Source organism: Vibrio sp. 10N.247.310.23 (assembly GCF_041467155.1).
GTDB classification, from domain to species: domain Bacteria; phylum Pseudomonadota; class Gammaproteobacteria; order Enterobacterales; family Vibrionaceae; genus Vibrio; species Vibrio crassostreae_C.
Map to the genome: position 1 here is coordinate 1 of NZ_JBFSTZ010000034.1, position 47583 is coordinate 47583.

Below are 47583 nucleotides of genomic sequence, written 5' to 3' on the forward strand. Positions count from 1 at the left end.
GTTGGTTCGGTGATGAAAAATCTTGCTTGATTGCCATCATTGATGATGCGACCAGTGATATTCATGCGCAGTTTTTCCCGTCAGAGACCACCGAAGGCTGCATGAAAGTGATGCGAGCTTATATCGAGAAGCGTGGCATATTCAAAACTCTCTACGTGGATCGAGCAGGTATCTTTGGTGGGCCGAAACGCAGCAACTTCTCGCAAATGCAGCGAGCTTGTGAGGAACTCGGTATCGAAATTATCTTCGCCAACTCACCTCAAGGTAAGGGGCGGATAGAGCGCTCCTTCGATACCTTCCAAGATAGACTGGTGCCAGAACTTCGATTGCACAATATCACCGATATGGACAATGCGAATCGGTATTTACAAGAAGAGTTTATACCAAACTACTGGGTGGAAAATGTCATGGTTAAACCTACAGGCTTACGCTCAGCCTTTAAGCCCATACCTGATGATTTAGATCTGAATACTATCTGTGTGCAGAAAGAGTATCGCAAGATACGCCGAGACCATACGTTCAGCTTTGACAATAAAATGTATGTCATCGACTCACCCGTTCGTTATTCGATCGTTAACCAACAAGTGGAAATCCGTTGTCAGTTCGATGGTGCATTCTCTGCCTATTTTGGTCACCGTCGGCTCGACATTACAGAACTCGTTGAGCCTCGTAAATGCAGCGAATACGGCAAAGAGGTTCAGCGGAAAATAGAAGCACTAGAGCTTGTTGAACAGCTAGGAAGTATCACTAAAGCCGCTCGTATCCTTGGCTGTTCACGTCAATCCCTCTACACCTATCAAAAAATAATGGCAGAGGAAGGGCCGATGGGGTTAAAACGAATCAATAAGCCTCTTAAGCGCAGTAAGAACCGCATACCAGAGTACGCAGAAGATAAGATTATCGAGCTGACATTGCAGAATCCTCACCTCACATTGATGCAACTGATGGTGGCATTAAAAGAGCACAATATAACCGTGAGTATCGGTACAATTAAAAACATCTGGAAGGAAGAAAAACTCAACACCAGAGAGCTTAGGATTAAAAGGTCACAGTCCCTAAACATTGAGGTGTAATGTGAAAAACATTAACCCTGACTAAAATATAAGAGCATGACAGAATCGGTTGGTACTTATCCCGACATGCTCCCTCAGTAATGACATCTGTTCAAAAATTTGCTTAATGAAGATTAAACTTTGTTCTCCAGCATATAGGTGACTGATGAATTGATATCATTTTGAAGCTCAAAAACTCGGTACATTAACGTATTATTGAGACTTTCTAGCTTTTTCAGCTTAATCTCAAGGTCTTCTTTTTGGTTTCTGTACTTGTCTTTTAAGTCACGCTCTCTATTTACCTCAATTCTAAGTTTCTCAAGCTCTGAAAGTTCAACTTCTTTTATATTAAGATAGTTATTGAGGAGTAATTTTCTATCTTGATTGTATTTCTCAATGATAGGCGTTGCCTCTTCAATAAGCCGAGGGAATTTGTGGATATAGCTATGACCAAGCCCAGCCTCTTTGTTAATCTTGTTTAATGTGAGTTGACCCTTAGACTTTACCTTAGTTGGTTCGCCATTTATTAGCCTATTTAGTGCCTCATGTAACCTTTGCTCTGCAGTTGGTTTGGCTGTCTTCATGCAGCACCCTTCTTAATCTCTTTAGTAAATGGCGTAAAGTTAATGTTATGTTTTTTTAGCGTAATTTCTGATATCTGGATTTTTTGTTTTAGCCCTGTCAAAATAGCGCGTTTCAAATTATCCCCCTTATTCATCCCTTTAAACTTATCAATTAAACGCAACCGTTGCTTAGCCAAAACCTTAGCGCCTGCGTCAGTAAATACTTGGTGAGCACACTCTTTAACTTCTGCTCTGAATGGCTGGCTGCCACATACACGGTTACAAGTGGGGTTAGTACAATAACCACCTGTTGGAAGTTGAATAATATGAAAGTCCCCATTTCTGACATGCTTTTCAATTTCTTCACGAGTCAAGTAAATATCAATACCATTTTTTAATTTCTCAAGTTTCACTTGCTGTATAGCTTCACCTTGCTTACCACTTAAATTCTCACTTTTGTTGTAAACATCATCGAACAAATCTACCCCAAGATCGATACGTGCATCTGTAAACTCGTCGAGTAAGTCCTTATCGAGCAAAATATCATTCATCTTCGCTAATATTGAGTTATTAGCGTAGTAATTAGACATATTAAGGTTGTTGTGTTTGTACTGAAACTTAATGCCCGATGCAGTGCCAAATCCATAGCGTACAAAAAATACGGCAAATGTTCTTCTAAAATCATGAGGCGACAGTTTTGACAGTCTACCTCCTAACCGCATATCACCTTCTCGGCTAGGGTTTAATAAATCAAATTCATCTACGTCTTCTTGTGTTGCCTTTATCTCTAACCTCTTAAAGTAATTGAAAATAAGCACTGAGGGGGAGTTCATTATGAAGTTATCAGATGATTGCTTATTTAGCTGAGAGAGAATAAATGCTGAAGTCAGTTGTCTTTTCATATTTTCAATTGATTCAGAAGAGTGTACACCTTGAGTGGCTTTCTTTTGTACTCTTGCTGCAAAGCGTAAGCGAGTTGACTGCATCATATCTTCTGCCAGCTCTAAGGCATCTTTTACAATTAGGTGAGATTGCCATGTGGCTTTTTGGGGCTTTCCATCATTGCCTTTAGATGTTTCCCCTTGCAAAACAGCCACCTCATTTCCTTCAACGTGTTTTATGTGAAAACTATCTTTATTGAAGCTACATGCCTCCCCAATTCTCACACCTGAGAATGCCAAGACGACAATCAAGCACGCAGTTTGAATACGATTCAGTTCGGCCCCGTCCATTCTGACGGTGAAATTCGGTATAGCATGATTTATCGACTCTAAAGCCCTTTTCTTTCTGTTATGTATAGCGCTTGGGTGCATGCTTAAAGCGCGATCTTTCCGTTTTCCTACCCATTCTCCATTTTCAATTTGTTCATAGAGTTGATAGGCTTGCTCCATTACTTCATCGATTTGGTAGCGATACTTATGATAGGTTTCAATCGTTTTTAAGGCATCAGCTACAAGATGTTTATAAAAACTAATAGGGATCGCAATTGCCTGTTGTCTTGTATCCTTCTTAGCTAATTTTTGAAACTCATTGCCTTCAATAACCTTATTAATTAGCCCTGATACTCGCAGATGATTTATAACAGAAATAATGATAATGGCTGTATCCTTACCCACATTTCCTTGTTTGAATCTCTGCTTAAATAATTTGTATTTATCTCGATTATCAAGCTCATGCCATTTAGTTCCTTGAAGATATGTACCAATCTGCTGAATACCATACCTCCATTTTTTCATGCTGCTAATAGACGGGGCAACTTTATCTCTCTGCTTAAAAAAATGATAAAGGTGGTATAGCGTATCTTGAATAGCCTTTTTATATTCTGGTAACGTCGCTGAAAAGCTCAAAGTCAGAGTCTTGTTAATGGCAACAGTGTGAGTGGTTGAAAAATCCCACTTATCTACATAATAAGGTTTGTCCTTAATCGCTCGCATCGCTTCAGATGGCTCGATTAAAAATGCTGTGCGTGATTTTTCAAACACGCATGGATGGTGTGGTATGGCGGAGGGACAGCTATTAATATCGGCATGATAATTTTTCATTAAAACACCTCTAGTAAGTCGTTTAGGCTATATGCATCGCTATAGAGGGAATGAGGGGCTTCCTTATGTTTTTTTGAAGCTGCTTGGTAGTTATCAGGCGACACTTCGCTATATCGTTGCAAAACGGCTTTTATTGTATTGCAAAGCAGTTGGAATTTTGGGGTTGGCAATGAGTTAATGGCAGGGTATTCCTTCATCTCCTGTAATGTGTCATTAAATGACAGCATTAACCAGATATCCTCTATTCCCGCAATCAAGCGGTGTTCAGGACAGGTAAAGCAGCTTAAAAAATCGGTACATACTTCGTCACCGCTTATTTGCATACCGCTTTTTTCTAAGTTATTTTTGATAATTTTCGCTGCACCTTTGGTAAAATCATTGCAACGAGAGCCAATCGGAGTCATTACTTCATTATCAGTACACTCTCGAAGTCGTCTGTAGTCATAGTCACTCAATACATCACAGAACTGATATTTTGCAGCATTAACTGATTCATCAATCGATTTATCGCCACGAGCAATATCAAACAGAGCTACATTCGATGCAATAAGATTTCGACGGTGGTCTTGTGGTTGTCCACTGGCATAACTTGCTTTTAAAGCATTAACGTGGTTATTCGATGACATTGAAACTAACCAAATATCTTGAGTTACCTTCATTAGGGTGTCTATTTTTGTTTGACGTAAAGATGATGGCGTTACATGCGCAAGTCCTAAGTACGAAGTAAGCTTGTTGATATCTATTTGTGGACTTCTCCGTATCTCGATAAAACTGACAACGTCCCCATTTTTTGAATGCCAAGGGAATAACCAATCCGTGCCGCTTTGCTCTTGGAGCTTGCAAGAGATCACCATCCAACGTTCAAAGTATTTTTGGACATGAGGTTTGAACCCCATCGATGTATCGAAATCGAGATAGTTTGCTCTATCTTTTTGCATATCAAAATACACCTTTCCGTCCATCTTTGAGCAAAACTTCACGTCCTTATGCCGAAGATTGAGAATAGGGCTCGTATTTTGGCCCGTAAAACAAAAGGTGAGCATCGCGGCTAAGCGACTGAAATGATTCAGCCAAGAATTTTTTCCGGTTGTAACTGCCTTTTTAAAGGTTGCTCTCCGGCTTCCTAATACTTGTTTTGAACAACTTTGTAACTTAGCTTGTTGGTTAAATAGCGCTTCGTCCCATAAAGGATGAATTTCAGGTTTCGTACCATCGTGAACATGCTGTGAAAATACAGAAAAGGCCTTGAGGTAATGTTTTATCAACGGACGAAATTCTTCTGTGACCTCAATACCTTCATGGGATTTAGTATCTTTTCGGGCTCCTATGATCACAGGCAGATTTGCAGCTTCAGTATATCGACCTTGTGCTTTGAGCAAAAAGCTCAGCATGTTTTTTGCTTTAGCCCAAGAGGCTTTTTTTGCACCTTTTGTTACCTTTTCACCCCAATGGGCCATGTAACCATCAACCAGCTTTGGATGAAAAAAGTCCCCGTCTATGGCGGTATGTTCTGTAGCATCCAACCAGCGTATATAGTGCTTAAGTAGGTCAAAGTCACCTTTACGGGAATTATTAAAAACGGGTTCAAATAGTCGATACATTTGACGTACAAATGGGTCTCGATTCATTGAAGTATAATTGGTCTTACTGCATTTTCTTCCCTTGTTGTTGAAATTTGGGACATGGCGGTAACAAAGTTGTTCTAAGTACGATTTTCCTCTTGTACATTCCAATATCATTTCTTTCATGGCAAGAGGCTCAACTGAAGTTTGAGTTTGACCGAAGACATCATTATCAACAACTAACGATTTTCGATTATTCTTTCTCGTAGGAGTTTTGGGGGCAGTCAAGCTCTTATTGTCTTTCTCCATACGATTACTTCCCCATACCTGGCTGAATCGAGTCAGTTAGCAATTCATGTTCAACATCATTAAATACACCAAGATAGTCCAGCACATCTTCCCAAATCTCGTCGCCTGTGGGTTGGTCTTCTGCCATTTTTAAATAGAGCATTGTGGTTGAAAGGTCTTCATGGCCTAAAAACTCAGAAACCATTGCCAGTGCCGTATCTGAATCTTTTGACTTTAATAGCATTCTAAAAAGAGCAACTGCAAAGGTTGAACGCAAATTGTGAATCACATCATCAATTGGGCTTTCAAGGATGTGACTAGCGGTATTGCGCACTTCATTCCAGCGATTATTTAGCTCCGTTAGCTTCATAAAGAACGGAACTCCCGTTGCGCTTAAAAATAAATAGCGCTTATTTTCATCGACACCATCAACAGCATCAAAAAAGGCATCATGCCCCTCTTCGCGTTTCTTTTTGCACAACTGACGAAACTTTTTTAGTCGTTTTTTATAACGCTCTGATTTACTGTAATTATGTAAAGAGAGCATTAGTGAACTTGGAATAATAGTGCGCCGATTTTTATTCTCACCATCTTTACCTTTAGTTAGAGAGCCATACTCTTCACCAACACCCAAACGAAGCATAGGCTTGGTCAAATCTGGATTGATAATTTGCCCCAAATGCAAACTGGCACCTTCTTCTTTTCGCAATCCAGTAAACCGAAGAGTTAAGAAATACAAGCAATATTCTTCTGCAAAGCCTACCCACTTTTCTTGTCTTTTTACCTTCTTGATGACCTTTTTTGTCTTTGTCAGAATAGTTTCGATTTCTTTCCATTCTTTATTGCTTAAAGGCTTCAAGTCACGTCGCGCATTAGGAAGGCTTCCACCTTTGTTCTTTTTTGATTTAGGGAAATTAAGACGTAGATCCGTAGTATGAACATCTTTAGAGTGGTAGCTACTCATACTGGTGCTGCTGCTCTCATAGTGAATTCTGACAAGCTCATATTCGAATGGGGGGTTGTTGAATCTTACACCCAACCTCAAATGGAAAATGTAAAATTTGACTACAGCTCGCATGTATGCTGAAGCGGTGGTTTTAGCTAAACCCTCACCACTTATTGCAGATTTTTTTAATGCCTTGTGATAAATATAAGTAGCTCGTTGATGCTTACGTGTAGCAAAGCTATCCCATACAGGTCTAGGCGGGTCAATAATTGGATCGTAGTCTTCATTGTTATACTTACTATCCCACTTTTTTTGGAGTTCAATCAAAAACGTGAAGTAGTGAAGCAATGCTTTGGAAAATTGTGATGATTCTTCTTTATTATCTTCAATATGCTTTGACAGAATAAATTGATTAGCATAATCCATTGGCTCATATGAGATAATTTTATTCTTCTTATTACGGCCCACCATATTAAGAAAAATTAATTTTTTAATATGAACATGACTATCTTTATCTTTTGAATGAGACAAAGCTAAATCTCCGTGCTCATCCACATAAATTAATGGAGTTTGATAAGTAAACCCCTTAATTTCTGTTGACTCAATTTTATAAGCAATCTCTGACACTCTGATAACCCTCAGCAGCAACTTGGCATAACATTATCACACGTTCTCATGGTCAAAAGTGTTAGCTTGTTATTTTGAGTAGTAGATATGAAAAAGCCTTGCCACAAGGCAAAGCTTTCTCAATAATTTTCTATATAAAAAGTGTTAGGTTGCCCTTTCTCACCTTAAGTGTAAGGGTTCGCGTAAGTGTCTTCGTATGTGTGCGAGTAGAATTCGAACAGGTTGCCAAACGGGTCTTCTAGGTAAACCATTTGTGCTTGTTTTAGTTCGTCTTCTGGGTGGTAACGCATGATGTCCATACGGACCTTACCGCCAAACTCTTCAACACGTTTAATCGCTGAATGAAACTGCTCTTTTGGAAGCTGTAGACAGAAGTGGAAGATACCTAGACGTGAGAAATCAACTTCGTGACGCTCTTGGCGCTCTTTCATTTCGAACAGCTCAACACCGATACCATCAGATGTTACTAGGTGTGCAATGTTGAAGCCTTTAAAGCCTTCACCAAATACTGCGATACACATACGGCCGATTGCTGATTCGCGCTCTTCCAAAACCTTAGTGTTGTTCATTACGATTCTTAGACCCAGAGCCTTAGTGTAAAACTCGACTGCTTTGTCCATGTCGCCAACCATGATGCCTACGTGATTCATTTTCATAACTTGCTCCAAATTCGTTTTTAATTCTGTGCGTTTCGAAGACTGGCTTCGATGTTTCGTTTCGATGAAGAGAGTATATGGAGATGTGACGATTAACTGAAATTATCATAAATTATATTAATGATAATTTTTTGTTATTTACAGATTGGTATAACAACTCAACTCAACTCGCGTAAAGAAACCGTACTTCCCCTTACCTACATAGATACTGAACCAAATACTGCTTACCTAAATAGAGAACAACCTAAAAAGCATAGCTACTCAAATTGGGGTTGCTGATGTTTGATGGCTTTTGTTAATCGTTTTTGTTGATAGCTTTTACCGATAGTCCTTTCCTTTCGAAGATAGGATTCGCCTATTGAATCTATAGAAATGTCCGATTTCACTAATTTTCGGTGGCAATGCAATATATCTACATCGACGCGGGATAGCGTTAAACACTATAAATTAGAAAGAGAGTCAAATCATGATCAACACAGAAATCAAACCATTCAACGCAACAGCATTCAAAAACGGCGAATTCGTAGAAATCACTGAGCAAGACGTTAAAGGCAAGTGGGCTGTATTCTTCTTCTACCCAGCAGACTTCACGTTTGTATGTCCAACTGAGCTAGTTGACCTACAAGACAAATACGCAGAGCTTCAATCTCGCGGCGTAGAAGTTTACTCAGTATCAACTGACACTCACTTCTCTCACAAAGCATGGCACGATACTTCTGACAAAATCGGCACTATCGAATACTTCATGGTAGGCGACCAAACTGGCAACATCACAAATAACTTCAACGTTATGCGTGAAGGTCAAGGCCTTGCAGACCGTGCAACGTTCCTAATCGACCCTGAAGGCGTTATCCAAGCAATGGAAATCACAGCTGAAGGCATCGGCCGTGACGCAGAAGACCTACTACGCAAGGTTAAAGCAGCACAATACGTAGCCGCTAACCCAGGTGAAGTTTGCCCAGCTAAATGGAAAGAAGGCGAAGAGACTCTAGCTCCATCTCTAGACCTAGTAGGCAAGATTTAATCTAAGCCTAGCTAACAAGAATAGCTAAACGGTTCTACAGGCGCGCTTCGGCCCCCCTCCTAAAGGGCAGTCGCGCGCCACCCTTTCAAAACATCAACACCACAATATTTGCCGACTTGCGCCCCCTTTTTATTTTCCTTTTTCAGCAAGAAGGTATTGGTCAATACCAAGACACAGAATTTAAGAGCAGGCACGATTATGTTAGATCAAGCAATGAAGCAGCAGCTAAAAGCATACCTAGAAAACCTAAAAACCAATGTTCAGTTAGTGCTTAGCCTGGATGGCAGCGACACCGCGAACAAACTTCAAGATCTGGCGAATGACATCTCGTCTTTAACCGATAAAATTGAAGTGACTCGCGATGACAGCGCAAGCACTCGCAGCCCTATCATGCAGGTCGTGAACCAAGAGAAAGGCACCGCGATCGGTTTTGCCGGTTTGCCAATGGGTCACGAATTTACGTCACTGGTTCTAGCACTGCTTCATAGTGGTGGTCACCCTATCAAGCTTGAAGCGGACGTAATCGAGCAAATTAAAGAACTCGATCAAGAGCTTAATGTAGAGATTTTTATCTCGCTCTCATGCCAAAACTGTCCAGAAGTGGTTCAAGCCTTCAATATGATGTCGGCGATTAATCCTCTGGTTAAGACAACGATGATCGACGGCGCAGCATTCCAAGATGAAGTGAAGTCTCGCGACATCATGGCAGTACCAAGTGTATTCGTTAATGGTGAGCTATTTGGTCAAGGCCGTATGTCACTGGCTGAAATCCTTAACAAGGTTGATTCAGGCGCAGCGGAAAAGAAAGCAGCAAACCTAAACCAACAAGCACCGTTTGATGTATTGGTTGTCGGCGGCGGCCCTGCAGGTTCTTCAGCGGCAATTTATGCTGCACGTAAAGGCATTCGTACTGGTGTGGTTGCTGACCGATTCGGCGGCCAAGTGATGGACACCATGGCGATTGAGAACTTTATCTCAGTGAAAGCAACCACCGGCCCTAAATTAGTGGCAAGCCTTGAAGAGCACGTAAAAGAGTACGGTGTTGAAGTAATGACTGAGCAGCGCGCTGCAAACATCATTGCGGCAGAAGACACTGAAGACGGTTACATCCACGTTGAGCTAGAGAGCGGCGCAACACTACGAGCTCGCACGGTTATCACAAGTACAGGTGCTCGCTGGCGTGAAATGAACGTTCCGGGCGAGCAAGAGTACCGCAACAAAGGTGTTGCTTACTGCCCACACTGTGACGGTCCATTGTTCAAAGGCAAAAAAACAGCGGTTATCGGTGGTGGTAACTCAGGCATTGAAGCGGCAATTGATTTAGCGGGTATCGTTGAACACGTAACCGTACTTGAATTTGCAGACACATTGCGTGCCGACCAAGTGCTTATCGACAAAGCGAACGCAACACCAAACATCGAAATCATCAAGATGGCACAAACAACGCAAGTGATTGGTGATGGCAACCGTGTAACCGGTCTGGAATACAAAGACCGCAACACCGATGAACTTAAACAGATTGAACTCGCAGGTATCTTTGTTCAAATCGGCCTGATGCCAAACAGCGAATGGTTGAAGGGTTCGAAAGTTGAGCTCTCACCACGCGGTGAAATTGAAATTAACGCTCATGGCGCAACATCAATGAAAGGTGTATTCGCGGCGGGTGATGTAACGACAGTACCTTACAAACAGATCATCATTGCGATGGGTGAAGGTGCAAAAGCAAGCTTAGGTGCATTTGACCACCTAATTCGTAACTCAGCTCCAGTTAAAGAGGCAGAAACCGCTTAATCTTTACACTGAAAAGCTTAAAGCTTTTAACTCAAGTTCCTTAAATATTTGTTAACTTAATTCTTTACTGTTAACGACTTAGTCGACATTTAGACGCCACTCCTATGGATTTAGGAGTGGTTTTTTTCTTTGTGATTTACGCCGGTTGATAAAGCATAAAGGCAACCACCATCGCTAAGCTTCCGCCCAAGCAACGGTTCACAAACATCATCTGTTTTGGTGATTGCAGTAGCTTTTTAAGCATAGTGCCGCAATACGCCCACACCAACATGCACGGTACACCGGTAATCACCATACCCGCGATAATGGTCACGACTTGAATCAAGTAATCGGCATTCGGAGTGATGAACTGCGAAAACACGGTTAATGACGCTATCCAACCTTTAGGATTTAACACCTGCACCAACACACCCGACACAAAGCCTGAACGATTGTCGGTGGTGCTTTCTTCGATTTGCATATTCGCAATCGACCACGCCATGAACAGCAAATAAGCCGCACCCGCGTATTTCAAAATGCTGTATAGCTCTGGGTAAAGGGTAAATAGGCTCACCAAACCGACACTAGAACCCGCCAGTACGATGATGATGCCAACAGCGTTCCCAGAGATAAAAGGTAAAGTCGCAGCAAATCCATAACGACTTGAAATCCCAAGTAATGCGATATTGCCTGCCCCAGGGGTAATTGCAATTGATGTTGAAAATAGCAAGAACGCCAGCATTAATTGAGAGCTCATTTCCTCTCACTCCTAATAAGTAAAGTATTTATAGGGAGAGAGTTTACAGATTCGACTAGGAATTAAATTGCTATATAGGCTAATATTAATCCAAATTTGAGCAAGACTTTTCTAAAATAGCCATGAAACAGAAAGAATCCACCAAAGAAGTGTTAGATGACACAGATATCGCCATCTTAGAACATATCCAACAAGACGGACGCATGAGCAACAGCAAGCTCGCAGAGAAGGTCAACCTCAGCGAAACCCCATGCTGGCGTCGTTGGAAACGCATGGAGGAAACTGGCTATATCGATGGTTACGCCGCTAAGCTGAATCGTAAGAAATTAGGCTTTCATGTGGCTGGTTTTACTCTTGTGACCTTGGGTAACCATGAAGTTGAAAACACAGAACCATTCGAAGAATTTGTCGCGGTAACCGATTGGATTCCTATGTGTCACTGCATTGCAGGCGGCGCCGATTACATGGTGCATGTGTTGGCCAAAGATTTGGAAGAGTACTTTGAGCGTATTAGCTCGATCAGACGAGTCAAAGGCGTGAGTGCGATTCAGTCGAACATCTCAGTAAAAGAGTTGAAAAACAGCTATCGATTACCGCTTTCAGATTAGCTCCCTAAAACACATAAAACAAAAAGCCCAGCCGCGATAGATTTCTAAAGTCTAAGGCTCTGGGCTTAACGTTATTATTTACTGGGTTAACTGGCTTAGCTATTCACAAGGATGAGCTAGATGGATCAAGGCTAAACCACCGAGTGATGTTTCACGATATTTCTTGTTCATGTCTTTACCGGTTTGGTACATGGTTGCGATGACCTTATCGAGTGAGATCAAAGACTTGCTGTTTCGCTTCAATGCCATGCGAGATGCATTAATTGCCTTCATCGCACCCATCGCATTTCGCTCGATACACGGCACTTGAACCAAGCCGCCAATTGGGTCACAAGTCATACCCAATGAGTGTTCCATCGCGATTTCCGCCGCAATACAGATCTGCTCATTGCTGCCACCGCGTAGTGCCGTTAATCCCGCAGCCGCCATAGAGGATGATACGCCTACCTCACCTTGGCATCCTACTTCCGCACCAGAGATCGAAGCGTTAGTTTTGTACAGAATACCAATCGCGCCCGATACCGCTAAGAAATCTTTTAACTGCTTAGTATCCAACTCTTTAATGAAGCGATGGTAGTACATCAACACAGCAGGAATAACGCCCGCCGCACCATTGGTTGGTGATGTTACCACTTGGCCACCAGCCGCATTTTCTTCGCTAACCGCAAACGCAAACAAGTTAATCCAATCCATGATTTCCATTGGGTCGTTTTCAACCGCCGCATTCGCTTCTAACTTTTTCAGTAGGTTAGGCGCACGACGAGTTACGTTCAAACCACCATCAAGAATGCCTTCGGTTTCAAAGCCACGCTCCATACAACGACTCATCACTCGCCAGATTTGATCCGCTTTCTCTGAAATAATGTCAGCGCCTTCGAACTCCGCTTCATTTTTTAGAATCATACCACCGAGGCTCATCCCACTATTGTCAGCTTGTTGAAGCATTTCATCGGCGTTTTTGAACGGGAAAGGAACTTCTACCGCTTGGGTTTGAGTACCATTTTGCAGTTCATCAGCAGTTGCGATAAAACCGCCGCCAATCGAATAATAAGTTTCATCGACAATCACGTTGCCACTCTGGTCAAACGCAGTAATCATCATGCCATTTTCATGCAGAGGCAGATTGTCTTTGTGGAACAACATGTCGGTTTCGTAGTTGAAGGCAATGTGCTTGGTGCCCGCTAAATCCATCTCACCACTGTCTACGGCATGACGCATTGCTTGGTTTGCGCTGGTGATTTTGATGGTGTCTGGTTTATTGCCGAGTAGCCCCAATATTGTAGCTCTGTCGGTGTGGTGACCTATGCCAGTCAATGACAAAGAACCGTATAAATCCACCTGAATACGCGTCACTTCTGCGATTTTATCAGCGATTAATTGTGTGAAATGGAAACCCGCAATCATTGGGCCGTTGGTGTGAGAGCTCGATGGCCCAACACCAATTTTGTAGATATCAAAGATCGATAACATAGATATACCAGTAAAAAGTCGGTCAATTAAGAAAGAGCGGCATAAAGCCAATCAGGGATAACAGTACAAGCAGCAATCGTCACAACAGCGAACGCCAACAAGCCATAATGACTCGCGGTAGGCTTTGCAAACAAATGCTTTTGCTTTTCTATAAATTCATTTTGTTGCTCGGTTACCTCTCCCCAGAAGCGGCTCACAACAACACCTAACACTAAGAAAACCACAGTGCCAATCAAGGCAAACCAAGGCCAAGCTATTCCGCTGTATTTGGCGATGAATACGACGGCCACACTGCCAATACTGCCCGCAATTACGCCTTTCTCGTTTGCTTGTTTGAAGAACAAACCCAAGATGAAAGAGCCAAGGCGAATACCAACAAAAATAGAGGTTAAGCTCGCAATCGTTTTAAGCACTGATTCATTAGAAACAGCCAGTAACGCAGGCACAACAACCGACGCTGCAGCAACCAGGCTCATTTTTCTAGCCACTGATTCATAGTGCGCGTCAGAGGCTTGCTTACGGAAGAAGCGCTTATAGAAATCGAACGTTGCGACCGTCGCCATTGAGTTATAGGTGGAATCCAATGTCGACATTGCCGCAGCCGAAAGTGCTGAGATCACCAAACCAACAATGATTGGGTTGGTATGGTTAAACACAAAATCGAGAATCACTTCGTTGCTGTTTTCAAAACTGCTGTCTTGATAAAAGACACTTAACAGCACCCCCATCACAGCAAAGAACAGATAAACAAAAAATGCGCCGTAGCCACAAAGCAACATCGATTTTTGCGCTGTTTTAACACACTTAGTCGCCAATGTTCTTTGAATAATCAGTTGGTTAGTGCCATACACACTCAGGTGCAAGAAGCTCACAGCCACTACGCCGGCCCACAATGTGGTATCGACGCCTAAGTCAAAATCGAGATTGATGATATTCAAATGTTCAGGAGACAACATCTCGCCCGCATCGATTTTCATCAGCAATAAAACAAAGATCGCAATGCTGCCGATAATCAACACTGCTGACTGAAGCATGTCAGTCCAGATTACAGTCGAGATACCACCCGCATAGGTATACAACGCAGTAAATACGCTGATGTAGATGATCGCCTCAGAGATACTCACTGGCAGCACTTGCACTAAGATCAGGGCTACCGCATACAGAATAACCCCTGCCGAAATACACTGAACCACAATGAACACGATGGAATTGATCGTGCGAGCAACAACGCCAAAGCGGTGCTCTAGGTATTCGTAAATCGAGGTTAGGCCGAGCTTGTAAAACACCGGAACAAAGAAAAGCACAGTGAAAAAGATCACTATTGGATAGTTCAAATGTACGCTCATCGCTTCCATGCCTGAGCTATAAACCCAGCCCGGCATGCCAACGAACGTCATTGCGCTGATGTAGGTTGCAAGAATCGACACACCTGCCGTAAACCAACCAAACTGTTTTCCACCAGTCGAAAAGTCGCCACCGACGCTATAGCGCCTATTAACTAAGTAGCTGATAAACAAAGTAGTTAGCACATAAAGAGCAATAACCACAAAACTTGAGTACGTAACCATTTTTAGATTCCGTTTATTGTATGTCGCAATTAATTCGCTGCCAATAGTACTCAAAAATGGATATTTTCCCTCAAAAACCCACAATAAGTGTGACTATTATCACTAAGATAGACGATTAAACACTCAAACCACCCCACAAAGCACAAAAACCCAGTTAAATGAGATCAAGATCACCAAAATGCACAAAATGGGTACGCACTCATTTTAAAATTGACTTTGATCACGGATCTAATAACCACAAAAATTCTATTATCTCTCCCGAAATGAAGACGGTGTGATGAAGCTAAATAATCAACACACAATAATTAAAACCAAAACCACCCTATATAAAATAAAGGTTTATCGGTCATGACCATTAAAAAACACATGAGCGAAGTTCCTATGATTCAAAGGGTAGCCGCATATCTAGCAATTCTAGTAGGTTACTTTTTTTATTGTTATAACTTTGTAATTATTGACTACGTACGCCCATACATTGTGGAAGAATATGCTGGTATTAGCCTTTCTGATACCGCTCAGTTCTACACTTGGCAGTCGGTTGGTGCTCTGATTGGTGCTCTGAGCTGTGCATGGTTCGCAACCAAGTTCGGCAAGAAGTCCACACTAATAGCAATTACGGCATTAAACGGTGGTGCAACCATCATCAACATGATGTTTACCGACTACGCCACTTGGGCTGCAATGCGTTTCATCATTGGACTATCTTTAGGTGGTTACTTCACTGTAGCTGTATCTTTGATGATTGGCCTATTTACACCAACGGTTCGAGGTAAGTTGACTGCTTTTGCTTCTTCAATGTTCTCTGTTGCTTTAGTGGCAATGGGCGCTTACGCAGCCTTCATTACAAGTGTTGATGCACCTTGGCAGAGCCTAATGTGGGTAGGTGGTATTCCACCGCTTGTAGCAGCAGCGTTAATGATCTTTGTATTACCAAGCGACAAAACTGTGATCGCCTACGGTGAAGAAGATCAACAAACAACAACCAATACAGCTGGGGAAGTAACCGAAGCTAAAAAAGGTTCTTGGGGTGAGATGTTAAGCAAGCCTTACCGCAAAATTACGATTACTTGTTTACTTCTTTCTGGTCTTAACTTCTACGGATTCCAATTCTTCGGTGGCTTTGTAACTACCTACCTGAAAGATGTTCGTATGTTTGATGGTGCAACCATCGGTTTGATCTTCTCTATCTCAGCATTTGGTTCACTCTTCGGTGCTTGGTTCTGGGGATGGGCAGCAGATAAGTACGGTCGTAAGATCAACGCGTTCGGCTTCATCCTCGCAGGTATCATGGTTTCTATCTTCTTTGTCGCACCTGGCGACATGATGATTGGCGGCCTAAACATGCTGGCTCTTCTGGGTCTTATCTACAACTTCGGCCTGTCTGCTTCTGCAGTATGGGGCGGTTACTTCTCTGAATTGTTCCCAGCACGCTTGCGTAGCTATGGTGCAGCTTTATTCCATGGCGGTCGTATTATCGGCATGTGGGCACCAATGGTTCTTATCTTCATCCAAGAGCGTACCGACCTACAAACAGCAATGTGGGGCTCACCAATCGTATGGATTATCGCCGGCCTACTATGGCTAACACTGCCTGAAACTCTAAAAGGTGGCGTCTTCGATAAGAGCAAAAAAGCTGAAGCAGCAAAAGCTTAATTCGACACTCATACGCTGAAGTTCAAATACGAAAAGTTTAAAGCCGGCTGATAAATCAGCCGGTAACAAAATCCAAATCGAGTCCTGTTCCGAATGTTGACTCGACAACACAAAGAGAAATTATTATGTCTAAATATCAAGAAGCGAAACGCATTGTTCGTGAATACTTCGATGCAATGGAAAACGCAACTCACGAGAACGTTGCTGAAGTTTTAAAAGCACACACTTCTGAAGATTACTTGTGGCGCGGTGTTTACCCATTCCGTGAGCAAGAAGGCGCACAAGCAGCAGCTGACGTATTCTGGGCACCAATGATGAAGTCAATGACTCGCATGCAGCGTCGTCAAGACATCTTCATCGGTGGTAACAACGAAGTTAACCCAGATGAGATTTGGGTAATGAGCATGGGTCACTTCATGGGTCTATTCGACGCTGAATACCTAGGTATGCGCCCAACTGGCAAGATCATGAACGTTCGCTACGCAGAATTTAACTGTGTTGTTGATGGCAAAATCACTAAGACAGGCCTGTTTCTAGACCTACTAGGCATGATGGATCAAGCGGGTTGCTACCCACTTCCACCATCAACTGGTAAGCACTTCGTATACCCTGGCCCACGTAACCACGACGGTCTGCTATTCGAAGACGCGGCTCCAGAAGAAGGTGTTGCGACACTTGCTCTAGTAAACAAAATGGTTGATGACCTGTCTGCTCTTAACGACAGCGGCGCGATGGGTTGCCCACCAGAAGTACTATCGAAGAGCTGGTCAAAAGACATGATTTGGTACGGCCCATGTGGTATCGGCGCGTCTTACACAATTCCTCGCTACCAACAACAGCACCAACTTCCTTTCCGTAACAACCTGAAAGACAAGAAGTTCAACGGCCACGTTTGTCGTTTCGCTGAAGGTAACTTCTCTTGTTTCTTCGGTTGGCCAAACCTATCAAACACACCAACAGGTGGCTTCCTAGGTATGACTGGCGGTGAAGTACGTGCAAACATGCAAGTAGTTGACGTTTACTACCGTGACGGTGACAAACTGTCTGAGAACTGGGTTCTTATCGACCTTCCTTACTGGCTACAACAGCAAGGTCTAGATGTGTTCGAACGCACTTCAAGCATCATGAACCCAACGCTGTAATCGATACGCTTTAATCCAAAAGATTGAAACGAAATAGTGGCAACCTAAATAGACATCTGATTTAGGTTGCCACGCTTACTGGGGGACCCTTCTCGCTCCTAGTAAGTGCTCCAACCAATTCATTATTGCTCCACTAATAACTGAATCTACTAGTGCCTCATGGATGGGGTACACCCTGCCAAACCATTACCAATATAACGGGCTTGAAAGCACGGTGGCTTTCTACGGCCTGAATAAAGAGAATTACAATGAAAAAGTCGATTCTTTCAGCAGTGATCCTGACAGCACTTACCTCAGGTTCTGCTTTTGCTGCACACACTTTTACCAATGACGCGGGCGATAGCCTTACTTTAGACGGTCGTTTCGACGTTCGTTACCAAGATAAGGGCGGCGACCACAACGGTGAGTGGAACAGCGGTAGCTCTCGTTTCGGCCTTAAAGGTCAAATGGGACTCGATAACGGCTGGACTGGCTTTGGCCATGCTGAATGGGGTTACAACTCAGGTGCTAACGGCGACAATATTTACGACCGACTTCTATACGCAGGCGTAGAGCACGACAAATACGGCAAGATCGCAGCAGGTACTAAGCAGTGGTCTACTTTTTATGACGTAGCATGGTACACCGACTTAGGTCGTGTCTTCGGTACTCGCGGCTCAGGTGTTTACAACCTTTCTGACTGGGGTATTGCATCAGGTACAGGTCGAGCAGAAAACTCCATTACTTACCGTAACTCAATCAACGACCAAGTAAGCTACGGCTTCACTTACCAAACGACACGTGAAGATGTTGCACTGTCTGGCTCAGATCGTAGTTCAAATTCAGGGACAGACAACCGCTCAACAGCAACTTTGAAGAACGGTATGGGTGCGTCGATCACTTACAAACCATTTAATGGCGTAACACTTGGTGCGGCTTACCACCAAAATGAGCTAGAAGATCTTTCAACGAGCGTTGAAGGAGCTAAAAATGGTGACAACATGCGCATCATGTTATTGGGTGCGAACTACAGCAACGGCGGCTTCTACGCAGGTGCAACTTTCCACGTGGGCGAAAACTGGGAGTCTGTTGAAACTTCAACAACAAACAACGTACTGATGGATACGCTAGGTGGTGAAATCTACACGTACTACCACTTCGACAATGGCCTACGCCCTACGTTGAACTACAACTACATGGAAGATCGTGATGACCAAACAGATGGCTATGAGCGTAACCTGCTTATCCCTGGTGTTGAATACCACTTCCAGAAGAACAAATTCCTAGTTTGGACTGAATACCAATTCGACCTAGGTAAAGATCAGCTCGTTGGCAATAAATTCGAAAACAGAGACGACCAATTCGCTGCAGGTATTCGTTACTACTTCTAACGCCCAGTTAGTCGATTCATAAATTCTTTAAACAAAGCTCTGCTCTTACGCAGAGCTTTTTTGGGTCATACCCAGAATAATATTCAACACTCTCTATTAACCCTTATTTTTCATCCAATCATGGCATATTGTATTTTTGAGTACGTACCTAATTATGTTACTCTATGCACAGTCAATTTGGTTCAAAAGTATGGTCTATGAGCTCTCCAAAACACTCCACGGCGTCAAAGCCAACCGTCACCTCTAAAGATGTCGCTAAACTTGCTGGCGTTTCTCAATCAACTGTATCTCGTGTATTTGTCCCGGGCAGTTCAGTGTCTGAAAAGACCAAGCAAAAAGTGTTCGATGCAGCAAAATCGTTGAACTATCGTCCCAATGCCTTTGCCCGCAGTCTGACGACAAATGAGTCCAAATTGATTGGCTTAGTTTTCCCAGATGCCGACTACCCTATCCACATGAAAACTCTGCAGCTTATCTCTACTGAGCTACAAAAGCAGGGTTACTCTGCGGTATTGATTCCTTGGCAAGTGGATGGAAACGACAACCACTCGATTCCTAATATCTTCCAATACCGAGTTGATGGCGTAATTGCTGCTTCGGCGACCTTTAATAAGTCGCTTTATGAAGAGTGTGAAGAGTTCAACATCCCCATTGTTCAGTATGCTCGTGTAGTTGAGGGGACTAAGAGTAGCCATGTAATAAGTGACAACTACGCCGCAGGCCAAGTCGCCGCTCAACATTTACATAGCGTAGGAACAAAGTCAGCGGTTTACCTGACAGGTAACGTGCCAACCTACACCAACGGCGAGCGTGAATCGGGCTTTTGCTCAGAATTCGAAGATCTAACAGGCAAGCAAGCTCGTGTTATTGAAGCTGACTATGACTACCTTGATGCTCTAGATACCATTCGGACTCTGTTTTCAGAACCCACACATCCTCAAGCGATTTTCTGTGCGACAGATAACCTCGCGATGGCAGTAATGGATGTGGCGCGCTTAGAATTTAACCTGCGTATTCCAGAAGATCTTCAAGTGATTGGTTTTGACGATATCCCACAGACTCAATGGTTGAACTACCAACTCACTACCTTCAAGCAAGATTTCAGACGCCTTGCACGTGAATCAGTGAAAATTGTCGTTAGCCAGATTCAAGAGCAAGACACAAGCTTGGTTAAGCTGATGGTGCCAGTGAAGTTCATTGAACGAAACACGACGCTAAAACAGAACCAACGTTAAGACGCTTTCAAACAAAAATCCCGCTCAGTGTGAGCGGGATTTTTTATGATATTTAACTAGTTACCTACACCACCGGTCTTCTCTGCCGGAGAGTCAGGCGTCACTGGAGGCCACTCTTGGAAGGTTGCTAGATGTTGTTGGACAGCCGCTTGTGCCGGGCCAAATGCCCACATTTTTTGTCCCATCCATTTTAGGTACATGCCCGACTCTTCCGCCGCTCGCTCGTATGGGTCACGACGTAAGTTAAACAGCAATGGTGCGTTTAGCTCTTCTTTAGGGCCACTCCAACCGTGGTTTTGCACGATGAAATGCGCCTTCCAATCACCAACACGAACCGCTTGCAGCTTGTCTCGTTCGTAGTAGTAGATCTCTTTACGGTTTGACTCGCCTTTCTCGGTCAGCATATCCACTTGGTTGTAACCATCAAGGTGCGCTTTAAAGCCATCGTGACCTTTCAGCAGTTTTTCTTTTAGATCCGTTGGACCACCAGCCGCAGCGACAAGAGTGGGTAACCAATCCATACCATCAAAGATGCCATTGCCTACAGTACCCGCTGGGATTTTACCCGGCCAGCTAACCAATGCAGGGGCTCTTACGCCACCTTCCCAAGTTGTGCCTTTCTCACCGTGATAAGGTGTCATACCGCCATCTGGCCAAGTCATGATCTCTGGGCCGTTATCGGCAGTGAAAATGATGATGGTGTTGTCAGCAATACCGAGTTCTTCCATCTTCGCCATCATCTCACCGACGTGATCATCAAGATCTTTCATGACCACTTCTTGGAGTCCCCAACCGTTTTGACCGAGCATCGCTTCGTATTCAGGTGACAGGTGCGTCCAAACGTGACCGCGTGATGGACAGTACCAAATAGGTGTGAGATGGATAACGCAGATCAATAAGGATTGGAAGTTTCACGCAACCATTGATGCAGGGCTTGGTAGTGACACCAACTTTACCTCATCTCTGTTAACTGGCGTGCGATACCAGATAAACAGTTGGTCTGACTTAAATGTTGCCTACAAATCGACCTGGGTTGATTACGAAAACAAGGGGACCTTTGAATACGATACCGCATCGCAAGGGTTCCTGATTGGTTGGGCTGCTCATTTCTAGTCAAACAATAAGAGGTAAGCCTGATATCGTTAGGCTTACCTGACAATGTCAATCTTTCAAGAGTTAATACCGGTTTTAACTAACGAACAAGCAAAACTACCCATCAACGACCTAGTTATTCACAGTGTTTGGAACTACGCACTCTTTCTTCATGATAGTTAAGCCGGCCTCGAGAGTTTCTGTCCAAGCTTGTTCGACGCTTTCATCGTAGTGAGGGTCATATTTTTTAACTGTATTGAGTAACGAATTGAACCACTCGTTGAGTTCTTGCTCAGAGATATCCATTCCTAAATCTTTATGTCGCTTCCCAAGCTTTTTTACCGAGCTTCGTACGCTCGGCAGACCCGCAGAGTTATAGATAAGAATGATCGAGGCTTTAAGCATCTTGGTTTGTTGCTCTAACCCTATATTTTCAAAACGTTCTGAAAACCTTGGGTTATGCTCGCAAAAATCAGCCAAAAACGTTTCGAGAAATTCTTGGTCAATCCGGCAGCGCTCAAAACTTTCATAAAACAGTTCGTTCGGTTTCATCTAGCCAGTCCTTTGCAAAATTTTGAGTTATCGGGAAGCTAACAAGTCCAGAGCCGCAACTTAGCCAACTCCGAACCATCAATATGATCTAAGTATACGCCACTGTGGCATAAAATGAACGATGGCATAACGTAAACTACGGCATAAAGTGCGTTGCACAAATCTTGTTTCCATCAGGATCTCGCAAATAAGCCATGTACAAGCGACGCTCGTCAGAACCTCTCGCTCCGGGGCCATTTTCAATGCTGGTACCGCCATTTTCGACGCCAACTCGATGCCACTCATCTACAACTTCAGGAGAAGACGCAAGAAAACCCACCGTCATACCGTTGCCGTGAGTCGCAGGCTGACCATCAATCGGCTTCGTTAAGCCCAACACACCCGTTTGGCTAACGTAAACACAGCGCCCTTTGGGATCAACAGAGCCTTCGCTATAACCAAGCACTTTCATGATTGGGTTATAAAAAGCCTTCGCGCGTTCAATATCATCGGTACCGAGAAAAACATGGCTGAACATAACTAACCTCTTCTTTTATTGAAAGAACCATCTAAACTAGACCTATAATTCGTGTTTGTCTAGGCACGCTATTCGGTCACAACTGTTGCTTAACCCATTGAGCAAACACCTGAAACTTAGTTCGCTGTTCCATGCCTTTCGGGAACTCAGTTAGTCTGTTCAACAATTCGTTGTGCGCCCTGCCCTTGGTCATGCAAGATATCATCAGGATTTAGCAAGTTGCACTTTTGCATACTCAAGCATCCGCAACCGATACAGCCGGTTAAGTTCTCTTGTAGCGATTTAATCTGCGCCATTTTACTGTCGAGTTGCCCCTGCCACTTCTTAGCAACGCGCTCCCAATCTCGCTTAGTCGCGGTATGGTTCATCGGCAGTGTCGATAATTCTTCGGTGATCTCTTCCAGCGTGAAGCCTATCGACTGCGCGACTTGGATCAACGCAATTCGTCTCAACATCGCCGACTGATAACGGCGCTGATTTCCGTTAGTACGAATCGAAGCAATCAACCCCTTGGTTTCGTAAAAACGTAACGCCGAAGGAGCCACGCCACTGCGCTCAGCCAACTGGCCTATGGTGAGGTATACGATGTTTCTCATTACGACACTATCCTTGAGATCATAAATATTTAAAGCTTACTTTAACTTTAGAGTAGCGACCTATTGTTACCTTAACCAATTAATGTCCTTAAACTTTGACAACGGGCGCAATGAAAAGCAATCGTGAACATGGCTGCTTTGTTTTATTGTGGTGTTCTCGCTCTCTAAATCTGACTCATGATCGATTTCAGGCTCTCGGCCATTTCGGCATTGATGATCTCACCCGTTTCTACATTAAAGTTGTCGTAGAAACTTGGCACCGACATCGACCCCTTCACATCTGCATCAAAGTAAGGTGCCGAATTTACCGCAGACGACAACACAGAGTTTGCGCCGCCTGGGCCTGGTGATGTGGAGAGCATCACAACAGGTTTGCCTTGGTACACTTTCATGTCGATTCGTGATGTCCAATCAAACACATTCTTAAAGGCTGCGGTGTATGAGCCGTTATACTCTGCAAAAGAGATGACCACAGCATCTGCTTCGCCAATCTTGCTAAAAAAGCGTTGAGCGTGTTGATGAACACCTGAATCTTGCTCTCTTTTCTCGCTGTAAATTGGCATCTCGAAATCATTAAGGTCGAGCACCTCGACTTGCGCGCCTTCGACTAAACCTGCGGTGTACGCTGCAAGTTGTTGATTAATTGATGTTGTACTGTTGGTCGCGCCAATCGCTAATACTTTCATTGTTGATCCTTGTTCATTTTTCTCACCTTTTTGCACTCATGACTTCAATTACGGAGCTCAAAATTCATAACTGAAGATTCGTAACGTCTGTTTGATAACATCAAAACCTGCACTAGGCGACAAGGTGATAGATTGTGTTTTTAGATTGGGGATGATGATAAAACCTCAAGTTAACTTGAGGTAAAGCGATATTTTCAAAATATAGGAAATAGTTTAAAAACACTTATAAAGCAGTTGATTATGAAAGGTTTAACATAGGTTGGCATTACACAGGAAAAAGTCAGCACACCCAAAATACATTGAGTGTGCTTTATCGAAGTATTATTTACTTAAAGTGATTTAATGGACAGACACCAGAGTAAGCGACACCGGATAGCTCGGCCATTTCGCGATTCCATGTTGCCAAATCATGAGGGTTAAATTGATTCAAATGATCATGCCCACATGCCCTCGCCATCACTTGCATTAATTCTGTCGAGGCTTCAAAGAAGTTCTTAAGCTGGTTCGATGCTTTCTCGACATTCAAACGCTGACGTAAATCGGCTTTTTGAGTTGCAATACCAGCAGGGCAATTATTGGTGTTACACATTCTCGCCGCCACACAACCTATCGACTGCATGGCACTGTTTGAGATAGCGACACCATCAGCACCAAGCGCCATCGCTTTTACGAAATCCATCGGCACGCGCAAGCCGCCCGTGATGATCAATGTGACTCTGTCACTGACCCCTTGTTTATCGAGATACGCTCTAGCGCGAGCGAGTGCTGGAATAGTGGGAACACAGATATGGTCACGGAACATTTCTGGCGCCGCCCCTGTACCGCCACCACGCCCATCTAAGATGATGTAATCGGCACTGGCATCAAGCGCGAACTGAATGTCTTCTTCGATGTGATTGGCACTTAACTTAAAGCCAATCGGGATACCGCCTGTCACCTCTCGAACACGGTCGGCGAACTTTTTAAAATCCTCGACCGTGTTAAGGTCGACAAAGGTGGGTGGAGAAATCGCTGCCGTGCCCGCTTCAATGCCACGCACCTCCGCGATCTTGCCTATGTTCTTCGCGCCCGGTAAGTGCCCGCCCGTTCCGGTTTTGGCACCCTGCCCGCCTTTAAAGTGGAAGGCTTGAACGTTTTTGAGCTTAGCTTCATCGTAACCAAACTGAGCACTGGCTAATTCATAAAAGTAGCGAGAGTTCGCCGCTTGCTCTTCGGGTAACATACCGCCCTCACCGGAGCAGATACCCGTCCCTGCGAGTTCGGCACCTTTCGCCAATGAGACTTTTGCTTCTTCAGATAGCGAGCCAAAACTCATATCAGACACAAACAAAGAGATGTCCAATTTGAGTGGCTTTTTCGCTTTTGGTCCAATAATAAGCTCAGTACCGACGGGCACATGTTCCAATAACGGTTTGGTCGCCATTTGTGCAACCATCACTTGAATATCATCCCAGTGAGGTAATAGATATCTTGGAACACCCATTGAAGTCATTGGCCCATGATGTCCAACCTTGGATAAACCATCACGCGCCAGTTGATGAATAAACTCGACGGTAGGTTCTTCTTTGGTTGCGCTCGTAGCTGGCGACAAATCTGGCGCAGCCGCTTGAATGTGAACCTCCGGGCCTTCTTGCCCAACTTGTTCCGCTGTGAACTGTTTATGAGTGCCATCGCAGAAAGGAAGGTTGTTGGAATACTTACAGCGACAAAGGTAGGCGTCTCCGCTCTCTTCGGCGACAAAGCTTTTCGGTTTGAACCCCGTACCAGCATGAGAACCGTCACAAAACGGTTGGTTTTTCGACTTCCCACAGGTACAGAAGTAATACTCCTCCCCTTCTGTTAGCTCGACCTTAACGGGTTTGTTATCCGCTATTACTGGACTCTTCATAGTTCGCTCACCTTTTCTTTCTTATGATTTGATGACTGAAGCGATGACTTGCTCACAAGAGTAAAGTAAAGGTGAGATACGCGGCTAATTCAATAAATGAGCCAGAGAAAACAAGCTGGATAGACAGCCTAAAAACAGAAATCTTGCTGATTCAACACAAACAAAAATGGCCACCAAATCGGCAGCCATTGTGTTTTAAATCTGAGTCTAAGCTAAACGTGAAAGGTTAATCGAATAACTCGATAACCAGCTTGTTGTCTTTAATCACTAGATTAGGTTCCGATGACTTGATCAATGACTCTTGAACCTTGTTGCTGTCCAGTTTGTAAACTGGCGACTGGGACAAAGCAAAGCCAATCATAGAAACGGCAGGCTTAAGTAGTTTGGCGACCTCAGGCGAAAGCTGTTTATCTTTTTCTTCAAAGCGCTCTAAACGCAGTGATTTCAAATAAATCTCGCCACTCTCTTTGTCATATTCAGGAATCGCACTGAACTCGATATCAAGATCCAACCTCATATTCGGCACGTTAAACACCTGAACTTGTGCATTGGTATTCGCCAGAACAGACACGCGCTCGGCATCAGCTCGGCCAATTTGCACCGCTAAGTCATCGACAGCGACTTGCGCATACATAACGTTTTGTACACCCACTTCTTGCTCTAACATCACCGAATCTTGAAGGTAGTTCGTCATTTCTTGCTCGGTCACGCTGTAGCTCACACAACCGCCTAGCATTAGGGCTATGAAGGCTAGAATGAAACGGCTCATTGATTTCGTTGTCATTGGGGATCGACTCTTAATATGTAATTGCATGGAACGGATTTTACCTCGAGATGGTACTGTAAAATAGTCGTCACAATTACAGTGTCGGATAAGTGAGTAAAATGATCCACCTAATCGGTGATTGCGTATAGTTGGGAATTGGTAAAAATAGTAAGGGAAGCAATGACTTCATTAACGATATTTTACGATGGGACATGCCCGTTGTGCGCAAAGGAGATGGCGGCACTTGCAAAGCATGATGTCGAGAATAAGATTCAAACCATCGATATCTACAGTGAAGCCTTTTCAGACTACCCTCAGATTGATGCCGACGCAGCCAACACCATTTTGCATGCACTGGATGAGAATGGAAAACTGCTGCTAGGTTTAGACGTGACCTACCAAGCGTGGCGCTTAGTAGGAAAAGGTTGGCTATACGCCCCTTTACGTTGGGCGATATTCAAGCCAGTGGCCGACTGGTGTTATCTTCGGTTTGCCAAGAACCGATACAAAGTCTCTTTCTGGCTAACTGGAAAGTCACGCTGCGATGGTAACAGCTGCTCAAAATAGTACTTGGTTAAGACATACCACTTGCGACTTTGTAATACACCACACCAAACAGCGCAGCAAAAACTAAAACGGTAACCGCGACTTTTAACCAAATAAACTTCATGTTTTGTCCTTTAAATTCTGTTTACTGTTTCGCGAGCAACGTTACCACAACAAAACATTCGGTTGGGTAATGATTTATAGAACTTTGTAGTGAGTCTTGATAACTAAGTGAGAACCTTTATGTCGGCAAAAGAGAGAAACCTTCCCACACATCGAATTTCTAGATTCAGTAAGTTCGCTTCGTTGGCGACAAGAGTCGCGGGTAACGTGCTAACGGAAGGCACCAAACAAATTGCACAAGGCAACAGGCCCAAAGCAAAAGACTTACTGTTAACGCCACAAAACATTGCTCGCCTGACCGATCAACTCGCACACCTGCGCGGTGCGGCTATGAAGTTAGGACAGATGCTATCAATGGATGCGGGTGATGTCTTAGAACCAGAGTTAGCCGACATTCTCTCTCGCCTGCGCTCCGATGCCGATCCACTGCCAACAAAACAGCTCAATCAAGTGTTAGAAAGCTCGCTCGGGAACCATTGGAAAACCGAATTCCTGTCCTTCAATTTTAAACCGATCGCCAGTGCATCTATCGGACAAGTTCACCAAGCCTATAGTGATGCTGGGGACAAACTCGCAGTCAAAGTCCAATACCCCGGCATTAGAAAAAGTATCGACAGTGATGTAGATAACGTGGGCACGCTGCTCAATATTGTTGGCTTGATACCAAAGTCGGTCGACTACAAAGGCTTGTTAGAAGAGGCAAAGAAACAGCTCCACGATGAAGCAGACTATGCTCGCGAAGCTGATTACGCAACTCGTTACCATGATGCATTGAAAGAATACTCTCACTTCGTCGTACCTAAGATTCATCCGCAAGTCTCTTCAGAATCGGTGCTCGCCATGGACTTCATCGAAGGCGTCTCGATAGAGCAAATCGAAAGTTACGACCAAAGCACACGTGACTTTGTAATGCACAGCTTACTGGAGCTTCTGTTCAGAGAGTTGTTCGATTTTAAGATGGTGCAAACCGATCCCAATTTCGCCAACTACCTTTATGTTGAAAACACCCGACAAATTGGCTTATTAGATTTCGGAGCAACCCGTGAGTACAGTGACCGCTTCAGCGAGGGTTATCGCTTGGCCTTTTCCTCTGTCATTAACAACGATGAGCAAGTGCTCAACCGAGCTTTAGAGCAAATAGGATTCTTTAGCGAGACAATTCTTCCCGAACAACGCCAAGCGATTCTAAATCTAGTGAAGATGGCCTGTGAGCCGATGTTAGTTGACGAAGAGTACGACTTCAAAGCCAGTGGATTGGCACAAAGGCTTCGTGAAGTAGGCACCATTTTGAGCATGGAACAAGAGTATTGGCATACGCCGCCCGCCGATGCGCTGTTCCTGCACCGAAAAATTGGTGGCATGTATCTATTAGCGGCTCGCCTTGGTGCAAAAGTGAATATCAGTCGCTTGGTCGCTCCATATCTTATCTCAGAGAGCAAAAGCACAACTAAAAGCGCGAGTTAATGAGACAGTAAATAATACGCAAAGTGATCATTTCATCGTGCTCAAGAGTAATAACCATTACGCCAACTAAAATGAGCCAACCCTATGAAATGTTCACTACTTTGCTCAACCGCACTGATTACAAGCCTCACGAGTTCCATCGCCTTTGCAGCGATCTGTCCCGAAATACTTAATGGCAAACAGCGCTTGTTAAACTCAACCGAAGAAATCGCCTTGTGCGATGAGTTTCAAGGCAAAACTCTATTGGTGGTAAATACAGCGAGCCAATGTGGCTTCACTCCGCAGTTTGAGCAACTCGAGCAACTTCATCAAACCTACAAAGACCAAGGCTTCACGGTTATCGGTTTCCCAAGTAATGATTTTCGCCAAGACAAGGGAAGCGAAGAGAAGACGGCAAAGGTTTGTTACCTAGACTATGGCGTGACCTTCCCAATGATGGCACGAGCTTCACTGTCTGGTAGCAACGCCAACCCCGTGTTTACAGAGATACAACAGCAAGCGGGCGTAACGCCTAAATGGAACTTTTACAAATTCTTGATCAGTAAAGAAGGTAAAGTCGTCGCCACCTTCCCTAGCTCCACATCTCCAGTGAGTGCCACGCTCAAAAACGCGATTGAGCAGCAGTTATGAAGGCGGATTACATGGCAACAACTCAAACCCGTAACACCATGGCCAAACTGGGGTACATGGGGTTAATTCCGTTTTTATTCGGTCTTCTCCTTTCGCTCACCGACAGCCAATTTATGGGGATAAGCGGTGAAACGCTGTTCATCACCTACAGCGTGGCAATTTTGAGTTTTCTTTCAGGGATCTTGTGGGCAAATGGCATCGAAAACTTTGAAAGCCAATCAAGTAACAAAGCACTGCTAATAAGCAACGCGATTGTGCTCATCGCTTGGCTGGCAGTATTGCTTGGCGAACAAAAAGAGCTAGTGACAACTCTGATTCTCATCTTTGGTTATATTGCGGTTTGGCGAGCTGAAAGGACGATGAGAGAAGAGAACCAGAGCCAAGGTCCTGATGGCTACTTTGATATGAGGACTCGGCTGACCTCTAGTGTCGTGTTAATGCACGGTATCGTGATGCTAACCTAGAGCTACGAGATTGTCTTTGAAGTGTGAGCCTTTGATTTAGTTAAGCGCCTTTGTTAAAAACCGTTAGCAACAATCTAGATGATGAGCTTCATCACTAACCTCGGCTCATCATCACCAAAGTAGTTGTCTTCTTGCTTGATGGTAACGAACCCCATCGATGCATAAAGCGCACGAGCCGATGTGTTATTTGGGTCTACAGTGAGCAAAAGCCTAGCATCTCGAGGCAACTGCTCAACCGCCTGTTGCATCAGTTTCCGGCCAACTCCCATGCCACGATAATTCTGGTCTACAGCCAATGATAGGACCCAAAACTCATTCTGCTTGTCTGTGGTTGTCGTTAAGGCATAGCCAGCAATCTTTGAGTCTTGCTTAGCAACCAATAAACCTTTTCCCCAGCAATCAAAGGCCTGACGAAAGAAAAACAGCGGATAGGCGTGAGCGCCAAACAAAGCATGTTCAAGCTGGTAGATATCAGCCAGTTCTTGTTTTTCCGCACAAACAACATTCATAGATAGACCTCATTTAAACCGAACCTCAAGTTTAAACATGCAAACTCAAAGGTGCTATTAATAATATATCAACAGCCTAAAGGCTTACGAACTACCTTAACGAAGATGCCACTTAACTAACGCCTGAGGAGTAGATTAGGTTACTTATGTTTTACTGTCGAATAACCAACAAATTTGCGCCAGATAACGCAAGAAAAACCGAGCACGCTTTGTTGAAACGCTTAGCCATTTGCGGCTTGGAGAACCAGTTTCTGAGGTATAAACCAAAGGCAGCGTAGATAGATATCGCGAGCAGCTCTAACACTAGGAATGTGCCACCTAGAATGAAGAACTGTGTGTTTACATTGGCTGAAACATCAACGAATTGAGGCAGAAATGCGGTAAAGATGAGTATCGCTTTAGGGTTACCAGCTGCAAGGGTGAACTCTTGTTTAACTAGACCAAACCAATTCTTATTACGTTCAATGTCCGCTACTGGGCTAGCTTGTGAGCGCCATAGGTTGAACGCGATCCACAACAGATACATCGCGCCAAATAGTTTGATCAGGAAAAACAGCGTTCAGAAGTATAAAGCACAACCGCTAAGCCAGATGCAGCCAAAGCAATCATGCCAGAAAAAGCGAGGATTCTTCCTAGGCCTGCGACAAAGGCGGCCTGAAATCCGTAACAACGGGCGTTGTTCATTGATAACAAATTGTTTGGGCCCGGAGTCATGTTGAGCGCAAAACAAGCGGGGATAAACAGCAGTAACTTCCAGATTTCCATTGGTGCTTCCTAATTGCCAAATGCCGTGATTATAAAATCCTTAAACAAGGTCTTATCGTTTATAACAGCATTTCATATCTTTTGTAACTGCATAAAAAATAAGCACCAAATCTATACAGTAAATTTTCAATCAGTTCTCAAAAAACTGTTCGTACTCGGGTGTCGCTAGATTTTCGGCGACACCAATCTCACCGACGAAATAGATAGCGCTCGCAATTGTATCTATCGTTGGGTTTGATTCTCGCTCTGGGAAGTCGCCAACAGCAGGAACAGATTTTGGCGCAGACACCGAACTACAAACAAGGCTATTACATACCCTGTTTTGATTTTCTAAGGAGATAGCTTCAGGAACGTCAAAGTGCTGAGTGAGTACGTCGTGGGTAGACAATTCAGACGAAGCGTACGATAAGGTTGAGAATAGAGCTGAGAGCACAATCCACTTGTTCATGTATCTTTCCATTGATGGCATTCATTGAATTTATAAATACTATCGAATCTCACACATTATGAACAGTGTTTTATTTTAATTTGCGTGAGACTGCTTACCCAGCATCAACTTGTCGAGCAGAGCTTGCGGGACAACGATCACTGAGTATTTAACAAAGGCCACCAGCGCGATTACACCAACAGCCGATCCAAGAATAAAGTCATGGACATCAACCAACACCAATCCCAGAAGTTGATCACTCGCTATCGCTACTAATGCGATGCTAACTGCGGTTACCCACTTGCTGTGTTCATAAGGTAATTGTTCCATCGCTTGGCTTACAACATACAGAAGCATGAGCCGCACAACATAAGTTGCACAAAGAACCGCGACAACACCCCACACGCCATAAATAGGCGTCACTGTGAAATAACCAATGGCCGCCAAGACCGCACATCCACCTTGAATCCACATTTGAGATTGACTCGAATCGCCACTGAAACAACCAAGGTTAAGATAATCACCTGCATTTTTGATAACGCTAATCGCAAGCAGCGCAACAACAATGGCCCCCGCGTAATGATAACTGCTCGGTAAAATGAGAGAAATAAATCCGGGTACCGTTAGAATCATCAACGAACCTAAAACAATGGCGAGGTTCACTCCGACTAACGCCCTATCGGCACACATCTTACTGCCACCCGGCTGTTGAAGCATCGCCACACGGTTTGGAAACCACCAAAGCGCGTAAGGCTGCAACAACAGACCAAGAATCAACGCGAACTTTCCGCTAACCGCATAAATCGCGAGTTCTTCGACACCGACGAAGCTTGCCATTACCCAGCGGTCGAGCCCCATGATCATATACATTGATGCACCGCCAACCAGAACGGGCAGTCCGAATTTTAAGATCTTCGCCGAGTATTTGAAGCAACCAAAAGATCCCATCTCTTGCCATTGATAACGCACTAAACAAACCATTAGCAATACACTGGATACCGCAGCTGAAATCAACACGCCATCTATACCGTATCCAGCCTCAAGCAAAACAAAAGTCATGATGGCTTGAACACCGGCTTTCAACACATTGAGCATGCAAAAACGTTTCGCCATCGCGTTCATACGCATCAGCGTTAGCGGGATAGAAATCGCCCCATCGAGCATGGTAGGAATAAGCAGAAGCAGTATCTGGTAAGGCTGGAATTCAACTGGCAACATTAAGATTAACAACGGCATACTGAGGGCAATCAAGGCGCCCCCAAGCACGCACACCAGCACGCTCAATGTGAAGCAGTTCGAGACGAGCTTTTGCTTTTCATCACCTTCGGCGACACCCACATAACGATACATGGCATCGACAATACCGAAGCTGAACAATATCGTCCCAATGTCTGCCAGCAAGACAATGGCTTCTAAGGAACCATACTCTGCCAACGTCATATTGTGCGTAATGTACGGGATCATCACCAATGAAATCCCTTTCATCATTAATATACCGATGGCGTAGTAAGCCGACTGCTTTAAAGAACCCATAGTCGTCACCTTTTCCTTACCAAGCTGGCTTTAGGAAACTTTTACAGTCTCCAATTAGGTGTCGCAATGTGCGTTTTTGAGGTGACATGACCAAAGAACGGAAACTGTAGGCAATAGCCTGTCTATTCTGTTGTAAACCTCGATAATAGTCAGCATAACCTTCCAGTATTCTCGCCTTTGCGATTTTGAAGCTAGAAGTGGGTAGATTCCATCGTTGACTGTCATTTTGGTAATGTTGAAGAATAGTCTCTATAGACTGCAAATTTCTCAATTTAAGACTTTCAGTTTGGGTAACAGAGCTCGCTCTCATCAAGTAGCCAACCTGCACCGAGTTCAACACACCGATCTGATGGTTTTCACTCATTCGAAGCCACAGTTCCCAATCTTCCCCATACTTGATGTCAGCATTGAAACTGTCTGTTTGAGAAAACACATCCGCTTTCACCATGACCGTTGATGTTCCAATCACGTTATTTTCTATGATGAACTCCAACGGGTTCTCGATATTGATGAACAGCTCATCTTGATCTTGAAACTGCGACCAGTAACTAAAGCAGTCGACTATTACTTGGTAATCTTCAGTAAGATGCTCGTAGTTAGTAAAGCTCATCGCGAGATCAGGGTAACGTTGATGAAATTCGAGTTGGCGCTCAATTTTTTCAGGAAACCAGAAATCGTCTGCGTCTAAAAAAGCGATGTATTCACCGGTCGCCTTTTCAATCCCTAGGTTTCTCGCTTGAGGCGCACCAACACCCAATGTGGACAACGTAATAATGCGTTCATCGTCTATAGAAGCAAGATACGTCGACGTTCCATCGTTACTGTTATCGTCAATGACAATCAGCTCAACATCTTGATGAGTCTGCTTTAGTACACTACCAATCGCTTTCGGCAGGTAATCCAAACAATTGTAGGTAGGAATAACAACACTTACTTTAGCCATAATGACGCCCTCAGATTTATACGTTATATGGCTGACGTTGCATGTTCTATGCCGAGAGTGTCTTACTACAAAATCACCTCTATATCAGTCACCTACGCGTCCATTCTCAAAATGACGACCAAACACAGATGTTCAAAAAAACTGCAACTCCAATTTGATTATCAATTTGAGAAAACGAGCTACCTCTTAAGGGGTAACCTTCGAAAAGCAATCAGAAAGCCCTCCAAAGCTACGATTCGATCTTGGTTCGTATCTTGCTTTATTGGTTATTACCTTGGCTTGATAGCTTTAGTCATATGGATTTGAGGAGTAAGGAATGAAGAAAGTAGCATTTGTGGCGCCAACCTACCCAGTACTCAGTGAGACCTTCATTCAAACAGAAGTCGACTCTGTGAAAGCGTGTGGGCACGATGTTTGTGTAATGACGTTCAAAATTGAAAACAGTGAAAAACAGTTCGACTACGACATTGTCGAAATAGGTAAAAATGTTCGGAAGGGTAAAGTCGCCAGCATTAACTGGATAGGTTTCATCAAGGCTGTCTCATTTATTTCTAAGCAAACCAGCATGCCGAAAAAGTCACTGTTCGCTTATGGGTTTAAATTAGCGCTGCAACTCGCGGAAAACGACGTCGAACACGTACATGCGCATTTCTGTCAGCACACCACAGCTCACGCCATCGTCGCGGCAAAGCTGCTGAATATCACCTGTTCGTTCGTTGCTCATGGTCATGATGTTTACGAGTTCGCTTATGACATTGAACATAAAATCTCATCGAGTGATTTTGTGGTTGCAGTGTGTAAAGACATGCTTGCTGACTTCAATACCATGGCGAAAGGAAACATTAAGCTCCTGCATTGCGGAGTTAATACCAAACAGTTCCAACTCAACCCAAAAACCGAAACGAAGCAACTTCGCTTTATTTTCCTTGGCCGATTAGTGGAGCAAAAAGGTATCCACCATCTTATTGATGCATTAGCGCCGATTGCCGAACCTCTCGATATTCATCTCGATATCATCGGTACTGGCGATTTAGAGCAACAGTTAAAATTGCAGGTCAAAGAGCAAGGGCTCACTCGAAACGTGACCTTTCTTGGCGCTAAACCTCACGAGTGGGTGAAAGAGAAACTATCGAACTATGACAGCCTAATCGCGCCCTTCTGTTTTTCCGAAACTGGGTGTGTGGATACAGGGCCACTGGTTTTAAAAGAAGCGATGGCCGTGGGCACACCCGTCATTACCACCAACATCATGGGATGCAAAGAGATCGTCTCACCAGAGACAGGTTTTGTGGTTAGCGAAAAGAACGTGGAAGAATTAAGAGAAGCGATTGAGCGTTTCGCGCAGCTAAGCAGTAACGATAAAGCATCGATGGGGTTAAAGGCACGTGAGAGAGTGAAAGACAGTTTTAATTCGATCAAACAAGCTCAGCAATTATCTCGTTGGATAGAGAACCCAGCTCAATAAGGATTAACTCAGACAGCTATGCCTCACAAAAACGACTGAGCACCACAAGATCAAAAGAGCGCTACATCCATTTGAAATGTAGCGCTCAACTAAGCACTGCTTAATGATAGCAACTTATGCTTTCAGTAACTTTTATTAGCTTTTCATTAAGAAGCCTAGCTAGCCGGCTCGAAGTGCCAAAATAGACTCAAGATCTTCGATGTCACGATATTGAGCTAGCTCCTGCTCTTTCGATGAAATAGCCACAATCGACATTCTATCGGCCAATTCGTTACCTTCAATACCAACGTGTCCGTTCACATGGTAGATGGTGATTTTTGAAGCCAGTTCTTGGTAGAGAGCATACGCAGGCTTAATAATATCGAGGTTTTTGATCTCGCCGCCCGACTTAGTCCAGCCCTTTTTCTCCCAGCCCGTTGCCCATTTAGTAATACAATCAATTGAGTACTTAGAGTCACAATAAATCGCAACAGACAGACCCGCGTTTAACTTCTCTTTCGCGAGAATAAACGCTTGCTTAAGCCCATGTAACTCGGCGGTATTGTTGGTACCAACAGGCTGATACAAGCCATACCACAATTCTGTTAATTGGTTGTTTTGGTATACCGCTAAACCCGTCCCCGCTTCACCAGGATTTGGCTCACAAGCACCATCGGTAAAGATCTTGATATCAAAAGGCATATCTGTGATTTGCTGCTCCGAAAGAGGCGGCACCTTCACTTTCGTCGCCTTACCCGCAGAGCTTGGCTTTGTCGCTGTAGAACCTGACGCAGACGACGTTTTACCACCGAAAGCAGACTCAGCCTCGCCTAGTGTTGGAAACGATTTATATCTCGCACCAGCAAAGCCATCGACTTGCGCTTTACACTCGTTCCAAGTGGTAAAAATACCCGGTGTGCGACCTTTCCAAACCACATAATATTTCTTAGCCAAACTAACTCCTTACCAAAACCTAAATACACAATACCCACACCTAAAATGATTCAGCTATGGGGTAGTAATTATGCCTGATTACGCTTGAAACACATAAATCATTGCATGAAATGCAGCGTGTGTTTCAAGAATATCTACGTTATCGACCAAGTATAGAGCGTTATTTCTAATCACAGACCTAACGGCTTCTGATCAAGAACCTCTATGTGCTTCAAGGTCTTGTTTTAGTTTGGTCGTTAACTTTTTAACTTTTGGGAGAACTTGTTGCATTAACGACTGAGTCATGATCATTGACTCTGTTGTCACGGTTGGCATTTTTTTCAGAATGCTTTTTCCATGTTCTGTTTTGTAGAAATCGATCATTGCACTGAGCTCTTCTTCAGTGAATTGATTGCTGTAAATCGTTACAATTCCTGGCTCTAGCTTTTGCCAGCTAACCTCCTCTTTCATTAAGTCGTTCATGCCCTGATAGTAATCATCAAAAATAGCTTGTTCTGACTCTGAAACCCCTAGGTCTTTAGACATATTAGCCATCATGCTATCCATTTGAACGTATACCGCGTCCAATGTGGAATCGACATCCATAATCTGAAGAAGCTCTTTTATCAGAGCTTGCCTATCATCTTGTGCCGCTGATAATTGCAGCGGTACGAGTAGAAATAAAATTGCGAAAAATCTATACATTTTGAGGTCCCTTTAGCTTTGTAAAACAGCTGAAATATCTTTCCAAACATCTCAACACATTGAATTATTTGCAAATTTACTCACTTTTTATCCATAAGTAAAACGAATTAAACAGTACAAAATAATATAAAATCAATTGCATTTGAATGTGAGGAATTTATTGGACAGATATGAGGAAGGCGAAGAGAGGAACAGAGCGCTTTTGAATAAAGAACCACAAGAGAACTAGAGCCTAAAAGCACTCGTTTCAAGTAATGAGTCATACACTTGAAACGAGGATAACTAATGGCGTGACACGACGTATCAATTGAGCTACGTATCAGTTAAAAAGGTAATCAACCGCAACGAGGTTATAGAACAAAAACACCGCCATGCTGACGCCGATAGTAAGTAGCACATTGCCTGTTTTCCAAATCAACAGACCTGTGACCAGCGCGCCTATCAAGTATGGGTTTTCAAAGCTTGGCCAAAATGTCTGCTCTGGTGCAAATACAATCGGCCCCCAAATTGCGGTAAGCACAGCGGGGCTTGAATAGCGTAACAGTCGACGCGTGGTTTGATTTAATCGAAGCGGGATTGCAGGCTCTAGAAACAGATACCGACTAAAGAAAACAATCGCTGTCATAAGGAATATCGTTAACCAAATCATCTCTATTTCCCCTCCACAATTGTCTTGTTGCCGTTGTTTCGCTCTTGGAACGATTCGCTGATAAAGCCCGCTAACATACCGGCAATCGCTGCAATCATTAGCCCGCCCTCAATATTGTTAACCGACATGGCAACCGAAGTGACCAGTGAAACAACCACACACACCACGACGGGTAGAGTTCGGATTAATGGGAACACCAAGGCGATAAAGGTTGCTGCGACCGCGAAGTCGAGCCCAATTTCATTAAGCGAAGGAATCTGGCTTCCCGCGACAATGCCAACAAAGCTCGCAATATTCCAAACTAGGTAAAAACCGCCGCCTACACCCGCAGCGTACCAGCGATTAAATTCTTTCTGAGACTGCCCACTACAAATCGCAAACAACTCATCGGTGAGCCAAAATCCGAGTAATAGACGCCAACGCGCAGGAAGATGGTTGATTTTGTCACGCATCGATACGCTATACAGAAAGTGTCTAGACGTGATGAATAAGGTAGTCAACAACATGGTGCCTAGACCAATACCCGCTTTAAACATACCCGCGGCGACAAGTTGCGCTGAGCCAGCAAACAAAATAGCCGACATCGCTTGCGCTTGAAGTTGATTCAATCCGGCATCTATCGCATATGAACCGGCCAGAACCCCCCAAGGGATTACCGCAATGCTCAACGGCATTCCCGCTAAAACGCCCTTCCATAACTGTGTTCGTCTATCCATTGTTTCACTATCCATATAGTTCTTTTCTCTCTTCACATTGGCTATTCAATGTAAGAGGAGTTGAGTCGGTTCGATTGTACAAACTTGCTCGATTTCATGCCCCTCTGTTTGCCGCACTTAACCGTACTTAACTGCACTTAACTGCACTTAACACAAGTTGGCCATGCCTTAGCCATGCAAGTTTAGAGCATTTTGATGTATTGCCCCGGCGTGTAGCCATTGGCCTTTTTGAAGTGTCGATGAAAATGGCTTTGATCATGAAAACCACACTCTTGCGCGGTATCTGAAATGGTATGTCCTTGTTTCAATAACTTACGCGAAAGCCTTAACCGAGACTGGATTTGATACGCATGTGGCGGAAGACCAAACTCTTTTTGAAAAGAACGCACTAAGTGAAACGGACTCAATGCCGCTAACTTAGACAGCTCCTCTAGGGACACATCGGCTTGTGGAAAATCATCTAAGAACTCTTTCACCAAGACAAGCTGGCGCTGAGTTTTTCCGTCGAGTTGAGGGTTAAGCGGCGATTTTCCGTGTCGGCTAATCAGTTTAACCAACATCCCGTACATCAAGGTCTCTCTTAACAAGCGATTGTCAGATTCATCAATCGTGTTAAAGACTAATCTCAATTGATTGGCGAGTTCAGGATCTTCAACAACCGCTCTTGGGAAGTAAGGCGCCCCGTAATTGGGTAGGTTTAGCTCTTGAGTGATCTTGGCAAGTTGATCTGGGAGTGGATACATGGCTCGATACGCCCAACCGCCTTCAGTGGCAGAGTGACCGCTATGAACTTCGTCGGCATTGACCAGAATAATCGCATCTTGTGGTGCTATATGATGCCCGCCCGTTCGATAGAAACGCTGAGCGCCCTGCTCGATGACTCCCAGCGTATAGCCCTCGTGGCTGTGGCGCGAGAAGTTCTGCTTTTCGTATTCAGCATTAAGAATTTCAAGGCCGCCGAGCTCTTCGGTTATCTTATACTCGGCCTTTTCTTTAGAGCGTTTATTGTTCTCCATAACAATTCCCAAGCCTGTTGATTATCGAGCGACTTATCAGTCTACCCTATAGTCTCTTTCAGCTTTTGTACAAAATTGCGCATTTGGCAGCTAAGACATTTTTTGACCTAGGAATTAAACGGCTCAATAACGTGCTCTAATTGCGAGCAAGATCGTGCTCTTTAAGCAGTTAGCGAAGAATTGACAAATCAACGACTTAATCATGTTCATAATCCCCGCCAATTATTGGTAACTGTTCAGAGATATGATGAAGAAAGCCTTAGCATTGATCTTTTTCTTGAGCCTTACGGGTTGCACTCATAACCAGTCGAAAGCGTTAAGCATGAACTCTTCGTCAGTTAATTCATACCCGCAGTCGATGTCGAACCTACAACTGTGCGACACCTTGTATTACGGAAGGCCGAGCAATCAAACACTGGCCGCTATTGGCAGCGAATTTAACCGAAGAGGTCTGTCAAAGCGTTGGTGTGATACCGAAACCAATAAGCTTTATTTAACCAAGACAATTGATTGGGTTACTGAACAAGTAGAAGGCAAAGAAGACTCTGAGGAAGCGTCAGCAGTGGTGTTGCCTGCGAATTAGATTGAGTAATCAGGGCTAACCAGACCATCTTATCTAGCATGCATTAGAAGAGTAATGACAATTGTCATTACTCTTCAATGATCACTTCACTTAGCCGATACCAACCATCAGGCTGTTTCCCTATATTTGCCAAATTCAAAGGTTTACTGTCACGACCTTCACTCACTGCTATTTCGATATAATAATGACCGACATTTAGATCTGTCGGCAATGAGAAGTTCGCAATAGATTTATAATCTCCAGGGAGCCAAGCTTCGCTACTTGTACTATCTTTTGCAAACGAAACCACCTGACCGTTGCTGTTTACTAATCGATAATACGCATAATAAGGTTGGTATGTTGGTGCGACTCCATCGTTAAAAATATGAGCTTCCAGAGAGAGGTTTTTCCCCATCGACAGGTAAGCTGAATGACGAATCGTATCGACTCGAAAGCGATATCCAATTTTTAGCAACGCATTATCTAACAAATCGCGGTACTGTTCGGGAATTGGCTTCGATTTCAAGTTTAGGCTACTCGCATGCTGATTAATCGCCCAGTCTAATGAGGCAGCCACTTGAGCTCTTGTGTAATGTTGTGTGGCTAGCCAACCATGCATGTCACCACAGACTTCAAAACTAACCGGCTGGTGCTGCCAAGCCGTATCAAATATTGGTGTTTGCGAGTTTGCTTGTTGAATTCGATACGGGTAGTCATCATTCATATGACTCCAAGTAGGGCCAAAATTATGCCAATCGCCCCAGCAATCGGCACGCCAGCCAGCACCTTTTTCTATTGCGTATGCGAAAGAATCCCCCCCGTTGATAAGCATTAATTTTGCAGTATTTGGGAATGCTGAAAAGTGCAGATCAACGAACTTATTTAACTGGTGTTCTGAATACCTACTAAATAGTGGTTCAAGCTCTGGAAAGTTGCTGTTATGCCACTCTCCCCAAGAACCCACCATACCTATGTCAATCTGAGCCAGCCGCGAGTCATTATCGTAACGTTGCCCATAAGCACTAAGTAATTTTTCTACATAGTATAAATAAGTTGGGTCATCGAGATCGGCTACGAAAGTTTTTCCATTTTCAACCCACTGCCCTTCGATACCTTTATCGATGAGCCATTGTGGAATTTTTGTTCCTGAGAATGGTTCATCAAGTGTCATAAAACGCAAAGCTACTCGCTTTGATTGCTTGGCATTCTGTTCAAGCAAGTCATCAATGAGAGAAAAGTTATATTCACCTTCGCTTGGCTCAAGTTCACTCCAATAATACCGGTAGTATCCCATTCCCGAGACAGGATATTGCTCAAGAGTTAGTACGGTACCCCACCCGTCGTGAAACGTTTCAACCCCCATACCTGGATTAGAGATAGGTGTATTGAGTGCCGTGATTGACGTCACTTTATCCCCTACTTCGTCAGCATAGGCGTATGAGGTAACAAAGAATACTAACGATAATAGGTATAGCCATGAGCACTGCCAGTTAGTGACTTTTTTCACTTGTTTATTTCCTATCATTTATCACTCGAGTTCAACCCTTATAGTGATTGAAACCAGTCCCATATACCTAGTGAAAAGCTCTCGAACAGATCGATACCCAGTGCAGACTTTAACAAATACAATGCCAGTAGAGCGAGCATCCCCCCCGCAAGGACAAAGGTAGTTAGCAATACCGTTGTAGCATAGACTAACCATTTAGACTCACCTTGACGCTCTGCTGTACGACGATCACGCCCACTCAACAGCACGACATAGTAGCGCTTGCCAAACCAAGGAAAGCTTTTACGGATATCAACGGAATGTTTTGCGACTAAGCCAACTTGATTAACTGCTTTTTCAATAGCTTGCCTTTGTTCTTCACTCAAGCTTTGTTGCGTTTCTTGCTGTAAAACTCGGTAAAATTGAGTCACTGCCCGGCTCTTATTAGGCTCATCCGTATCATTGTTTTTATTAAGACGATTAGTCACGCTTGCTTCCCAACATGTTATTGTAAACATCCACCGTTTGATCAGCGATTTTATGCCAGTCATATCGTTCTAAAAAGTGTTGATAGTCTTGTAGAGGCATCACACTCCTTTTATTTATTGCCTGTGATAATTCATCTATATTTTTGACTGGGTAATAGCAATCAGATTCAAGTCCAACCTCACTGTTTGGCGCAATATCGCTAACCACCACGGGTAAGGAATATGACATCGCTTCTAGCAGTGCAATAGGCAGCCCTTCATGATAAGAAGGCATTACGAATAGCTTAGCTTGAGAAAATACAACTTGTAGATCCTCCCCTTTGAGAAAACCGGTCAGTATCACGCCTGGGGTGTCTTTCGCTGCTTGTTTTAATGAGCGACTGTATTCACTTTCATGATCGGAATCTCCGATCAGTACGAGCGGCATATCAAGCTTGGATTTTGCGTAGGCTTGAAGAAGATCATGGAAGCCTTTTTCTTCAACAAAACGTCCTACCGCGACAATATATCCTCGCGCACTTAACTGGTAGCGCTCCAATATAGATGATACGACATCAACAGGCAGAGACTTAGCCGGGTTAACTCCATTATAAATAAGATGTGCATCATCTCTTTGATAAGATTGCTTAATAAGGTCATTAATCACCTCTGATATGACAATGACTTCATTGGCATATTTAACGGCAAAACGCTCACCGAGCTTCAAAACAATCTTTGCTAGCTTCCCCCATTTCTCACGCTGATAATCTGGACCATGATGGGTGAATACCACTTTCTTTCCAATCAAGCGTAACAGTGGCACGACTAACCCAGGGCCGATCGCATGAACATGCACCACATTCGAGCCATCCGTTAAGGTAGAAAATGCCGCAATAGTCGAGTGAACAATAGCTTCTAGCGATGTCTTTTTCGGAGCCCACAGTGCTTTGGTCTCGACCCCCTTATAACTCCTCGCTTTATAAGCGACATAAGGAGAACGAGCGATAACCTCTATCTCAAACCCTTGCTTAACGATAAGAGGGTAAAGGTGCTGACAGTGAGTTTCGACTCCTCCTAATACATCAGGAATACCACGCGTCCCTAGTACGGTTACTTTCATGATTGTTCACCCAATAAATTTTGATACAAATCGACCAACTGCTGATGATGTGCTCTCAATGAATAGCGAGACTCTAAGCGTTGTCTTGCTTGTTCACCATAGTACTTTGTAAGCTCTGGCCGTATCGTAAACTCATCCATCACATTGGCAAGATCATGGGCATTACCCGCTTCAAATAAACGCCCCTCCTTTCCATCTCGAACTTGCTCGGGGATACCTCCAATATTAGCGCCGATAATAGGCTTCCCGTACGACATAGCCTCAAGCACTGACATAGAACAGTTTTCATAGCATTCCGAAGGGACAATAACTGCACTCGCTTGTTTAATGAGTAAATGTAAATCCGGCCCCGTTTTAAAACCTAGCCACTCGACCTTACTCTGTTTCCCTGATAGGGAGTCTGCAAGTGGTCCTGTACCGGCTATTTTTAATGGTATCGATTGGTTAGACAACTCGTATGCCGCTACCATTGTCGCTACGCCTTTTTCCTGACTCAACCGCCCTAAATATAAAAAATATCGATGATCTGCCACGTCTTGCTGATCAACGTTCTCGTTAATGCCATTAACTATGACCTCAATTCTATTATTAGGGAGCTTGCGACGAATGATATTGGCTAAAAACTGGCTAGGTGAAACTATCACATCCAGTGATTGATAATTCTGAGCGAGCGATTGATACAGAGCCTCTACAACAAGTAAGCCACTTTTAAACCATGATCCTTGTTGGCAGCGATATCTTAAAGCGTTAAAAACACTTCCTTGTAAACACGCTTCACAGGTGTGTCCATCACGATACATTGTATAACTAGGACAGGCTATTTTAGTATCATGAGCGGTGAGTACCGTTTTACATCCGGCTTGTTTAGCAACCTTGATAATTGAGGGGGTCAGCTGGTGATAAATGTTGTGAAAGTGAACGATATCGGGTTGCTCGGTAGCAATCAACTCAGAAAGCTTTTCACACGCCTCTATGTTATGCACAAACCGCATTGCCGTTTTCAACGCGCTAAGTAAAGTAGCATTAGCGTGATAATCCACGTTATTGACGAAACTAGCACTGTAATCAGATACCAAGTTGTCATTGTGAGCCATTGAAAAGTCGATAACCGAAAACCCTCGATCCATCAACATTTCTCTTTCTTGAAAAAAGACCGTTTCAGCGCCCCCCTTTAAGAAAAAAAACTTATTCACCACCAATACTTTCATGACACATCTCGCTCTAACACTTTATGTGACGGTGGTTGATTTGGGTCTTTAATGGGCAACAACAAACCATTTACCAATCCGGCTGAAAATACTGTCAAATTAATAATGCTCTGCGCACCGTCCTTTATTGAGCGGTTTTTAAACGCCTTCGCAGCAAAGAAAAGCATCAATGGCAACAGGCTAATGGTCAACAACGAAACATTACCCACCAGCAAGGCCAAAATTAACCAAGCAAGATAGCAAGCAAAGATCAACTCATTACGCACCACACTCACAGCTTTTCGAAAGTACGCTTTACCAAACGCGCTCTTTAGCAATTCGCCTGACGCAAACAAATAACCACGATTCCATCGGTAGCGCAGTAACGTTAACGTCGGCATATCATAAGAAGTATGATGGAAAAATGGGGTATCCAAACGATGCAATTTGTAACCAGCATGTTCGAGTCTCATACCAAGCTCGGCCTCTTCATAGGCATGCAATGTGCGATGTGTAAGATAACCTATATCATTGATTGCACTCGCCCGATACAGCCCTCCCCCGGCTAAATGACTACAATCACCAGTAGGGTATATTTTGTGATGCCTTTGTTGGCGAGATTTAAATTCGTAGCTATTCGCTTCATCCATTTCAACCGCCCCCGCCACAGCGGCGTAAGCCGGCTCTTTTTCCAGAAATGCTATCGCCGCATCAATGAACCCGTCTTGTAAACGCATGTCACCATCCAATAACAATAGATAGTCACCAGTGCTGTATAAATAGCCAAGTTGATGGCCTACGCCGCAGCAACGATCATTAGCGTTGATTAACGTCACGACTTTAGCGCCATTCTCTAACGCAATTTTTTGCGTATCATCATCAGATAAGCTATCGGCAACAATGACATCATATTGATAATTCTTTAGCTGACTTTGAACGCTTTTAATCGTTGCAGCAATACCACCTTGTTCATTGAGTGTTTTTATAATCACGGTGATTCTAGGTAAAGAACTCATAACCTTGCCCCCGATTGAATAACAGTCTTGCGTATGATTAGACTTCCGCCAAGTGAAAAATAGAAAAGGAACTGCAACATAGGCACCAACATTAAAATTTGGCTGTAAGGTAAGCTTAATAAACCTGCAAAACTAAATGCAATAAACGCAGGTTGCCAAGAGAGCAATTGAATGTCTTGCATCGATAACTGCTCACGTTTTAGCACTTCCTTGGGCATTGACACCTTTAGCGCCAATAAAATTGGACATAAAAATAGGACTAACCCAACGACACCAAATTCCCACAACATCATGCTTAGTGACGTAGAATCTAGGAGGACATTAAATATTTGATTCAAGAAACCTGGAGCTACCGAACTACCGTGGTTGGTTGCATTTAACCCATAACCAAACCACACGTTAGACCATCCATAAAGCTGACTATTATCCAACCAGAAAAATAGCGTGGTCATCCGCCCTAATTCTCCCGTTGGTAAGATGTAATTTGAGTCATATATATACTCTAAAGAATCCCAAAACACCTTTAAAGCACTGTGGTCAGGGTCGGTATCAAAAGCGCTTGCGTAAGAGGCAGCAAGGACAACTATTGCCAATAAAACTAACAATCCCATGGTACAAACCATAAGAAGCACTTTCTTAATATCCTTTTGCCTAACGCCGTAAACATAACTAGGGCACAGCCAAACAAATATTAAAAGTATAGGAGCAAGCAAAATGACGAACTTAACTTCACCAAGAACGCACAAAATAAACGCGGCAACAATATGCAGTATCATGTTAAGCCGACTAACTACACCATGCCTAAATTCAGACAATTTAAGGAGCATGACAAGTAAACAGAATAACCCTAATGCTGCCGTGTTTCCCCCGCCCATAGGGTCACCACCGAAAGTCCCTACCACAGAGTCCCACTTTTCAAATTCACCTTTCAAAGCGACACGTTGTGGGACAACAACTAAAATCTGATACAAGATAACTGGGAATTGTAGATAGAAAATCCAATATAGCATCTGCACCACGCGGTAAAGCTGCGACTCTCGGATAAACCCCAATAGTAAGCATAGAAAAATAAGCGACAATGCAAGTTCGTTCTTCCAACCTACAATGGTCACCGTCAGCCCATTTTGTAGAACTGTCGACGCTAAGATCAACGTATAGGCCCCCACCAACAACAATGTGAGTACTGTTTCTATATTATCTAACTTAACCGCTTCATAATTGGTTTGCATCAATAGCAACAAAACCATCGCAAAGGCAGCAACAAATGGCAGCCAAAGCACTGCGCCGACACCAGTCAGATACTGTACTAGCCCACAAGCAACTAACGTTACAAACGTGTATACCTGCAAAAACAGACCATTATTTATCTTCAAGTAACCTCCATCGTTCGACGAAGTCGCACAGCCGTTTTATTCACTTCAAAATAAATAAACAGGTATCGAATAGAAGACAGTAGGGCGAAGGCAATAACCGAGTATGCATAATCACTTATAAAAAATGGCAGCGCACCAAAAGCCAATACCACCACCATAAGTTGCTCAAGCTGAATGCGAAGGAAATACTTGGGAGAGCCATAAACCAACTCAAGAACGGTCAATGGGCACACCGCTAGCGCCATAAACAAATACGGTAGCATATAGCGAGAAGTTGGCACTGAAGCGACCCATTCAGCGCTAAACCCTAATTGCATCACTATGGGGTAGAAAATGAAAACTCCAAGCACCGCCGTAGTCCCCATAGCAAAGAGTAACCGGCGCACCTTGGAAAATTCAGCGTAATTAAACTGATTGCGTCTAAAGTCGACAGACCAAGTGGAAAAAATAGAGTTTCTTACAGCGTTACCAATGATAACAATAGGCGCTAAGCAAAATCGGCTAACTACGGCGTAATAACCGGCTACAACAGGACTGAACCACACGTTAATAAGGATAACGGGTAAATTATTATTCACCATCGCCAAAATCTCAGCGCTCCCAACTTTGACAATATGATGTTTGTGCTTACGGAAAAATAGTGACAAGGATGAAAGCGAGAATTGCTGTAGATTCATCACGTTTCTTGGTAGAGAGTAACCAATACATAGCAACATACACACTAGCAACGATGCTCCCCAAGCCCAATAGAATGCACTCAAGTCTTCACTGACAGCAATAAGTAACAACACTAACATCGAAATCGATGTTCGCTGTAAAGCTAGTGACTTCATTTTTTGAACTCTCAGCAGTAGATTCTCAGAGATCAAAACCCATGCATGTGCCAACGTTAACATCAGAGTTTGAAGAATGGGACGGTCAAACAAACATGCAATGCCCATAGAATAAATGACCGACGCACAAACACTAAATAACAAGCAAAAAGAGACATTTTGCCCTAGCTCGTTACTCTGTTGTTTTGTCAATAGCAGCTGTGATGCAAACGTACAAACTTGTGCTCCGATTAAGGCAATAC

The 47583-nt window shown here is 43.7% G+C and carries 44 protein-coding genes and 3 pseudogenes; 15 read left to right on the forward strand and 32 right to left on the reverse strand.

The window, feature by feature from the left end:
- Positions 1–1073, forward strand: a 1073-nt coding sequence (locus AB6D93_RS20820; protein ID WP_372159190.1) for a helix-turn-helix domain-containing protein, incomplete at its 5' end; no start/stop codon positions are given.
- Positions 1074–1186: 113 nt separating this feature from the next.
- Here AB6D93_RS20820 and AB6D93_RS20825 read toward each other — a convergent pair.
- The 5 genes from AB6D93_RS20825 to AB6D93_RS20845 all read right to left on the reverse strand — a co-directional run bounded on the left by AB6D93_RS20825 (position 1187) and on the right by AB6D93_RS20845 (position 7736).
- The gene (locus AB6D93_RS20825) at positions 1187–1636 is read right to left on the reverse strand and encodes a hypothetical protein (RefSeq protein ID WP_102332985.1); all 450 of its coding nucleotides are present in this window, start codon (positions 1634–1636) and stop codon (positions 1187–1189) included.
- Complete coding sequence (locus AB6D93_RS20830) at positions 1633–3657, reverse strand: hypothetical protein (RefSeq protein WP_240799482.1); 2025 nt, start codon at positions 3655–3657, stop codon at positions 1633–1635. Before AB6D93_RS20830 ends, AB6D93_RS20825 begins: the two co-directional genes overlap by 4 nt.
- A complete protein-coding gene (locus tag AB6D93_RS20835; protein ID WP_102332986.1) occupies positions 3657–5528 on the reverse strand; it encodes a hypothetical protein in 1872 nt (623 codons plus the stop codon). Before AB6D93_RS20835 ends, AB6D93_RS20830 begins: the two co-directional genes overlap by 1 nt.
- Before the next feature lie 4 nt (positions 5529–5532).
- Complete coding sequence (locus tag AB6D93_RS20840) at positions 5533–7080, reverse strand: site-specific integrase (RefSeq protein WP_102332987.1); 1548 nt, start codon at positions 7078–7080, stop codon at positions 5533–5535.
- A 164-nt stretch (positions 7081–7244) separates the two neighbouring features.
- Entirely contained in the window at positions 7245–7736 is a 492-nt protein-coding gene (locus tag AB6D93_RS20845) for a VOC family protein (RefSeq protein ID WP_102332988.1), read from the reverse strand.
- Positions 7737–8202: 466 nt separating this feature from the next.
- On the opposite strand from AB6D93_RS20845, the gene ahpC reads away from it, so the two are divergent.
- Both ahpC and ahpF read left to right on the forward strand, forming a co-directional pair.
- Positions 8203–8760, forward strand: a complete 558-nt coding sequence (gene ahpC, locus AB6D93_RS20850; protein ID WP_016798107.1) for an alkyl hydroperoxide reductase subunit C — start codon at positions 8203–8205, stop codon at positions 8758–8760.
- A 198-nt stretch (positions 8761–8958) separates the two neighbouring features.
- Complete coding sequence (gene ahpF, locus AB6D93_RS20855) at positions 8959–10551, forward strand: alkyl hydroperoxide reductase subunit F (protein WP_017065983.1); 1593 nt, start codon at positions 8959–8961, stop codon at positions 10549–10551.
- A 136-nt stretch (positions 10552–10687) separates the two neighbouring features.
- Here the strand turns inward: ahpF and AB6D93_RS20860 are convergent, their stop codons facing one another.
- The gene (locus tag AB6D93_RS20860) at positions 10688–11287 is read right to left on the reverse strand and encodes a LysE family translocator (RefSeq protein WP_017071831.1); all 600 of its coding nucleotides are present in this window, start codon (positions 11285–11287) and stop codon (positions 10688–10690) included.
- A gap of 122 nt (positions 11288–11409) precedes the next feature.
- On the opposite strand from AB6D93_RS20860, the gene AB6D93_RS20865 reads away from it, so the two are divergent.
- Complete coding sequence (locus AB6D93_RS20865; RefSeq protein ID WP_102332989.1) at positions 11410–11895, forward strand: Lrp/AsnC family transcriptional regulator; 486 nt, start codon at positions 11410–11412, stop codon at positions 11893–11895.
- Between the two features lie 99 nt (positions 11896–11994).
- On the opposite strand, the gene AB6D93_RS20870 is transcribed toward AB6D93_RS20865, so the two are convergent.
- Complete coding sequence (locus AB6D93_RS20870) at positions 11995–13365, reverse strand: L-serine ammonia-lyase (protein ID WP_017065257.1); 1371 nt, start codon at positions 13363–13365, stop codon at positions 11995–11997.
- Positions 13366–13391: 26 nt separating this feature from the next.
- A complete protein-coding gene (locus AB6D93_RS20875; RefSeq protein ID WP_102332990.1) occupies positions 13392–14933 on the reverse strand; it encodes a sodium:solute symporter family transporter in 1542 nt (513 codons plus the stop codon).
- Between the two features lie 348 nt (positions 14934–15281).
- Here AB6D93_RS20875 and AB6D93_RS20880 point away from each other — a divergent pair, with 348 nt between their 5' ends.
- The 4 genes from AB6D93_RS20880 (at position 15282) to AB6D93_RS20895 (ending at position 20333) form a co-directional block, all read left to right on the forward strand.
- The gene (locus AB6D93_RS20880; RefSeq protein ID WP_017065255.1) at positions 15282–16586 is read left to right on the forward strand and encodes an MFS transporter; all 1305 of its coding nucleotides are present in this window, start codon (positions 15282–15284) and stop codon (positions 16584–16586) included.
- Positions 16587–16711: 125 nt separating this feature from the next.
- Complete coding sequence (locus tag AB6D93_RS20885; RefSeq protein ID WP_102332991.1) at positions 16712–17728, forward strand: nuclear transport factor 2 family protein; 1017 nt, start codon at positions 16712–16714, stop codon at positions 17726–17728.
- 248 nt (positions 17729–17976) lie between these two features.
- Positions 17977–19098, forward strand: coding sequence for a porin (locus AB6D93_RS20890; RefSeq protein WP_102332992.1), 1122 nt, complete (start codon positions 17977–17979; stop codon positions 19096–19098).
- Between the two features lie 197 nt (positions 19099–19295).
- The gene (locus tag AB6D93_RS20895; protein ID WP_017065252.1) at positions 19296–20333 is read left to right on the forward strand and encodes a LacI family DNA-binding transcriptional regulator; all 1038 of its coding nucleotides are present in this window, start codon (positions 19296–19298) and stop codon (positions 20331–20333) included.
- Positions 20334–20389: 56 nt separating this feature from the next.
- On the opposite strand, the pseudogene AB6D93_RS20900 reads toward AB6D93_RS20895, so the two are convergent.
- Positions 20390–21199: pseudogene (locus tag AB6D93_RS20900) on the reverse strand (sulfatase-like hydrolase/transferase); the annotation flags it as partial.
- Here AB6D93_RS20900 and AB6D93_RS20905 point away from each other — a divergent pair.
- Positions 21195–21446: pseudogene (locus AB6D93_RS20905) on the forward strand (DUF481 domain-containing protein); the annotation flags it as partial. The pseudogenes AB6D93_RS20900 and AB6D93_RS20905 overlap by 5 nt on opposite strands.
- Positions 21447–21557: 111 nt before the next feature.
- Here AB6D93_RS20905 and AB6D93_RS20910 read toward each other — a convergent pair.
- The 6 genes from AB6D93_RS20910 to AB6D93_RS20935 all read right to left on the reverse strand — a co-directional run bounded on the left by AB6D93_RS20910 (position 21558) and on the right by AB6D93_RS20935 (position 26448).
- Positions 21558–21977 (reverse strand): globin, encoded by a 420-nt coding sequence (locus tag AB6D93_RS20910; RefSeq protein WP_017065836.1) that lies wholly within the window; start codon positions 21975–21977, stop codon positions 21558–21560.
- Between the two features lie 136 nt (positions 21978–22113).
- The gene (locus tag AB6D93_RS20915; RefSeq protein WP_102332993.1) at positions 22114–22494 is read right to left on the reverse strand and encodes a VOC family protein; all 381 of its coding nucleotides are present in this window, start codon (positions 22492–22494) and stop codon (positions 22114–22116) included.
- A gap of 146 nt (positions 22495–22640) precedes the next feature.
- Positions 22641–23090 (reverse strand): redox-sensitive transcriptional activator SoxR, encoded by a 450-nt coding sequence (gene soxR / locus AB6D93_RS20920; RefSeq protein WP_017062186.1) that lies wholly within the window; start codon positions 23088–23090, stop codon positions 22641–22643.
- Between the two features lie 164 nt (positions 23091–23254).
- Positions 23255–23776: an NADPH-dependent FMN reductase gene (locus AB6D93_RS20925; protein ID WP_017062187.1), complete on the reverse strand. Its 522-nt coding sequence runs from the start codon at positions 23774–23776 to the stop codon at positions 23255–23257.
- Between the two features lie 325 nt (positions 23777–24101).
- Entirely contained in the window at positions 24102–25664 is a 1563-nt protein-coding gene (locus AB6D93_RS20930; protein ID WP_102332994.1) for a glutamate synthase-related protein, read from the reverse strand.
- Between the two features lie 226 nt (positions 25665–25890).
- Complete coding sequence (locus tag AB6D93_RS20935; protein WP_017065833.1) at positions 25891–26448, reverse strand: DUF1439 domain-containing protein; 558 nt, start codon at positions 26446–26448, stop codon at positions 25891–25893.
- Positions 26449–26610: 162 nt separating this feature from the next.
- On the opposite strand from AB6D93_RS20935, the gene AB6D93_RS20940 reads away from it, so the two are divergent.
- The 4 genes from AB6D93_RS20940 to AB6D93_RS20955 all read left to right on the forward strand — a co-directional run bounded on the left by AB6D93_RS20940 (position 26611) and on the right by AB6D93_RS20955 (position 29657).
- A complete protein-coding gene (locus AB6D93_RS20940) occupies positions 26611–26997 on the forward strand; it encodes a thiol-disulfide oxidoreductase DCC family protein (RefSeq protein ID WP_017095855.1) in 387 nt (128 codons plus the stop codon).
- A gap of 222 nt (positions 26998–27219) precedes the next feature.
- On the forward strand, positions 27220–28563 hold the full coding sequence (locus AB6D93_RS20945; RefSeq protein WP_102332995.1) for an AarF/ABC1/UbiB kinase family protein: 1344 nt from the start codon (positions 27220–27222) through the stop codon (positions 28561–28563).
- Positions 28564–28647: 84 nt separating this feature from the next.
- Positions 28648–29193 carry a glutathione peroxidase gene (locus AB6D93_RS20950; RefSeq protein WP_102332996.1) on the forward strand — a complete coding sequence of 182 codons (546 nt, stop codon included), beginning with the start codon at positions 28648–28650 and terminating at the stop codon, positions 29191–29193.
- Complete coding sequence (locus AB6D93_RS20955; RefSeq protein ID WP_017062213.1) at positions 29190–29657, forward strand: DUF3429 domain-containing protein; 468 nt, start codon at positions 29190–29192, stop codon at positions 29655–29657. Before AB6D93_RS20950 ends, AB6D93_RS20955 begins: the two co-directional genes overlap by 4 nt.
- A 74-nt stretch (positions 29658–29731) precedes the next feature.
- Here the strand turns inward: AB6D93_RS20955 and AB6D93_RS20960 are convergent, their stop codons facing one another.
- The 5 genes and pseudogenes from AB6D93_RS20960 to AB6D93_RS20980 form a co-directional block, all read right to left on the reverse strand.
- Positions 29732–30166 (reverse strand): N-acetyltransferase, encoded by a 435-nt coding sequence (locus tag AB6D93_RS20960; RefSeq protein ID WP_017062214.1) that lies wholly within the window; start codon positions 30164–30166, stop codon positions 29732–29734.
- 151 nt (positions 30167–30317) lie between these two features.
- Positions 30318–30931: pseudogene (locus AB6D93_RS20965) on the reverse strand (LysE family translocator).
- 130 nt (positions 30932–31061) lie between these two features.
- Positions 31062–31379, reverse strand: coding sequence for a hypothetical protein (locus tag AB6D93_RS20970; RefSeq protein ID WP_102332997.1), 318 nt, complete (start codon positions 31377–31379; stop codon positions 31062–31064).
- 75 nt (positions 31380–31454) lie between these two features.
- Positions 31455–32891, reverse strand: a complete 1437-nt coding sequence (locus AB6D93_RS20975) for a lipopolysaccharide biosynthesis protein (protein WP_017067059.1) — start codon at positions 32889–32891, stop codon at positions 31455–31457.
- Between the two features lie 16 nt (positions 32892–32907).
- Positions 32908–33834: a glycosyltransferase gene (locus AB6D93_RS20980; RefSeq protein WP_017062218.1), complete on the reverse strand. Its 927-nt coding sequence runs from the start codon at positions 33832–33834 to the stop codon at positions 32908–32910.
- A gap of 316 nt (positions 33835–34150) precedes the next feature.
- On the opposite strand from AB6D93_RS20980, the gene AB6D93_RS20985 reads away from it, so the two are divergent.
- Positions 34151–35299, forward strand: a complete 1149-nt coding sequence (locus AB6D93_RS20985; protein WP_017062219.1) for a glycosyltransferase family 4 protein — start codon at positions 34151–34153, stop codon at positions 35297–35299.
- 159 nt (positions 35300–35458) lie between these two features.
- On the opposite strand, the gene AB6D93_RS20990 is transcribed toward AB6D93_RS20985, so the two are convergent.
- From AB6D93_RS20990 to AB6D93_RS21010, 5 genes are all read right to left on the reverse strand, one after another.
- Positions 35459–36232 carry a viroplasmin family protein gene (locus tag AB6D93_RS20990; RefSeq protein ID WP_017087185.1) on the reverse strand — a complete coding sequence of 258 codons (774 nt, stop codon included), beginning with the start codon at positions 36230–36232 and terminating at the stop codon, positions 35459–35461.
- Between the two features lie 192 nt (positions 36233–36424).
- Positions 36425–36916 (reverse strand): DUF2059 domain-containing protein, encoded by a 492-nt coding sequence (locus tag AB6D93_RS20995; RefSeq protein WP_017087186.1) that lies wholly within the window; start codon positions 36914–36916, stop codon positions 36425–36427.
- A 319-nt stretch (positions 36917–37235) separates the two neighbouring features.
- Positions 37236–37565 (reverse strand): AzlD domain-containing protein, encoded by a 330-nt coding sequence (locus AB6D93_RS21000; protein ID WP_017078861.1) that lies wholly within the window; start codon positions 37563–37565, stop codon positions 37236–37238.
- A gap of 2 nt (positions 37566–37567) precedes the next feature.
- The gene (locus AB6D93_RS21005; RefSeq protein WP_102332998.1) at positions 37568–38296 is read right to left on the reverse strand and encodes an AzlC family ABC transporter permease; all 729 of its coding nucleotides are present in this window, start codon (positions 38294–38296) and stop codon (positions 37568–37570) included.
- 167 nt (positions 38297–38463) lie between these two features.
- Positions 38464–39297, reverse strand: coding sequence for an AraC family transcriptional regulator (locus tag AB6D93_RS21010; RefSeq protein WP_102332999.1), 834 nt, complete (start codon positions 39295–39297; stop codon positions 38464–38466).
- Between the two features lie 247 nt (positions 39298–39544).
- On the opposite strand from AB6D93_RS21010, the gene AB6D93_RS21015 reads away from it, so the two are divergent.
- Entirely contained in the window at positions 39545–39880 is a 336-nt protein-coding gene (locus tag AB6D93_RS21015; RefSeq protein WP_102333000.1) for a hypothetical protein, read from the forward strand.
- A gap of 67 nt (positions 39881–39947) precedes the next feature.
- Here AB6D93_RS21015 and AB6D93_RS21020 read toward each other — a convergent pair whose 3' ends face one another.
- Genes AB6D93_RS21020 through AB6D93_RS21050 form a run of 7 tightly spaced genes read right to left on the reverse strand, consistent with a single transcriptional unit; the run spans position 39948 to position 47581 of the window.
- The gene (locus tag AB6D93_RS21020) at positions 39948–41366 is read right to left on the reverse strand and encodes a DUF4832 domain-containing protein (RefSeq protein WP_240799481.1); all 1419 of its coding nucleotides are present in this window, start codon (positions 41364–41366) and stop codon (positions 39948–39950) included.
- Positions 41367–41404: 38 nt separating this feature from the next.
- Positions 41405–41776, reverse strand: a complete 372-nt coding sequence (locus tag AB6D93_RS21025; protein ID WP_170964679.1) for a hypothetical protein — start codon at positions 41774–41776, stop codon at positions 41405–41407.
- Positions 41777–41825: 49 nt separating this feature from the next.
- Positions 41826–42932, reverse strand: a complete 1107-nt coding sequence (locus tag AB6D93_RS21030; protein ID WP_102333002.1) for a glycosyltransferase family 4 protein — start codon at positions 42930–42932, stop codon at positions 41826–41828.
- Positions 42929–44140, reverse strand: a complete 1212-nt coding sequence (locus AB6D93_RS21035) for a glycosyltransferase family 4 protein (protein ID WP_102333003.1) — start codon at positions 44138–44140, stop codon at positions 42929–42931. Before AB6D93_RS21035 ends, AB6D93_RS21030 begins: the two co-directional genes overlap by 4 nt.
- Positions 44137–45135, reverse strand: a complete 999-nt coding sequence (locus tag AB6D93_RS21040; protein ID WP_102333004.1) for a glycosyltransferase family 2 protein — start codon at positions 45133–45135, stop codon at positions 44137–44139. Before AB6D93_RS21040 ends, AB6D93_RS21035 begins: the two co-directional genes overlap by 4 nt.
- The gene (locus tag AB6D93_RS21045; protein ID WP_102333005.1) at positions 45132–46508 is read right to left on the reverse strand and encodes a capsular biosynthesis protein; all 1377 of its coding nucleotides are present in this window, start codon (positions 46506–46508) and stop codon (positions 45132–45134) included. The genes AB6D93_RS21040 and AB6D93_RS21045 overlap by 4 nt, the downstream gene beginning before the upstream one ends.
- Positions 46505–47581 carry an oligosaccharide flippase family protein gene (locus AB6D93_RS21050; protein ID WP_372159191.1) on the reverse strand — a complete coding sequence of 359 codons (1077 nt, stop codon included), beginning with the start codon at positions 47579–47581 and terminating at the stop codon, positions 46505–46507. The genes AB6D93_RS21045 and AB6D93_RS21050 overlap by 4 nt, the downstream gene beginning before the upstream one ends.
- Positions 47582–47583 lie beyond the last annotated feature (2 nt).

Excerpts from the sequence above, each read along its gene's own strand:
- AB6D93_RS20825 (WP_102332985.1), bottom strand. The coding sequence starts at position 1,636 with ATGAAGACAGCCAAACCAACTGCAGAGCAAAGGTTACATGAGGCACTA.
- AB6D93_RS20830 (WP_240799482.1), bottom strand. The coding sequence starts at position 3,657 with ATGAAAAATTATCATGCCGATATTAATAGCTGTCCCTCCGCCATACCA.
- AB6D93_RS20835 (WP_102332986.1), bottom strand. The coding sequence starts at position 5,528 with ATGGAGAAAGACAATAAGAGCTTGACTGCCCCCAAAACTCCTACGAGA.
- AB6D93_RS20845 (WP_102332988.1), bottom strand. The coding sequence starts at position 7,736 with ATGAAAATGAATCACGTAGGCATCATGGTTGGCGACATGGACAAAGCA.
- ahpC (WP_016798107.1), top strand. The coding sequence starts at position 8,203 with ATGATCAACACAGAAATCAAACCATTCAACGCAACAGCATTCAAAAAC.
- ahpF (WP_017065983.1), top strand. The coding sequence starts at position 8,959 with ATGTTAGATCAAGCAATGAAGCAGCAGCTAAAAGCATACCTAGAAAAC.
- AB6D93_RS20860 (WP_017071831.1), bottom strand. The coding sequence starts at position 11,287 with ATGAGCTCTCAATTAATGCTGGCGTTCTTGCTATTTTCAACATCAATT.
- AB6D93_RS20865 (WP_102332989.1), top strand. The coding sequence starts at position 11,410 with ATGAAACAGAAAGAATCCACCAAAGAAGTGTTAGATGACACAGATATC.
- AB6D93_RS20870 (WP_017065257.1), bottom strand. The coding sequence starts at position 13,365 with ATGTTATCGATCTTTGATATCTACAAAATTGGTGTTGGGCCATCGAGC.
- AB6D93_RS20875 (WP_102332990.1), bottom strand. The coding sequence starts at position 14,933 with ATGGTTACGTACTCAAGTTTTGTGGTTATTGCTCTTTATGTGCTAACT.
- AB6D93_RS20880 (WP_017065255.1), top strand. The coding sequence starts at position 15,282 with ATGACCATTAAAAAACACATGAGCGAAGTTCCTATGATTCAAAGGGTA.
- AB6D93_RS20885 (WP_102332991.1), top strand. The coding sequence starts at position 16,712 with ATGTCTAAATATCAAGAAGCGAAACGCATTGTTCGTGAATACTTCGAT.
- AB6D93_RS20890 (WP_102332992.1), top strand. The coding sequence starts at position 17,977 with ATGAAAAAGTCGATTCTTTCAGCAGTGATCCTGACAGCACTTACCTCA.
- AB6D93_RS20895 (WP_017065252.1), top strand. The coding sequence starts at position 19,296 with ATGAGCTCTCCAAAACACTCCACGGCGTCAAAGCCAACCGTCACCTCT.
- AB6D93_RS20910 (WP_017065836.1), bottom strand. The coding sequence starts at position 21,977 with ATGAAACCGAACGAACTGTTTTATGAAAGTTTTGAGCGCTGCCGGATT.
- AB6D93_RS20915 (WP_102332993.1), bottom strand. The coding sequence starts at position 22,494 with ATGTTCAGCCATGTTTTTCTCGGTACCGATGATATTGAACGCGCGAAG.
- soxR (WP_017062186.1), bottom strand. The coding sequence starts at position 23,090 with ATGAGAAACATCGTATACCTCACCATAGGCCAGTTGGCTGAGCGCAGT.
- AB6D93_RS20925 (WP_017062187.1), bottom strand. The coding sequence starts at position 23,776 with ATGAAAGTATTAGCGATTGGCGCGACCAACAGTACAACATCAATTAAT.
- AB6D93_RS20930 (WP_102332994.1), bottom strand. The coding sequence starts at position 25,664 with ATGAAGAGTCCAGTAATAGCGGATAACAAACCCGTTAAGGTCGAGCTA.
- AB6D93_RS20935 (WP_017065833.1), bottom strand. The coding sequence starts at position 26,448 with ATGACAACGAAATCAATGAGCCGTTTCATTCTAGCCTTCATAGCCCTA.
- AB6D93_RS20940 (WP_017095855.1), top strand. The coding sequence starts at position 26,611 with ATGACTTCATTAACGATATTTTACGATGGGACATGCCCGTTGTGCGCA.
- AB6D93_RS20945 (WP_102332995.1), top strand. The coding sequence starts at position 27,220 with ATGTCGGCAAAAGAGAGAAACCTTCCCACACATCGAATTTCTAGATTC.
- AB6D93_RS20950 (WP_102332996.1), top strand. The coding sequence starts at position 28,648 with ATGAAATGTTCACTACTTTGCTCAACCGCACTGATTACAAGCCTCACG.
- AB6D93_RS20955 (WP_017062213.1), top strand. The coding sequence starts at position 29,190 with ATGAAGGCGGATTACATGGCAACAACTCAAACCCGTAACACCATGGCC.
- AB6D93_RS20960 (WP_017062214.1), bottom strand. The coding sequence starts at position 30,166 with ATGAATGTTGTTTGTGCGGAAAAACAAGAACTGGCTGATATCTACCAG.
- AB6D93_RS20970 (WP_102332997.1), bottom strand. The coding sequence starts at position 31,379 with ATGAACAAGTGGATTGTGCTCTCAGCTCTATTCTCAACCTTATCGTAC.
- AB6D93_RS20975 (WP_017067059.1), bottom strand. The coding sequence starts at position 32,891 with ATGGGTTCTTTAAAGCAGTCGGCTTACTACGCCATCGGTATATTAATG.
- AB6D93_RS20980 (WP_017062218.1), bottom strand. The coding sequence starts at position 33,834 with ATGGCTAAAGTAAGTGTTGTTATTCCTACCTACAATTGTTTGGATTAC.
- AB6D93_RS20985 (WP_017062219.1), top strand. The coding sequence starts at position 34,151 with ATGAAGAAAGTAGCATTTGTGGCGCCAACCTACCCAGTACTCAGTGAG.
- AB6D93_RS20995 (WP_017087186.1), bottom strand. The coding sequence starts at position 36,916 with ATGTATAGATTTTTCGCAATTTTATTTCTACTCGTACCGCTGCAATTA.
- AB6D93_RS21000 (WP_017078861.1), bottom strand. The coding sequence starts at position 37,565 with ATGATTTGGTTAACGATATTCCTTATGACAGCGATTGTTTTCTTTAGT.
- AB6D93_RS21005 (WP_102332998.1), bottom strand. The coding sequence starts at position 38,296 with ATGGATAGTGAAACAATGGATAGACGAACACAGTTATGGAAGGGCGTT.
- AB6D93_RS21010 (WP_102332999.1), bottom strand. The coding sequence starts at position 39,297 with ATGGAGAACAATAAACGCTCTAAAGAAAAGGCCGAGTATAAGATAACC.
- AB6D93_RS21015 (WP_102333000.1), top strand. The coding sequence starts at position 39,545 with ATGAAGAAAGCCTTAGCATTGATCTTTTTCTTGAGCCTTACGGGTTGC.
- AB6D93_RS21030 (WP_102333002.1), bottom strand. The coding sequence starts at position 42,932 with ATGAAAGTAACCGTACTAGGGACGCGTGGTATTCCTGATGTATTAGGA.
- AB6D93_RS21035 (WP_102333003.1), bottom strand. The coding sequence starts at position 44,140 with ATGAAAGTATTGGTGGTGAATAAGTTTTTTTTCTTAAAGGGGGGCGCT.
- AB6D93_RS21040 (WP_102333004.1), bottom strand. The coding sequence starts at position 45,135 with ATGAGTTCTTTACCTAGAATCACCGTGATTATAAAAACACTCAATGAA.